Below are 57,671 nucleotides of genomic sequence, written 5' to 3' on the forward strand. Positions count from 1 at the left end.
TTATGGATTTTACCGGTCAGTTTCAGGATACGTTCGGTAGTAGTGGTTTTGCCGGCATCAACGTGGGCGAAGATACCAATGTTTCTGTATAACGATAAATCTGCTGACATAGTCATCTCAATAAGCTAGGGTTTGAAAATAGGGCGATAATATACAGGATTTTATTTTGATTTGCCCGAAAAAAAAGCAGCGTCATAGTGAATTTCAACAGGCTGAGATGAATTTTTAATGACGACAGCACTTTAGCGGCGAAAAAAACGCCTGACTCCTGCATATTTGCTATTGAAGATCCGCTTTGATCAGCCGGATCTTCCCCTGCCAAAACCGCTTTTTCCGCTTTGTGTTTGCTGTTATTTTGTTTTCACTGCCGTTAACTCCAGCCAGATATCATCCAGCACTTTTGGTGCATTAGATGGCGCGCCGGAAAAATTCCAGGGTGAAGGTTCGGGTGCTATGGATCGCAACAACCCTTCACCGGTTTTATCCCAGGTAGAAATGTAAATACCGGCTCCGGCCCAGTTGCTGACGCCAAGCGCCTGCCCCTGATATCGCACTATGATGACTCCGGCTTTAGCATCCACCTCAAGTTGTGGTGCTGCACCAAGTTTGTCCCCTGTGTTTAAGGCTGTGGCATTTTTGGCGTTAAACACTGAATTACCCCAGCCAAACATAAAATGGCCAAGTTGCCAGTTTTTGCCTTGTGGCATTTGACTGTTCAGGCCTGGCAAAGCCTGAGCTGATGGCAAATTGTCAGCCTTGGGCAGATGGAAAAAAATAGCAAAATGCACGTTGTCAAAACCATTGGCCGGCGCCCAGAACTGGCTGATTTGTGCCATCTGGATTTTCAGCTCCAGATTGGCGCCAGCGGCTTTGGCCTCCACAGCCCTGATATCCAGTTGTTGTTGTGAATGTTGCTGCTGTGGCTGTTGGTAGCTGCCGCTTGGGCCATGATCGTCGTTGGCCGCATCCTGCGTTGTGGTGTGCCACCTTGCTTCGGTGATCCGGCTTTGATAATGCAGGCTGTCGCTCACCTGCTGTAAATCCGCAGCATAAACCGCCAGCTGGTTTTGTTGTTCACCTAAATCCTGCACGTTTACCTGAAAAGTGAAGTTGCCTTGTTGATCACTGCGCTGCACCTGGGGCAAAACTTCACCGTTTTTGACCAACTGTAAAGCCAGATCTGGCTTATTCACCCGGCCTTGCAGCTGAAAATCCTTGGTACAACCCGCTGAACAAAACGGCCTTTGCAGCTGAAATAGCAGTGGTGTTGTTAAAGCTGAGCTGGCTTTTTGTGTTAGCTGTTGCTCAGCTTCAGGCGCCAATACTAACACTGCGCGGGCTGGTAATAATAAAGTTAAGCGGCCAGCAGCGTCAGGGTTGATACTGCTGATATCAGTCTGGTGTTGCCATAAAACTTGCCAGCGGTTTTGCTGTTTTGGCACTGCGCGCTTAGCAGATAACTGGGCAGGCAACTGCAAATTGGCCAATAACACCGGCCTGTCGGCGGTATTGATCAGCACCACTATTTGTTCTGTTGGTGCTTTTGTACTTTTGGGCAATAACAACTTTTCTTTTGGCGTTAATGCCATCTGATAAGCCAGTACGCCTGGCGCTGTGTTATCGGCTTGCAATAACGACCAGTCGCCACGGCTTAAAACCTTATGTTCACGCCTGAGCTTTGCCAGACTCTGGATTTTTTGGTACATCAGGCTATTTTGCTGAAACTGGTCTTTTGTTGTGCCAAAACCACCGGCAAACATCGCCTGACGGCTCTGTTCTAATAACTGCTCATCCCCCTGATAAATTACCGGAATACCGGGAATGCTAAACAGCAGCGCATAAGCCTGAATAAAAGCATCCACACTACCGGCCGCTAAAAACCTTTTGGTGTCGTGGTTATTTAAAAAAGTGGGCGTCAGATGTGGTTTTGGAAACTTGGTATGTTCTGCCAGCCGGTAGCCTAACTGCGCCGGTGGCCGGCCTTCGGCCAGTACAGCGTTAATCTCAAAATACAGCGGAAAGGCAATCACCGCATCCAGCTCAGGTTTATTGTTGCTGCCTAAAAAGGCTTTTAGTTTTTGCTCACCGTCATTGTCAAAAGCTTTGGACGCATCAAACACTTCACCAAAAGTGAAAAAATGCTGTTTACCTAACTCCTGCGCTTTGGCTTTGATGCCGTCAGCTGCATGCAAAAAATCAAACCAGAAGTCGTGTTCTACATATTTGGCCGTGTCGATGCGAAACGCATCCACCCCCACCTGCTCCAGCCAAAAACGGTAACTTTGTTTCAGCGCTGTGCGCACCTGAGGGTTGCTGGTATTTAAATCGGCCAGATTGGCCAATTGATAGCTAAATTCCTGGCCGGGCACAGTAGGGTCCTGAATAGGCGGAGTCCAATGGTAGATATTGGCTTTGGCAGCTTCCGGGTCCAGCCTGTTGATTAAATGAAATGGCGGCTGGCTGGGGGCGGCTTGATGGCCTTTTTCATACAACTCAAAGTTTTTAGCTGTGTCTTTGGCATCATAAGGGCCGCTATAACCAAAAAAGTTGCCGGTATGGTTCAGCACAATATCCTGAATAAGGTACATATTGCGCTGGTGCAATGCGGCAGATAACTGCTGGTAATCCTTTAAGGTGCCAAGGTGGGCATCCACCGCCATAAAGTCGGTGGCCCAATAACCATGATAACCGCCATATTGTACTTTTTGGCTCCACCATTGATTGGCAACTGGCGGCGTTAACCAAAGAGCTGTAGCACCAAGATTTTGAATATAATCCAGTTTACTTTTGATACCAGCTAAATCGCCGCCGCTGTAATGGGCCGAGCTTGCCGGATTAAATTCGCCCGCGCCCTGGTCATTATTGGCCGGATTACCATCGGCAAACCGGTCGGTTAACACAAAATAAATTACCTGGTCGCGCCAGTCGGGTGACGGGCGCTGTAAATAAGACTCCGCCAACAAGGGCGCTGCAACCATCATTGTCAGCAGGCTTAGCGCAGGAAAAATTTTGTGCATGCCAAGGCTCCGGCTAGGGGGTCAGACAAAAACTGAGAAAGTCCTGATGCGGCGGCATCCGGCTGGCCGTGACCTGCATAATGGCTTTTAAGTTGCCCAAGAGTTCCTGCAACTGCTCTTTACTCAGCGCATCCACCATCGGATGGTAATCCTGCGGCAACAACCCTTGCCCCATCATCACCTGCTGCCAGGCAATTTCCGCAAACAGTTCGTCCTGCTCCCGGAATACCCGGCCTGAATGACGGAATACTTCAATTTTACGCGCCAGAGAATCCGGAATGTCCATGCGGGCACAGTCCTGCCAATATTTGCTGTCGCTGCGTTCATTGAGTTTGTAATGCAAAATAATAAAGTCGCGGATTTGTTCAAACTCAACTTTAGACTGACGGTTATATTCATCCCGCTCCGCATCACTGATGCCATGGTTTGGGAAAAACTTAATCAACCGCAACACACCGGATTGGATCAGATGAATACTGGTGGACTCCAGCGGCTCAAGAAAACCACTGGATAAGCCGATGCTAACCACATTGCGGTGCCATTGTTTTAAACGCCGTCCTGTGCGGAAGGAGATTTTTCTGGGTTCTGCCAAAGGTGCTCCGTCCAGATTGGCCAACAATGTTGCTTTGGCTTCTTCATCTGAACAATATTTACTGGAATACACAAAACCATTGCCAATACGATGTTGTAGCGGAATACGCCACTGCCAGCCTTTGGCATGGGCGATAGAGCGGGTATATGGGGTGATAGGATCCACTGAAGCACAAGGCACAGCCAATGCAGTGTCGGCCGGTAGCCAATGCGACCAGTCTTCAAAACCGGTATTTAAGGTTTTATCTATCAGCAAACTATGTAAACCGCTGCAATCGATAAATAAATCGCCACTGATTTGTTGCCCCGACGCCAGGATCAGCGTTTTAACATCACCACTGAGCTCATCCAGTACCACGTCGGCAACTTTGCCTTCAATACGCTGCACCCCCAGACTTTCGCTGAATTTACGCAAAAAAGCGGCGTATAAACCCGCATCAAAATGATAGGCGTAAGACAAACCCGGCAGATTGACCCCTTCAATCCGGTCCAGATGCGCAAATGTATGTTGTTTTGCTGCCTGATAACCTAATGAAAAGTCCCAAAAATCATAACCCATGTTCAGTTGCTGGCTGCGTAACCAAAAATGATGAAAATTACAGGACGGAAATTCTTTGCCTATGCTGCCAAAAGCATGCATGTAGCTGTCGCCAGTTTTGCGCCAGTTTTCAAACTGAATACCAAGCTTGATGGTGGCTTTGGTTTCGCGGACAAAAGTTTTTTCATCTATGCCCAAAGCGGCATTAAAAGTCAGGATGGGTGGAATTGTGGCTTCGCCAACCCCAACAATACCAATATCATCAGACTCCACCAGCTGGATCCGGATGGACTTGCCTAACAATTTCACCAGTAACGAAGCGGTGATCCAGCCTGCAGTACCGCCGCCCAGAATGACCACATCTTTAAACGTTTTATGTTGCAGCATCATCACTCCTGAACCGGTTTATCCGGTGTTGTGCTGGCCGGGTATAAATAAAGACAAAAGCAAAAAAGTGAAAGCTATTGATAAAAAAAGCCCCAGCGAACCGGGGCTTTTATCAACAACTACTATTACAGCTTATAGCTGAAACCAAGCAGATAAGTACTGCCGTAGTCCTGATAGTCACGCACTTTCAGCGCATCACCCTGAGTAGACACAAAAGGCTCTTCTGTCAGGTTCTGACCTTGCAGGAAAATAGACAAACCTTCCAGGTTTTTATAACCCGCTTCACCAAAGTCAAAGCCAATTTGCGCATCAACAATGGTTTCACCCTGGATGTCCACTTGCTGGGTATCAAAGCCGATACCATAAACGTCGCCTTTAAAATCACCACGTTTACGCGCACTGACGCGGGCCTGGAAGCCGTTACGTTCAAAAAACGCTGTAGCAGAGATGATTTCTTTTGACAGACCTGGCAGCTCATAAGGGTTGCCATTTGGATCTTTAATATCCTGATCAACGATGGTGTAGCTGGTGATCACACCAAAACCTTCCAGCACATCACTAAAAGTGTTCAGCGGTAAGGTCACGGCAAATTCAGTACCCTGTAAGGTACCACCACCACCGTTTACTTTACCCGAACCTGTTGCAGTTGAAGTTGGTGGTACTTCACCTGTGCTTGGGTTGGCTACACCCACTAAATCAACTTCATATTTACCGTCGAAGATCCACTCATTCAGATCTTTCCAGAAATAAGCGATAGAAAAATAACCATCTTCGCTGAAGTAGTTTTCATAAGATAAATCCAGACCCAAAGCTTCTTTTGGCTCCAGCAGTGGGTTACCACCGTTGACACTCCAGAAGTTACCATTGTTGTCCGGCTGCTGGCTGTAGCTGGCACCAACAGAAGCATTCATCTCATCCAGACGTGGACGTGACAATGTTTTTGCTGCACCAAAACGTACTGACTGATCTTCAGCAACATCAAAAATCAGGTTCAGGCTTGGTAACAGGTGGTTGTAGCTGTGCTCAACATTAGTTGGTGACGACACAATCAAACCATTCACAGAACCAAAAGCTGTGCCCTGAGAACTTTGTTCGGTTTTGATATAACGCAGGCCAACACTACCTGTCACCGGAATATCGCCCAGCTCAGCTTCCAGATCAGCCTGAGTATATAAAGCTGTTACATCTTCGCTGACGGTCCAGGTTTTAAATGAATGGCTTTGGTTGGTCAGGCTTTCCGCCAACAAGTCATAATAACCGTCAGCCAGCATAGCACCTGAGTTGTAGGCGATCATATTGCCCATACCGATAAAGTCCAGATTCACTGTACCCATACGATATTGTTCCGGCACCACAACAGTGGCTGGGAACTGTTTCAGCGTCATGAAATAACCTTCAGACTTTTTGTCTTTTTCACGGCTCTTATAAGAAGCGCCATAATGCATTTTGGTCAGAATGCCGGCATCTTCCAGCACCTGAGTTGCTGCCAGTTTAAAGGCGTTCAGCTCGTCATCTACTGTAGGCGCATTGATAAAACCGTCTTGCGCAGTGTTTTCGTACAGTTCATTGCCAATCACACCGTATTTCTGGTTCAACGCTGTACTCCAGCCCCAGCTACGTGGGCCACCCAGTTGAATCAGGTTGTAATCAGCGTAGTTCAGGCTTGGTGTAAAAATGGCGCCAGAGTTGCCAGACTTAAATTCATAAGTCAGATCATCACCCACACCCAGTTTGTCACCACGGCCGGTACCGGCATAACTTTCAAAAGACCAGATTTCCCGTTCAACTGAAGAGTGGCTGGCGTCAAAATTTAAGGTCCAGTCATCGTTCAGGTTGTAATCAAGATTAAAACCAAACGCATTTAACTTGGCGTCGCGGTTTTCCAGGTCATTACGCACCACCAGGTATTCATCAGACACCTGAGCTTTAGTGATAAAACCGGTGGCCGGATCTACAGCCAGCGCAGTGCTGCCGCGGTTATAACCCCAGGCAAATGGAATTTCGATACCACGCAGAATTTTTTCATCGGTAAAATCAACGTACAAGGCATCAAAGGTCATTTTCAGTTTGTCGTTTGGTGCCGCTTCCACCACCAGCATGGCTGAGTCGCGATCCAAAGTAGAAGAACGCACAAACGGCTTGGCGCCACCTAACACTGAGTAGTTTTTACCATCTACGCTGAAATCAGGATAACCCCAGGCATTCCAACGTTTTTCCTGGTTTGGCGAGCTCATTTTGGAATAAGCAAAAGCAACGCCAATGGTGTCGTTGGCAAACTTATCGATATAAGAAAAAGTACCACGGCCACCGGCATCGTTACCGTCCGGGTTCAGCTTATCAAAACTGGTCATTTCGTATTGGCCGTTAAATTGGATAGTGCGCTCACGGCTTAATGGCTTCACCGTTTGCATGTCGATCACACCGGCAATACCTTCAGCTTCCAGCGTCGCGTTTGGTGTTTTATAAACGGTCACGCCGCTCATAATTTCTGAAGGGTACAGGTCAAATTCCACACCACGGTTATCACCGATAGAGACCTGCTCACGGCCGTTAAAAGTAGTGGCACTTTCGTTTTCACCAAAACCGCGGATACTGACGCGGCTGGCACGACCGTCCAGACGTTGTGACGTCAGACCCGGCAGGCGTGAAATAGATTCGGCGATACTGGAATCCGGCAGTTTACCAATGTCTTCAGCAGAAATAGATTCAACCACGTTGGTTGAAAAACGTTTGGTGTTGATTGATTCAACAACAGAACGACGGAAACCTTTAATTTCGATAACTTCAACAGCAGCATCAGCTTTGGCTTTTTCACGTGCTTCTGTTGGTGATAATTTTTTGCTGGCGTCAGTGGTCTCTTGTGCTGCGTGTGCAGTACCAAAAGCGGTCGCCAGAGCGAGCGTCAGTAAACTTAATTTATAGTGTTTCATGCCCTTCATCCCCGGTGTGGTGTTTCTGATTTTTAGGTTGTTCGCTCCACACCAACCGGTATGAAGTATGACAACCTTGCTATTTCTATGTGGATTACCTGAACTACACAACATGAATACGTATTCATACCAAAGCAAACGCACGACTTTAGTGCGCCTGGTCAGGCCTTTGCCCAAACCGGGTGCAAGCTAGTTGCCACATCTGCTTGTTCAGCATAGCTTTAGTTCAGAAAAATGCCGTTGCATCAACGAAAAACCAATGTTGATTCAGACAAAAACCACCAACTGTAGCTACAAGTCTGCAACATCAATAAAAGGCATGGGCTGAGCGTCGGAAAAAAAGCACTAACTTGGTGCGTCGACAGCAGCAGTTGTCTGTCGCTTGTTGTGGCATAAAATAACGCAGGAAGATGAATATCGGCCAGGCAGAATTGCATACGTATGCAGTTTTGCCAGTTTTTGCGTTCACAACATCTGCACTGACCGACACTACAACAGATCGCCACTTTGACGGCTGATTGCCGGATTTATTCAAACCAGCGGCTGGTGCAGCAGCGAAGCTGACCTGGGTTATTTACCCTTCTGATAGCTTTTTGTGTACCAAGCTTAGCTGCCGGATAAATAAAAAAGGGCCACCACAGTGACCCTTGATAACATCAACCAGACTTCAGAATAACCTTTGCCATTGCAGGAAAAGTTCGGTCTGCCAGTCACTGCTGTTGCTGGCTTTATAAGTGGTGCGGCTAAATTCCAACCCCCACTTCAGTTGATCAGAATCTTCACGCCACTGCTGCTCGGTTCGCCATAACAACACATTGCGTGCCGGTAACTGGGTTTGGGTCCATTGGGATGGCAAATCAACCCGACCACCGTCAATGTTTAGCTGCAAAGCGGCAATTTTGTTATGCCAATGCGTGTTAATGTCCAGTTGCGTCAAAATACCTAAGTTAAAAGCGCGGCTGTCGTTGTCGTAAGGCGAGCCAAAGTTACGGCCATAACGACGATAACCGTCATGATGCACACTATGTTCATACATGCAGTTCCAGTCGCGGTCATCACTACAATCTATAGTGGTATCGACAAACTCAGCATAAATGCGGCTGTCGATGGACGACAAAAACACATCGGCGCCCAGTTGATACACCACTTTATATAACGCTAGTTTTTTGCTGTTAAAATCTTCTGCAGTAGCGCTGAAATAAAAACCAACAGGTCTTTCCAATACGTTTGTTGACCAGCGTGCATCATAACCGGCCAGCATATTTTCGGTGCCTTCCAGCGACCCGCCATCAAAAAGTGCGTTAAACCAGTCGTTTAAGCCATTGCCATAACCATCACCGCCATATTGCATCACCCAGCTAAAACCTACATCCAGCGACGGTAAAGGTTTAGTGCCTAATCTGGCTTGCCATAATTTTGCTGAAGACACTTCAGCTCGCTCGCTGAGCTGACCAAAGCTGGTGGTAAAAGTCCAGGCTGGTAACCAGTCATCTGCTGCGGCTGCGCTGGAATGACGGCTGAAGCTAATACCGGCAACAGGCCGGGCATTAGTGCTGACAATAGTGCTGGCGTCCCAGCTTGGGCCCCAGTATTTTTCCAAAGCGCCAACAGTCACTACCCAGTTCCACGCTTTGACCGCTGCATAACTGCCATCCAGCCGGGTGCGTTGCCCGTCGATGGGCGCATGCACTTTGCTGACTTGCAGCCGGCCACTGAGATTTTCGTTGTGGTAACTGTATTGCAGCCCAAGCTGGGCTTCGTCACGCAAGGTATCACCAAAACGCACAAACTGCGGTTGTTCGGTTTCGCCAGAGAGGCTGATACGAGCCTGACTTGGCCTTTTATCACGCATATAAGCGGCCACTACCCGGCGCACTACTTCCGCCATCTGTGGGCTCAGTGTTTGTTGATCGGCGGCCTGCACGTCCTGTATCACCGCCTGCCACATTAACGGGAAAGTGGTGACAGGTTGCTGAATAATGCCGACATCAGCCAGCAGCTGAATATCTGAGCGTAAAGCCAAATCATCCGCTTCAATCCACCAGCCTGCAACAGCCTGACCATGAAGGCCTAAGGCCGATAAACATAGTGCCGCGGTCAGCGAAAGCTTCAAAGTTTTCAACCTTAAATCCTTGTAAAAAATGCCGAAGATGGTGGCGATTATACGGCCTTGCCGCCACAGCGCCAACCTTTGTCAGCCGCCATTACTGAGGCAGTGACAAAGCACTGGACCTGGCGGTTACATGAGTGAAATCCAATCAAAGCAAAAGCCATTTCAGCGAAAACAAAACGGAGCCAACAGGCTCCGTTTTATACCGGATACAGTTCCGGGTTCAGTTACCAGATTTTCACTCTTTGATCGTCAGGTCTGTACATGCCATCACCGGGTTTTACGTCATAAGCCTGATAAAATTCCGGCATATTCGACAGCACACCTAACACCCGGTACATGCCAGGTGAATGTGGGCCTGTGATCACTTGCTGACGTAAAGCTTCGTCACGGAACTTGGTGCGCCACACCTGGGCCCAACCGATGAAAAAGCGTTTTTCACCGGTAAAACCATCAATCACCGGGGCAGTTTTGCCATTCAGTGAGTTCTGGTAGGCGCGGTAAGCCACTGTTAAACCACCTAAATCGGCAATGTTTTCACCTAAACCTAAAGCCCCCTGCAGTTTTAAATCATCAATAGGGTTAAAGGCACTGTATTGCTCCACCATCAGCTGAGTACGCTGACGGAATTGTTCAGCGTCGGCCGGGCTCCACCAGTCACGCAGATTACCGTCACCGTCAGAGCGACTGCCCTGGTCGTCAAAACCATGGGTAATTTCATGACCAATCACCCCACCAATAGCGCCGTAGTTCACAGCATCATCTGCTTCCACATTAAAAAACGGTGGTTGCAAAATAGCGGCAGGGAACACAATTTCGTTCATGGTTGAGCTGTAATACGCATTCACAGTTTGTGGTGTCATACCCCATTCAGTGCGATCCACTGGTTTACCCAGTTTGCCAATCATGCGTTGATATTCACATTGACTGCTGCGCTGCATATTGCCAATTAAATCATCAGCGCTGATGCTCAGGCAGTTATAGTCACGCCACACGTCAGGGTAACCAATTTTAGTATTAAACTTTTTCAGTTTTTCCTGGGCTGCCAGTTTGGTTTCGGCGCTCATCCATTCCAGTTCGTTGATGGACTGTTCAAAAGCCACCCGCAGGTTTTTGATCAGCTGATCCATGCGTTCTTTGGCTTCTGGCTTAAAGTATTTTTCCACATACATTTTGCCAACCATAAAACCAAGTGCATTGTTAATGGCTTCTACTGCACGTTCTTCCCGCGGTTTTTGCTCTTGTAAACCACTTAAAACCCGGCCGTAAAAATCAAAACTGGTCTGATCAAAAGCGGCGCTCAGCATAGATGCATTACTTCGGATCAAATGAAACTTCAGATAAGTTTTCCATTCATCCAGCGTCACTTCCTGCTGCAATTTGGCAAAAGTGGTGAAATAAGTAGGTTGACGCACCACCAGTGCATCTTCGCTATTGAGCTGTGCCGCTTTGATAAAAGCTGCCCAGTCAAAACCAGGTGCTAAAGTGCTGAGTTCAGCAGGTGTCATTTTGTTATAAGTGGCGTTGCGGTCGCGGTTTTGCACCCGGCTCCACTGCGCTTCGGCCAGTTTGCTTTCTAGTGCAAAAATTTGCTCTGCCGCTTTGCCACCCTCAGCCCAGCCGGCGAGCTCCCAGAATTTGGCAATCATCCACTGGTATTGCTTTTTGATTTGTTCAGACTTTTCATCGGTTTTCAGGTAATAGTCGCGATCCGGTAAACCCAGGCCCGACTGGCTGGCACTAACAATATATGTTGTGGAGTCTTTTTGATCCTGACCGACATAAAGCGCCACTGGCGAACCATATCTTTCTTGTTGCAACTGGCCTAAAAACGCTGCCAGCTCAGCTGGTTGCGTGAGCTTATCAATAGCAGCCAATTCGTCTTGAAGCGGGGTTAAGCCCAGGCTTTCAATTTTGGCGGTATCCAGATAAGCACGGTACAAATCACCAATTTTTTGCTGATCTGTGCCTGCATCTGCCGGTTTGGCAGCCGCAGCTTTAATCAGCGTTAATACATGTTCATCTGCACCTTTACGCAATTCATGAAAACTGCCCCACACCGATTTATCAGCCGGAATTTCGGTTTTGGCCAACCAGTTGCCGTTTACATAACGGAAAAAGTCTTGTTGTGGTTTGGTTTGGGTATCCAGATTGGTCAGTTCAATACCACTTTTTAAACTGGCAACAGCAGCGACTGTAGCTGGGGTTGGTTCCGGGGTTTTGCTGGCTTGTTCACAACCGGCCAGACCAAAAGCCAATGCAATGCTAAAAGCTAATAAAGATTTTTGTTTCATCGGGTGTTCCTGCATAACGGCATAATGCTAATTAACGCCCGAGTGTAGTGAATCGGATCTGAATGTCCAGCCAGCGCAGATGCAAGGGGCAACAGCTGCGATAAAAGGCTGAATTTATGAGTTTATTGCGACAGATTCACCAGCAAAAGACGCTGCATTTTAGCTTTTTTTGCCAAAACGCAGCGCTGTGATTACACCTGATAAGCGGCTGCCTGCAGCCGCAATTTGGCCGCCAGCTCGGCCAGTGCCGTACTGGCTTCGGCACTGTGACGGGCGCTGTGGCTGACTTCACTGATACTGCCGCTAAATTCAGTGATGTTTTTATTAATATCTTCCGCCACTACTGTTTGTTGTTCAGTAGCTGCCGAAATTTGCACATTCATATCCACAATAGTGCCGACCGAACTACGGATTTCCTCAAGCACATCACCGGCTTGTTGGGCATTTTGCACACTGTCACCGGCATATTGCTGCGACTGGGTCATGGCATTTACCGCTTCACGGGCTGCCCCTTGCAGTTTATCAATCATGCTGCGAATAGACTCTGTTGCCTGTTGTGTATTGGTGGCCAGGGTCCGGACTTCATCAGCCACTACCGCAAAACCCCGGCCAGCTTCACCTGCTCTGGCGGCTTCAATGGCCGCATTGAGCGCCAGCAAATTGGTCTGGGCGGCAATATTCTGGATCACCAAAAGCACCTGACTAATTTTATCGGTTTCGTTATTCAGCCCGTTAATCACATTGCTGGCACTGCCAATAGCATCCGACAACTGGCGGATGGAACTGACATTTTGCGACACTTTGGCATAACCCTGCTGCGTTTTAGTATCTGCATCGCCTGCCTGCACCGAGGTGGCCTGAGCACTGGACGCCACTTCCTGAATAGCAGCCGACATCTGGTTAATGGCGGTGGCAATCAGGTTGGCTTGTTGTTCTTGCGCAAAGGCAGTGTCACTGACCTGAGCGCTGATACTGCTCATTTCTTCCGAAGCTGACGCCAGCATATTCACCGCATTACCCAGTTCAGTAAAAAAGGCCTGCACTCTGGTAATGGTCTGATTAAACGACTCGGCGGCTTCAGCAATTTCATCATTACCGGTAATTTTTACCCGCAGCCGTAAATCTGAATGTTGGCCCACATCGTTGATCACTTGCCGTAAATCCCGCAGCGGTCGCTGAATAGAACGATAAATCAACACAGCAAGCACTGTTAAACCCACAATCATCAGCACCATCAGCACAGAAAACAATTGCATGGTGCTGCTGTACCTTTGATCTGCTTCATTGGTAAATGCCAACGACTCGTCCAGCTGCAGCTGGATCAGCGCTGCCAGCGCACTACTGAGTGGGTCTGCCACCCCATACATTTGTTGCTGAAACTCGGCATTGGGCACCGCCAGCACAGAACCATCGGCTATGGCCAACAAATAACCCTGCAACTGTTGTTGCCACTTCGCAATCCAGGGATCTGCGGCCTGCACCAGGCTCAGTTCTTTGTCGGTCATTTTGGTTTGATGATAGGCTTGCCATTCGGTCTGGGCTGTTTCTGCCGCCAAACGGATCTGACTGCTGGCCTCTGTGATATCGAGCAAACCAGCTCTGTGTTTATGCATGGTATCAACAATGGTCACTGCATAAGCATCAGACACCACTTTGATTTGCTGCAAAGGTTTTATTCTGTCCTGATACAGACTCTCGACCCCAGTGGCCAAAATACGCATGTTATAGACAGAAATCAGGCTGACGATTATCAGCAGTAATAACGGAATTGCCGACAACCCGATCAAGCGGGTGCGGACTTTGATTTGATTTAACATAAACTCACCTCAATCAGGTTATCACCGAATCAATATCCGTGAGTCCGTTCATCAGATTGAGCCTAGTACAGACTGAGCTGATTTTCCGTACTTTAGCAAAAGCTAAGCAATATCAGCTGTAATTGCCTTTTGTAGTTAAATTCTGGATGATAGCGCCAGACCCACCCGTTTAATCAAAGGAAGATCTGATGTCTGATACGCTGCTCGCTTCAATTGCCGGTTTGCCTGAGTTTTTAAGTTTCTTTTTCCTCGCTATTTTGCTGCTTGGTTTATTTGCCCGAATTTACAGCTGGCTGACGCCCCATGATGAAGTGGCTTTGATTAAATCAAATAACACTGCAGCAGCCATTGCTTTTGGTGGTGCTTTGTTGGGTTTTGCCTTGCCTTTGGCCAGCGCTATTACCCACTCTATTTCGTTGGCAGACTGCGCCATTTGGGGTGCTATTGCACTGGTAGTGCAAAGTCTGACTTTTGTGGTGGTACGTCTAACCATTCGTCAGTTGCCACAACGTATTACCAATGGTGAAGTTGCTGCCGGTGTGTTTTCCGCTTGCTGTTCTATTGCTGTTGGTTTGATTAACTCTGCCAGCATGACGTTTTAAGGAGCATTTTTTTATGTCCAGATCATTTAAACGCAGTAAAAAAGCAGCGTTGATTTTAATGGTGCCTACCGCCACTTTATTAATGGCCGGTTGCAGCAGCGAAGAGCCGGTAGAAACCGCTGTGTACCAAAATGCGGACGAATGTGCTGCTTATTACAACCCTCCTGCTGAATGTCAGGCTGAATTTGCCAAAGCGCAGCAGCTGCATAGTCAGGTTGCACCTAAATATCAAAGTCAGGCTGAATGTGAAGCCGACTTTGGTACTGGTCAATGTGAAGCGCCTGTGGCCACTCTGGCACAAAACAACAGCACAGCAACGGACCCTGCTGCACCGGCCCAGCAACAACAAGCCAGCTCTGGCTTTTTTATGCCGATGATGATGGGTTTTTTAGCAGGCCAGATGTTAAACCGCGGTGGACAGAGCATGTCAAAACAGCCGGTGCCAACTCAGCCTTTGTATAAATCCCGTGATGACATGAGCACTTACCGCACCGCCAGCAATCAGCCTGTGGCACGTCAGTCTGGCCCTGTTTCGGTATTGCCATCCAAAATGCAGCCAAAAGCCGGCACTATGGTACGTCGTGGTGGTTTTGGTGCTCAGGCACAACAACGTCAGTCGTCAATGAGCAGTGGTGGTTAAGCACTGATGAAAAAAGTTGCGATTAACGAAAGACCAGGCTGGCGCCAATATGCCGAAAGTGTCGGTTTTGATTTTCACACTTTTGACGGTGAAGCTTATTGGGACGAAAGCGCTTATTACCAGTTCAGCCTGGAGCAGATTGAACAGGATATTGAAGCGCCGACCGAAGAGTTGCACCAGATGGCCTTGTCGCTGCTGCCGGATATTCTGGCTGACGAACAAAAATTACGGCTATTGGAAGTACCTGAACAATATTGGGACTGGCTGGCACAGTCCTGGCGTACAGCGCAGCCGCATTTATATGGCCGCTTAGATTTAGCCTACCACGGCAAAGGCCCGGCTAAATTGCTGGAGCTGAATTACGACACGCCAACTTCGTTATTTGAAACCGGCTTTTTTCAGTGGGTGTGGCTGGAAGATCAAATGACCCGCGGCCAGCTGCCACAAGGCGCCGACCAGTTTAATTCGTTGCAGGACAAGCTGGAGCAGGCTTTTGCCACAATGCCGCTGCGCCAACCCTGTTATTTCAGCTGTGTTGGCGACAATATTGAAGACAAAGGCACAGTCAATTATCTGCTGGATATTGCCACTCAGGCAGGCATCGACGGGCGTTTTTTAGCGCTGGAACAGCTGGGTGAAATCAACGGCCAACTGGTGGATAACGATGATTTTCCGGTGCAGGCTATGTTTAAGCTGTACCCATGGGAATTTATGCTGCGTGAAGAATTTGGCCAGCATTTATTAACTTCAGACACCCAGTGGCTGGAACCTGCCTGGAAAATGTTGTTGTCCAACAAAGGCATATTGCCGCTGTTATGGCAAAAATTCCCGAATCACCCGAACCTGCTGCCAAGCTTTTTTGAAAGCCCGGGTGAAGCGTCGTTACGTTCTGGTTGGGTGCGTAAACCTTTGTATTCGCGTGAAGGCGCCAATATTGAGCTGATAGACCCACAAGGCAACAAACTGGTGGTGGACGGCCCTTATACCGACGCTGGTTTTATCCGGCAGGAGTTTTATGCTTTGCCTAAATTTGACCAGAGTTACACTTTAATTGGCTCCTGGCTGGTGGGAGACAATGCGGCAGGCATTGGTATTCGTGAAGATAACTCTTTGATCACCAAAGACAGCTCACGCTTTTTACCCCACATTATTCTCGATTAAAGCCGGAGTTTGTATTTACCAGGGCCCAGCAACAATAAAACTGCACCATGCTGCCTTATTGTTGCTGGTTTTATGGTCTAAAGAGTCATCAGCACCTGACTGACACAGACACTTTAACTGTTGTTTGTCATTTTACTTTTGCAGTTCAAACTAACAACCTGAGCTCCTGAAAAACGACGAGCAACGACCGATCAGACATAGGCCTATTCTCAACTTTTACGGCCGGCAACCAACAATAAACCGCCAACCAGCATGGCTGCGACACCAGCCCACATCGGCACATTCACTCTTTTGGTTTCTTCAACAGACACTTCAATACTGCCAAGCTGCAAGGCTGTGCTGTCTTTGGTGTAACTAAAACCGCCATAAGCCAGCGCCAGCGCGCCGCCAACCAATAACAGTATTGCAATTAATTTTTTTGCATCCATAACTTCCCCCTGCTGCAGCTTAGCGCGCAATCCCACCGTCGATAACGGCACAAGGCGCTTCGCTTATTCTAAAACTCAGTGGAACACAGTCTTGGTGCACTAGCACACATAAAACATCATTTATGCTGAAATAAACGCCAGCAGCACAACCGGACGCAGCATATTCATGCAACAAAACCGGATAGATCAACACAAACAATAGATCACAAAAGCAGTGAAAGAACCTCAGCGGTTATGATGAAAGGCAGCAGATTCAGCCTGCATTTTTCACTAAATTTCTGTTGGATATTTATCCACTTTTACTTTAAAGTACGCGCCATTCGCCCATCCCGCAGCGGGTTCCGTATTCTGACCATTCCGTCAGCGCTGTTGCGGTGATTTTTCCACTACACTCAGTTCATTCTGCTGTCATACAAATGCCGTATGACTTGAACAAATTTTGAAGAAGGAACCAAACAGAGCGTGCGTACCACTGAAATTGTTGATGGATTTCGCCAGTCGGCCCCATATGTCAATGCACACCGTGGCAAAACCTTTGTGGTGATGCTCGGTGGCGAAGCCATGAGTCAACCTGGTTTTCGTAGCATTATCAATGATATTGCTTTGCTGAATAGCCTTGGCATTAAGATAGTGCTGGTGTATGGCGCCAGACCACAAATTAACCAGGCGCTGGAGCAACACGGTTTACTGGCGCAGTACCACAACAGAATTCGGGTCACAGACGACGACTCTTTTAAGCTGATCAAACAAGTGGCCGGCGCTTTACAGCTGGATATCACCGCCCGTTTGTCGATGAGTTTGTCCAACACCCCTATGCATAACGCCCAGATCAACGTGGTGAGCGGCAACTTTGTGATAGCCCAGCCTTTGGGTGTGGACGAAGGTATTGATTACCATCATAGCGGCCGGGTGCGCCGTATTGATGTGGCCGGTATCCGTCGCCAGCTGGATCAAAACTGTATTGTGCTGATGGGGCCGGTGGCGGCTTCAGTCACAGGCGAAAGTTTTAACCTGACCGCCGAAGAAATTGCCACCCAGGTGGCCATTAAACTGCGTGCCGACAAAATGATTGGTTTTACCGACATTGGCGGTATTGTGGATAGCGAAGGCGAAATTATTGCCGAGCTGATGCCTAATGACGCTGAAGTCATTATGCAGCAGATGGAACAACAACCCGGCGCCTGCACTGCCACACTAGCCTTTTTACATGCTGCCATTAGCGCCAGCCGCTCCGGTATTCCACGTTGCCATCTGGTCAGTAACAGCATGAACGGCGCTTTGTTGCAGGAACTGTTTTCGCGTGATGGTATTGGTACCCAGATTGTTACCGAAGCTGCTGAACGGCTGCGTGGCGCCACTATCAACGACATAGGCGGTATTCTGGATTTGATCCGGCCGCTGGAACAACAAGGTTTGCTGGTGCGCCGTTCCCGTGAACAACTGGAAATGGAAATTGACCAGTTTGTGCTGATAGAACGCGACGGTTTAGTGATTGGTTGTGCGGCGCTTTATCCGTTTCCGGAAGAAAACGTCGGTGAATTTGCCTGCTTAGCAGTACATCCAAATTACCGGGACGCCGACCGCGGCACTTTGCTGCTGAAAAACATTATTCAGCTGGCACGTCAGCGCAAATATAAAACCTTGTTTGCACTGACTACCCGCAGTATTCACTGGTTTTTAGAACACGGTTTTGAACTAAAAGACGTAGAAGATTTACCGGCAAAAAAACAGCAGCTGTATAACTACCAGCGCCGTTCGAAAATTCTGGCGTTAGATTTAACTTAACCAAGCATCAGGGCAGCCAACAGGCTGCCCTGATGCTTGTTGCCGCCCAACAACACAACACTTAAGAGCTTTGTACATCCGGCTGCTTTTGTTGCAAAGTTTCGCCAAGCTGTGCCAGCGCCAGCTCCACTCTTTTTAGCTCCCGCATTGTGGAAACCCGGTTCATCTCCAGCCAAATCCAGATTTTGGTGCCCACCTGCGCCTGAAACGCCAGCACTAAACAAATACCCCAAAACTGTTGTTGTGCCTGTGCCACAGTGAAAAACTGATAAGCACAATAAACAATGGCAACCGTTAACAGCAACGCCAGCACATAAGCCAGAATCATCAGGGGTTTTAAACCACCACCAAAGCCAGACCTGATCAGTGGCCATAATCCTTGTTCTTCCCGCATCAGTTTATCCAGCTGATAAGCCTGAGCCGCCAGTTCGGCCGCCATTTGTTGTTCATTTTTCATCTGTCTCTCCGTCAAGCTGTTGTTTAATTTGTTGCCGGGCCCGATACAACCGCGATTTTACCGTGCCTAAGGGTAGGTTCAGGATCAACGCCACTTCGGTCAGTTCACACTGATGAAAATAATGCAGCAACACCACCTGCTGTTCGGCAGACGCCAGAGTACCAATTGCCTGATAAAGCTCATCTTCACCCTGTGGTGGGGTATAAAACAACATGGATGCCGTGTTGTCATCCAGCGCTACATCATGGCGCTGACTGGCGCTTTTTTGCCAATCCAGCACTTGCCAGCGCACTGCTTTGTATAACCAGCTGCCAAATACTCTGGGATCGTCCAGCCGCTGTATCCGCTGGCTGAGTTTTAACCAGACGTTTTGCACCAGATCTTCAGCCACTGCCGGATTTCCCAGCAAATAGCCGGCAAAAAGCTTTAGTTTTGGCTGATAAAACTGATACAACAAAACAAAAGCTTCAGAACGACCGTCCTGCCAGGCCAGCACCAATAAATCCAGTTGTGCTTTGGTCATACTGTCCTTGTGTTGTGCAAATGATATGAACCTGTAGTCAAGACGAGGCAAGCTGGCTTAAGGTTCTGGCCAGACAAAAAATATTGTCTGGCCGGCCAGTTCAGTCTTTCAGGGGGGTTAATAAGGCTGTACATTTTTGCCGGACAAGGCAACCTGCAACACCACCTGTTTGGCCAAAGCTCTGGCCGTTGTCCATTTACCGCCTGTGACTGTTAATAACTGCTGCTGCCAATTCATGCTGTATTCGCGGCTGGCGCTGCTGGCGTTACTGCTGCCACCAAGCAAAGGCCGCACCCCGGCAAATTCACGCTGAATATCGGCAGCGTTTTTGGGCGTGACAAAATAGTGGTTATATAAATCAAGCAGATAACTACGTTCTTCATGGCTACAGGCAATAGGCTCTGCCAAACTTTGCCGCACTTCTGTGGTACCAAGTAAAGTCTGCCCCTGATATGGCAACACAAACACAATACGGGTTTCCCCCGGCACTTCCAGCATATGGCCATATTTGCTTACCGGCGGCAGCAACAAATGGCTCCCCCGCACTAAATCCAGTTGTTGGGTCACTTCGATGCCCGATTGTTCCAGCAGCTGATTACTCCAGGGACCTGCTACATTGACCACCCGGTCAAACTGCAACCAGTTGTTTTGGCCTTTGAGCTGAATACTGGCATTTGCGGTAACAGCCTGTACCGGGCAATGCTGATGAATTTTTACTCCTTGTTTTTCCGCCTGACTGGCCACCCAAAGCCCCAGTTGTTGATCCTGCATCTGGCCGTCAAAAAACAAAAATCCGCCAAGCAAGCCATCGGGGTTTAAATCAGGACTACAACGCAGCAGTTGCTCCGGATTTAGCCAACGGTGTCTGCCTATACCTTTGCGGCCAGACAGCGTATCGTACAACCACAAACCAATTTTAAGCTGCCAGCGCGGCCGGCGGCCATCCTGATATATCGGATATAAAATAGGCAAACGCCGGGTCAGTCTGGGCGCTTTTTTAATCCACCAACGCCTTTCCAGCAAAGACTCACGCACCAGCCGTAAATGACCTTGTTCCAGATAACGCAAACCCCCATGCAATAGTTTGCTGGAAGCTGCACTGGTGGCCTGCATCAGCGCATCCCGCTCAAATAATTCCACCTGATGGCCAGCCAGCGCCAGCTGCCATGCACTGGCCAGACCGTTAATACCACCGCCTATCACTGCTATGCGCATCTTTACCTCTGTGTTGCTAACTCCTTGTTACAGCAAAGCAACTTTTACAGATTTTGTCGAATTCACTACTGTGCAGCGGCCTGATTGCGGTATATTTTGTTTTTGCGTAATACTGGCGTCAAACAGAAACAAGACTAGAGTTAGTGAACTCTGTGGCACTGGTCCACAGCAGTCACAAAGCATGGACTTTGTTGTAGGCTTTGAGTGCAAGGACCCCGGTGGATGAATCAATCTCAGTTTGGCAATACGGCCTCTACCAAAAATATCAAAGATCTGCTGAGCAAAATTTATGATGTGACTGCTCGCAGAGACTCAGTTTATGAACAGGCTGCCCAATATTTTTCCTCACCTGAAGTGCAGGAAATTGCCCAACTGGAGCTGCGTGAACAGGAACTGCTGCAAAAGCAGGAAGCCTCCGGCAAAAGCAGCGGCAAGGCAGCCCAACTGCTGAGTGAAACCCGGTTGCAACTGAAAGAAAAACGCCGCCAGCAACAAGATTACCGGCTGGATCGCATCCGCAATTTAAAACAAATCGCCCGTCAGCTGCTGCATTTGCTGGAAGGCGACAGCGTTGCGGAAATCCGGCTGCAGGCAGCCCGCGCCCTTGGCACCATTCAGTTGGTTTCCCCAACCAAAGGCCGGCAAGTTCCGCTGATTAATCAACGCCATAAGCATGCTTACAAAGCCATATTGGCAGTGTTGTTACTTGACCAGCTGCTGGTTGATCAACAAATAAAAAACCGTTACGTGCTGAATAAAGTACTGGAAACTGAACAACAAAAAGCCGCCCAAACCGACTTGCTTTATTCACCTTTTCTGGAAGAAATTCAGTTACCGCTGGTAATGGCGGTGTTATTACAGGACATTGGCCTGCAACATCCGGATGCACAAAAAATTCTGCTTGGTGAAAACGCCGATCTGGATGAATTCCGCACCTTGCTGCCGGCAGAACGGCAGGAATTATTGCGGATCAGCTACGAACAAAGTCAGGAATATCTGAAAAATGGACTGGGGCTGGATACCTATATTGGCAATTCCAAAACAGAACGGGATAAATTTAACCTGACTGAACAGGACAAACAGCTGTTTATCAGTCATTTGCTCAAAGAAGCAATTCAACCTGAAGATGGTATAGGCAATCTGCTGAAAATACCGCAAGTTTATGTATCAGTGGTGCTGCCAAGTAAACAAAACTACCGTTATGATCAGCTACCTAAAGTCAGTGCTGTACTCAGGGCTGGTGTGACAAAAGGTTGGTATCCGGCCGCTATAGTCGACAGCCTGCTGCAGATCACCGGCGATTTCCCGCAGGGTTATGGCATCACTTATATTCCAAAAGATTCAGATCAAAAAGATTTGGACAGATACGAATACGCCATAGTCAACGCTTTGTACCCAACCGAAACTGACCAGCCGGTATGCCGGGTGGTGACCCGAAATCTGAATTACACCCATGCCGGCAGCAACCTGGTGGTCAAGCGGGACAACAATTTATATTTCCCGCAGGCGCAAAAAAAACTGGAACGGATGAGTGAAGAAAGGCTCAAAGAAATTCTGAGTAAACTGGTGTCCAATTTTGAAGAACGCAGCAAGATGGATCTGATCCCAAAATGTTGGGGACCGGATGAATTTTTTACCATATTAAAAAACCAGAATTTATGGAACCGCAGCTAACACCGTTCATGCCGGCCAATTTTAATTAACAATAATTTCATTATTTCATTGCACCTGCTTGCCAGCTCAGCTTGAATAAAGTTGTTACAGCAACACTGCAGGTTTGTTTATGTCCTTTTATCCGCCACTATTTGTGTTAAAAACCGTTGCTGACAACATTTGGTTAGCTGATGGCCCGGCGATTTCCTTTTATGGTTTACCTTTTCCAACCAGAATGACGATCATCCGGCTGGACAATGGCGGCCTCTGGTTACATTCACCTATCGCCTTCCGGCCACAATTACTGGCGCAAATTCAGCAGCTGGGGCCGGTGCAACATCTGGTCGCACCCAACTGGCTGCATTACGCTTATCTGCAGGAATGGCAACAAGCCTGCCCCACCGCATTGGTGTGGTTATCGCCCGGCGTACAACAACGCGCGTTGTCGCGGCACCTGCAGCTGCATGGTGACTTTGAACTGGGTTTTTCGCCAGACAGTGTTGCCGCAACCCAATGGCCGCAGGACCTTTACACTTTATTGGTCGGCGGCAGCAAAGTGCATCAGGAAGTAGTATTTTTCCATCCCGCCAGCAAAACGCTGATCCTGACCGATTTAATTGAAAACTTTGAACTGGAAAAATGCCCGCTGTGGAGCAGACCTTTGTTTTGGCTGGCCGGAAATTATGATCCGGACGGCAAAGCGCCGCTGGATATGCGCTGGTCGTTCCGAAAAGGCAAAGTAGCTTTGCGGCTTGCAGTACAACAAATGTTGGCATGGCAACCAAAACGGTTAATCCTGGCACATGGCCGCTGGTATCCGGATAACGCCGTGGCAGAGCTGTTAAGAGCATTTCGCTGGGTGTAACAGGCCACTAGCCAGTGTAGTGGCCGGCAAATAATGTTAGTCAGCGCCGGTCGCCAGCGGCAGTTTGTGATGCTGATGCTGTTGCAGATATTGCGCCAGCGTCAACTGCGTTTGGCCAAAGGCCCTTTGCCATAACCAGCTCAGACTCTGCCGGTTGGCCGCCGGCATTTCCAGCTGCTTTGCCACGCCCACTTCACCCGCACTGTTTTGTGGTAACACAAAACGAAAACTGTAGCCCGGCTCCAATCCCATCCTTAAGTCAGTGAGCAACAATTGGCCTTGTTGTTGTTCCAGCTGAAAAAAACCATGACTGAACCAGGCCAGCCGTGCCACTGCAGGCTGCTGTTGCCACTTGTTGATCAACACATTATCCCTTGGATAATGTTGCCAGCTGATATTTTGCCCGCTATCGAGCAATGAAAAATAAGCTTCGCTGTATTGATGGGGTTCCAGCCATACCAGCCGCCACAACAGCGTATTAAAAGGAGTCGCACTCACCAGCAATTTGCCCTGCTGTTTTGTGGTGGCTAACTGCTGCACCTGATGTGTCACATATTGTTGTGCCAGTAAACCAAACAACAAATAAACACTACTCAGCACCAACCCCAGCTTATTCCAGTACAGCTGCTGACTGCGTAACGAAAACACCACACCAGCAAGCAATGGCAAAGTGTATAAAGGGTCAATGACAAATACCGAACCCACACCAAAAGGATAATTGGTAAAAGGCAACAACAGCTGAGTGCCATAAATGGTCAGCATATCCAATAGCGGATGGGTGATCAGCACCAGCCAGACCGCCAGCAAAGCGCGGCGCCAGCTGCTGTTGCTACTGCTGATTTTTAACCAGAGCCAGGCCAACAGCGGCGAGAACAAAGTCAGGTAAAACAAAGCGTGGCTTTCGGTGCGATGTAAAGTCATATCACTGATGGGATCACCATGCTGGATCAACACATCCAGATCGGGCAAAGTGCCCATTACAGCCCCAAGAGCCGCCGACTGCCACAAAGGCTGTTTACCGCGAAAAACCGCCATACTGACGGCTGCCCCCAAGGCAATTTGTGACACGGAATCCATAAAAACTGTTACTCCAGATAAAAATGACGACCGCAATAAACCAGCACAGCTCTGGCAACAGACCTCAGTTATAAACAGCGGGGGGATTGCAACACAGCAAAAAGGCGCCGGTAAACCACAGAAAATATCGTCAGCCCCACAGTGACCGGCCTGCTTTATGGCAAAGGGGGCAAGTCTGAACCCTGCTTAATCGTTCTGGAAGGGATATACATTCGGCAGGTACAGTTCACCTTTTTCCTTAAATTTTTGCTCAGCAAAATCAAAGAAATTACGCACACTAACCCCATAAACTTTTTGCACATTAAACTTGGTTAACAGCTGATCGACAAAGTCTTCGGCAATATTGTGGGCACAGCGGATCAGCTGTAAATCAGCTTCATCACCATGCTCAAAATACATCTGAATAAAAGTATGTAACTGCGCAATACGAAACACCACTTTCATCGAACCCGGGTGCCAGAATTTAAACTCCATCTGCGGATGATTAACTAAATCTGTATGCAGTTCATGTTCACCTTTCCAGGCCACACAATGCACTTCAAAACCGTTTTTGGTAAAAACTTTATAAATCGACATCCGTGGTTTGTGTTCACAAACAATGTCGCCGAGTTTGTCTTCCATACCGCCCAATAGCTTGATATTCCAGTTCTTTTTATCGGTCAGCACATCAAGGGAATTTTCAAAACCATATTTCAGCATACCTTCGGCCATGCCAAGCGAGGTAGACACCGAATGATAAAAAGCCGGAATATTGCCAAAGGTAATTTTGCGTTTGAGCCGGTTAATTTCCCTTAAACTGTTTTCAACCTGCTGAATATGTTCTGTCATAACATGGGTCAGTCCGTAACAATCTGTATAACTTACTATATCTAAGCAAATGCAGCTGCGAAAGCTCCGCCTGCCAGTCGTTATCTGCGGACAAGTTGCAGCCACCAGCGGCACAGGGTAAAAAACCTGAACACAGATTCATGTTTACCGCAGCAACAACAGCGGTTTGAGTGGATTTTACCGCTCTCAGGTCGCAGCTGCCGGTGTGCCGGATATAAAAAACGCTCCTGATCCCGGAGCGTTTTTTTAAGAAGATCGGCAAACACTCGCCGTGTAATATTATGATTTGCAAGTTCTTTTTGCCATGCGACTACCTGTTCTGTGTTCGGCATGGCATGTTTTAGTGGTCTGAGCTTCTTGTTTTTCTACCTGGACAGACTGCGGTTGGTTGGTCGCAGCATCAGCAGCATTTTTTTCTGCAGTAGCACCACAACCGGCCAGGGTGAATAACGAAAAACCTAAGATCATCATTGCTTGTTTCATGGAGGCATCCTTGTTATGACTTTTTGTGCAGCCGTCTAAACTACAGAAAGATACATAAACAAACAATTCTATTTTCAATAAAGTAACCAAATGCCCCAAAACAGGGCATTGCTACCAGCCTGCTGGCCATGTTCCGCTATTTTGTTGCACCTATGGCCGCGGCTCAGTTGGCAAACCAACACTGAATATGTAAATCTGCAGCTATCTGCCTGAAAACACAGCAACAACTAGAATGGTTGGCGCAGCCCAAAAGGACGTTAAAAACAATGAGCATTAATTTTCGCAGCAAAATTTTGCCGGTGCGCCCCAAACAAAGTCAAAGTAAGACCCAGTGGCAACAGCAGGACTATCAGTTGGCGCATCTGCAAATGCAGCTGGAAAGTGACAGAGGCCGCATTATCAACTCGGCGGTGGTACGGCGTTTACAACAAAAAACCCAGGTATTTCCGCTGGAACGTAATGCCGCAGTGCGCAGCCGGCTGACTCATTCGCTGGAAGTGCAACAAGTAGGCCGTTTTATTGTGCAAACTATTTTCCGCCAGCTTAGCGAAACACAACAACAACAATATCAACTGACCGGTCTGGAGCGCGCCTGCGAAACGCTGGTAGAGATGGCCTGCCTGATGCACGACATCGGCAATCCACCTTTTGGTCATAGTGGTGAAAGTGCCATTAACCGCTGGTTTAGCCAACACCTGCCGCTGTTAAATCCGCTTGATGTCAGCAAAAGCACCGGGTTACAACAGCAGTGGCAACAATATCGGCAGGAATTATGTAATTTTGAAGGCAATGCCCAGGGGCTGCGGCTGGTAGTGACGCTGCAACAAATGAATCTCACCTACAGTCAGTCGGCTTGTATTCTGAAGTACACCAGGCCGGCCCAACTGGCAAAAGAACAGGTACCAGCTGATTTTAGTTATCTGATGAAAAAACCCGGTTTTTACCTCAGTGAAGCGCGTTTTGTGGCTGAACAAAATCAGCTGCTTGGCATCAAGCCACATTGCCGCCACCCGCTCACTTATATTATGGAAGCCGCCGACGATATTTCGTATTGCCTGGCCGACATTGAAGACGCGGTGGAAAAAGGCATTTTATCGCTGGAAAAACTGGCTTGTTTATTAAAAACCGAATTTGCCAGACACCCGGCTGCAGCAAAACCTATTAAAGGTTTAAAAAGTTCGGCCAACTTTGACCAATTGATAGATACCGCACTGCAGCAGGCGCAACAAGACAGATTAAACCCGACTTATGAGTTTTTTATCAGGCTGCGGGTCAGCATGATCCACCCTTTGGTAAATCATGCGGCTGAGCAGTTTATTCAGCATATCGACGCTTTGTATCAGGGCAACTTTAACCGTGCTTTGCTGGAAGATAACAGTCAATATCATGCCATCACCCAAAGTTTTAAAAAGGTGGCGCAACAACATGTGTTTAATGACCGCGAAGTAGAAATGCTTGAAATTCAGGGCTTTAAGATTATTTCTGGCTTATTGGATGCCATGTTGCCTTTGTTACAGCTTAATGCAACACAATTTACTGCAGTGATAAGCCCGGAAGGTGCCAGGGCCTTGCCACTGGAAAGCCGGTTGGCGCGCAAACTGCCAAACAAACATCTGGTCAGTTACCAGCAGGCGCTGGCACAACTGGATGAGCAAGACAGTCGTTATACACTGGATGAATTTTATTACCGCTGTCGTTTGTTGCAAGACTGGATCAGCGGCATGACCGACCATTTTGCTTTTGATGAATACCGCGCTTTGGTGCTCTGTCAATAAAAGAGAGATTGATAAAAGAGGGGCCAATCACACAGTTTGTTGTTTTAACAGCCTTTAACAACCAGTTGCAGCGGCAAGATTGCAACTGGTTCAACCGAACAACAGGCGCTTTAACGCGCCAGTTTTTTGCGGTAATACACCACTTCTACATCACCCAAAGGGTCTTTATGCAGCCCTTGTTTCACATAACTCAGGCCAAGTTTTTCCATAACTTTGATGGACGCTTTGTTGTCTGGCATGGCAATAGCAGACCAATACAAAATCGCCGGATTAGCAGCTGTGACCGCGTCAGCAACTGCCTGCGCTGCTTCAGTGGCAAAACCATAACCCCAGCTGGATTGCCGAAACCGCCAGCCAAGTTCCACGTCATCGGTTTTAGGGGTGCCAACAAAAAAATCCATTGGCCTGATGACCACCCAACCTAAATAACAATCCGGCATAACAGCATAATCGGCACGGGTGCTGACCTGCCAGATGCCAAAGCCAGTGGCCGGGTCGCGGTAGCTGTTCATTCTTGGCAACATGCGCTGAAGAATATCCTGCATGCTGTTGCGTATGCCGCCATTGATATAACGCATCACGGCTTCATCCTGATCCAGTTCAAACAGCAGTTGTGCGTCTGAATTGTCCATTAAACGGTAACAAAGCCTGGCCGACGGCGGCACTGTCACCGCGGCTTCCGGCTGCTGTGTTGTCAAACTTCCTTTGTCAGCGCTCATGCTTTTCATCCTCTTCCTTTTGGCTTTGCTGCTGCCTTAATTGTTTTTTCAGTTTGGCGATTTGATAAATCACCAATGCATAACTGAGTAAAAACAACAGGTAATACACCGGCATCATGTCAGCTTGCAGCACCTGGCCTTGTTGCCACAAAAAATACAACTTCACCTGCGGCAATAAAATGCTGGCAAAAATAACCGCCAACACCGAACCACTTTGCACAAAACGCACAAAATACCAAAGGCCCAGACTGAGTAACACCAGCTGCAGATGCAGCTCACCGGGATACCACAAACCAAGGGCAAACCACTGATACCCAACTGCGACTAAATAACTGAGCAGAAACAACACACTAAAAATACCAATGGCCTTTTGCATCCGGCACCTCAACAATTCACGCAGGAAAAGCGGCAGTATGCCTGAAGCCAGCTGCGGCGCCAACGCCAGCCGGTTTTATCCATTGCAGCTAAAGGCCTGCTTTGATTGACAATAAAGCGCCAGCCGATACAAGATTGGCCACAAAGAATAAAAAAACAACACAGCAGCTGCGCCATCAGGGCACAGTCGCCATCAGCAAGGGTGAACAGGGAGTTTTTATGCAGCAGCGAATTAGCCATATCGTCATTTGGCTGTTTATTTCTATTTTGGGCGCGTCCGCTGTCGGTGGTATAGCACTGCACCGTGGTGAATCTATTAATGCCATCTGGTTTATCGTGGCGGCAGTTTGTGTGTACGCCATTGGTTATCGTTTTTACAGCGCCTGGGTGGCCGCCCGTATTTTAATGCTGGACCACACCCGCGCCACGCCGGCTGAGCGGCTGAATGACGGCCGTGATTATATGCCAACCAACCGCTGGGTGGTGTTTGGTCACCATTTTGCCGCTATTGCAGGCCCTGGCCCGCTGATTGGCCCAACGCTTGCTGCACAGTTTGGTTATTTACCAGGTACCTTATGGATTTTGGCCGGCAGTGTACTGGCCGGTTGTGTGCAGGATATGTGTGTGTTGTTTTTTTCCACCCGCCGTAATGGCCGAAGCCTGGGTCAAATGGCGCGGGATGAGCTGGGGCCAATAGGCGGCGCCGCTGCACTTTTTGCAACCTTGCTGATCATGATTATTCTGATTGCCGTGCTTGGTTTAGTGGTAGTGAATGCAATGAAACATTCGCCATGGGCCACTTCCACTGTCATTGCCACTATCCCTATTGCCATTATTGTTGGCATTTATATGCGCTATTTACGCCCTGGCCGGGTGCTGGAAGGTTCTTTACTCGGCGTGGTGTTATTGCTGCTTTCGGTCGGTGGTGGTGGTTGGGTTGACCAACAACCCGTGCTGCGTGAACTTTTTAACCACCCAGGTTTGCCTTTGGCTTTTGGGGTTATTGGTTATGGTTTTTTAGCCGCAGTATTGCCGGTGTGGTTGTTATTAGCACCCCGCGATTACCTGTCTACTTTTATGAAACTGGGCACTGTGCTGCTACTCGCCGCCGCCATTATTGTGTTGCAGCCCGAAATTAAAATGCCGGCGCTGACCCAGTTTGTTGACGGCACTGGCCCTATTTTTGCCGGTTCGTTATTTCCTTTTGTTTTTATTACCATTGCCTGTGGTGCTATTTCCGGTTTCCACGCGCTGATAGCGTCCGGCACCACGCCAAAACTGCTGAGTAATGAACGGGATATCCCGATGATTGGTTATGGTGGTATGGCGCTGGAGTCTTTTGTCGCCATCATGGCGTTAATCGCTGCCACTGTGCTGGAGCCAGGTATTTATTTTGCCATTAATAGCCCGGCCGGTATTGTTGGTGCTTTGCCAAGCGAAGCTGTTGCCACTATCAGCAGCTGGGGTTTCCCTGTGACGGTCGAACAAATGGACGCTTTGGCCAAAGCTATGGGTGAAGCCACTTTATTTGCCCGCACCGGCGGTGCACCTTCGTTGGCAGTGGGCATGGCCAGCATTTTTGGTTCGGCTTTTGGTGATCATTTATTAGCCATCTGGTATCACTTTGCCATTATGTTTGAAGCTGTGTTTATCCTCACCACGCTGGACGCCGGCACCAGAGTCGGCCGTTTTATGTTGCAGGATATGCTCGGCAATATCTGGCCAAAACTTGGCCGCACCAGCTGGTATCCATCGGTGATTTTCAGCAGCGCTTTAGTGGTATCGGGCTGGGGTTATTTTTTATATATAGGCGTCATCGACCCCAATGGTGGTGTGAATATTCTGTGGCCACTGTTTGGTATTGCCAACCAGATGCTGGCCGCCATTGCACTTTGTGTCTGCACCGGCATTATTATTAAATCCGGCAAATTAAAATATGTCTGGGTGACAGCCCTGCCGCTATTGTGGTTAACCATCCTCACCAGCACAGCAGTGTATGAAAAAGTCAGCAGCGACAACCCAAGGCTTGGTTTTTTTGCCGCGGCGGATGACCTCAGTCAAAAACTGGCCAGCGGAGTGTTGCCACCGGAAAAAGCCGCTGTGGCACCTCAGCTTATTTTTAACCAGCAGCTGGATGCCTGGCTGGCGCTGCTGTTTGCAGCCCTGCTGTGGATCATTATTCTGGATATGCTGAGAATGGCCAGCCGCCATCTGCGGGGTTTGCCGGTGCCGGCTTCCAATGAAACGCCTTATCAGCGCACGCAACTGGAAAATAACCAAGCTGAAGATAACAAACCGGAAAATCACGGACTGGGAGCAACAAGCTGATGCCAAACAAGGTTTTTGTCAGGCGCAGCAAGTTGTTGTTTCAGTTGTTACTCAGCAAACTACAACAAGGCTGGAACTTACTGCGTGAACTTAGTGGTGACGACGCTTATGAGCGTTATTTACAACATCAGGCGCTGGCCCACCCCGATGAAAAACCTTTATGCCGCCATGCTTTTTTTAAACAGGCGCAACAGCAAAAATGGCAAGGGGTAAAACGTTGTTGTTAATTAGATATGTTGCTCAGCTGGTGCAAAAAAGCTGAGCAAAACAGCACTCAAACAAACAGAGCGGTTTTGATGAAAGAACTTTTACAAGATGCGGTAGCCGCCATTTTTATGTTGTTGTTTATGCTGCTGGGTTTAGCGCTGGCGCTGAGCCCCAGCATTATTTTATGGTTAAGCATGCATAAAATGTTGCCGGCTTATTGCCCCTGGCATTGGGCCAAACCCACAGCTTTATGCCTGATATTGTCGTTGTTGGTGATTTTTACACTGAATATAGAGTTAGAGTCCGGTGTGTTGTCGATGTTTAGCCAGTTGTTTTTGTTGTCCTTTGGCTGGTCTTTATTGTTAATGCCGGTAGCTTTAATCAGCCAGTGGTGGCGTCAAAGGTAAATTTAGCGCGGCCTGACGCAAGGCCATGGCAGTGTGTTGATAGCGCAGTTATCATCTGGCAGCCAATTCCCCGCACAGCCCCTCAGCTTTGGAGTGCCAATGAAAACCCTACAAATAGACCTGGTTTCTGATATTGCCTGCCCCTGGTGTGCTATAGGTTTTGCCCGTTTACAGCAAGCATTGCAGAGCCTGCCAGATCTGAAAGTCACGCTGCACTGGCGTGCTTTTGAGCTCAACCCGGACCCAAATTTAATACCAGAACCTATATTACCGGCGCTGAGTAAAAAATATGGCCAGAGTGAAGAAGCGATGCGCCAGTCGCAAAATAACTTAATGGCCATAGCTGATGGGCTTGGGCTGAATTTTCAGAAGATGCAACAACGCTACACCAGCAATACCTTTGACGCGCACCGGCTAATGTATTGGGCGGCGCAATTTCACCGTCAAAACGAGCTGGCTTTGGCCTTGTTTACGGCTTATTTTGGCGAAGCTGAAAATATGGCAGCACACCAGGTGTTACAACATTGTGCTGAACAAGCCGGGCTTGATGCCGAAGCTGCGGCTGCGCTTTTGGCTTCAACACAATATGCCGCTGAAGTCACAGCCGAACTGCAACAAGCCAGGCAAAATGGCATCAATTCGGTGCCGGCTTTTATTGTGAATCAACGTTATTTAATTTCCGGTGCCCAGGAAAGTGCAGTACTGGCGCAGGCATTACAACAAATTGCCGCTGAACAAGCTTAAAAACTCAAGTGCCATAAGTTTGTCGCCAATCAACACAAACTTATTGCCACTCTTTACAGACTTAGCAGAAGGTTTTATGACAACAGAACAGCCACTTTATGCCATAGGCACGCCGGGCCAAGCCTGGGGCGAAGCGGAAAAAGCTTTATGGTTAAGCCAACAACAAATCAAACGCAGTTATCAGCAGGATGTGCTAACGCCTTTACAGCAGCTGTTCGCTGCCAACAGCAAAGTAACTGATGTGGCTGAGCTGCTGCAATATGGCACGCTGGATTATCAGACTTTAGGCCTTGGTGTTTATCCACTTTATGCGGTTGCCAGCAACAATTGGCAGGCTGATAAACCCACTGCACTGATCACAGGCGGGGTACATGGTTATGAAACCAGTGGGGTACATGGTGCTTTAGATTTTATCCGCGAAAAGTTTGCCGCTTATCAGCAACATTTTAACCTGCTGGTTTTGCCTTGTATCAGCCCATGGGCTTACGAAACCATTAACCGCTGGAACCCGCTGGCTGTTGACCCTAACCGCTCTTTTATTGCCAATAGCCCGTCGCAGGAAGCTGCTGCCGCTATGGCCCTGGTTGCCGCTAAAGCACCCCAAGTACTGCTGCATGTGGATTTACACGAAACCACAGACTCAGATAACAGCGAGTTCCGCCCGGCCAAAGCAGCGCGTGATGGTGTGGTGAATACCAACTGGAATATTCCGGATGGTTTTTATCTGGTCGGCGACACCGACAATCCACAACCTGAATTTCAGCACGCCATTATTCAGGCGGTTGCCAAAGTGACTCATATTGCCGAAGCGGACGAAAATGGCTGCCTGATTGGCGAAAAGTTGCAGCAGTTTGGTGTGGTGAATTATCCGAAAAAAGCGCTTGGGCTTTGTGGTGGTATGAGCAATGCGCTTTATGTCACCACCACTGAAGTGTACCCCGACAGCCCTAAAGCCAGCGCAGCTCAGTGTAATCTGGCGCAGCTGACGACTGTATGTGCCGCTTTGGATTTTGCTTTAGCCCAGTGATAACACCCGCTTGACCCGGCCCCCGGCAGCCCGGCGATTCAGCACCGCCACGACCCGGCAGAGCGCGGTTTAACAACAGCCGCACTCTGCCGCTTTATGCTTGCCACATAAAGCGCCGCCCCCTGCAGCCATTCCAATGACAAAGCCGGCATTTCACGGAACTATTTACTATTTTTTGTTTTCTACCAGACAGATAACAGCAGTCAGGGTTTACTTAAAGCAAAGCAGGTCCACCTCTCAACTGGCTGCAGCCCGAGCTTTTCATCTGGAGGAAACAATGAAAATTTTAAAATGGTTCTTACTGTCACTGCTGGCATTCACGCTGCTGCTCGGCCTGTATTTAACTTTCTGGTTTGATTTAAATGACGTGAAAAATAACCTTATCAACAAGGTCGCGGCAGAAACAGGCAGAACTCTTGAAATCAAGCAGGAGATTGGCTGGAGTCTGTATCCTGATTTGGCCTTAACCTTGGCCGAAGTCAGTTTGTCACAACCTCAGGGCTTGCCAGGCCCGGCCATGCTGCAAGTGACAAAAGCCGAAGCAGCAGTTGCACTCTGGCCTTTGTTGCAACAACAAATTCAGCTGAAAAAATTACGGCTTGATGGTGTGGAAATTTTTATCACTGAACAAGGCAAACTAAATAGTTTGAGTGGCCTCACTCACAATACAACAAGCGATAAAACAGAAAGCAGTAAATCCGGTACAGCTGCCAGCAACAATCCCTATTTAAACCAACTGCAACTGGATGAGCTTGAGCTTAGCAACGTGCTGCTAAGCCAACAAAAAGCCGGCAAAACCAACCAAATCAACTTACAACACTTCAGCTTACAGCAGTTCCAGCCGGGCAAAGCAGCGCCCGTCAGTTTTCATTTTAATATGCCGGATCTGCTTGATATCAAAGGCGAAGCCCTGTTGTTGTGGTTACAAAATCAGCAACAACTTCAGCTGCAGCAACTGCAACTGACAGCTGAGTTGCCAGGACAAAACATCCAGCTACAAAGTGCGTTACAACTGGATATGGCGCAGCAACAACTGCAATGGCAAATTGAAGAACTTCAGCTGAAAAACAACGATGGCAACTCTGGCAACAGCAAAGGCAGCGGCACAGTGGCGCTAAATTACAGCGGCAAAAAACCTGCCGCCACAGTGCAACTCACACTGGACCAATGGCAGCTGCAAACAGCAGAGAACAACAGCAGCGAACACAACAACAACCCCAAAACGACACAACCGGATCTGAGTTTTTTGCAACAACTGGATCTGCAGCTCAATCTGCAGATCCAAAATTTGCAGCTTAATAAGTTGCAGTTAAACAACAACCGGTTGCAACTGCAGAATCAGGGCGGCTTGGTACAGCTGACAAAGGCCAGCGCTGAGTTATATCAGGGCAACATCACAGCACAAGGCTCATTAGATGCCCGCAAAACCATGACCAGTTATCAGCTGAGTTCAGCCGCCAGCGGCCTTGATATATTGCAGCTACTAAAAGCTGCTGCCGATATGAACTTACTGAGCGGCACGGCAGAGCTTAACTTCAACGCCAAAGGTCAGGGATTATTGCCGGACGATCTGAAAACGGCTTTAGTTGCACAAGGCCAGTTTAAAGTGACTGACGGTGCTATCAACGGCATTAATATTCCGGCACAAATTCGTAGCGCCCGCGCCGCGTTAAAAAATGAAACCGCGCCTGATACAGCGGAAGCGAAAAAAACCGACTTTTCCAGCCTGACCGGCAGTTTTGTGTTGGCCAATGCCGTGCTGGAAAATCACGATTTACAACTGGCGGCGCCCTTGTTGCGTTTATCCGGCAGCGGCAACGCCAATCTCCAGACCGAACAGCTGGACTATCAGCTGAAAACCGCTTTGGTAAATAGCCTGAAGGGTCAGGGTGGCAAAGAAAAAGACGAATTGGCCAATATTGAAATTCCGCTGAAAATAAGCGGCACTTTTGCCAAACCTAAATATCAGCTCGACACTAAAGCGTTGTTTAACCAACATTTAAAACACAAAGTGGATGAACAAAAAGACAAACTAAAAAACAAACTGCTGGAAAAACTGGGTGGCGGTTAACAGCAAAAAGCGGTTTGATCTCAGACCTTTATTAACCACAGCAGCACAGCGGCAGCAAAAACCGCTGTGCTGTGTGCTAAGCCTGAGCCTGAGCCTGAGCCTGAGTATTAATCGTCGCGGGTTAACACTTCCAGCAGTTCAATTTCAAAAATCAGGTTGGAATTTGGCGGGATCATAGTGCCAATCTGCCTTTCACCATAAGCCAGATGCGCAGGTACCCACAGCCGGCGTTTGCCACCCACTTTCATGCCCGCTAAACCCAATAACCACCCCTGGATCACCCGGCCATTACTTAATACACACTGAAAAGCTTCACCACGGCGGTAAGAAGAATCAAACTCGCTGCCATCTTCTAAAAAACCACGGTATTGGCTGGTGATCAAAGCGCCTCTGACAGCCGCTTTACCATCACCCACTAACAAATCTTCAATTTTTAATTCATCCATCATTGCGCTCTTTGCATCTGCCGGTCAAAAAACCGATTATAACCTGCAGCCCTTGCCTGCTGACCAGTGCCAACAGCAAGCTTCTGCTACTGGTTAGCACAACTGGCACTGCAAGCAAAAAACGCTGGTGGTGTTTTGTTGTGTCCGGCTATTGCCACACAGCTGCTGCCGTTGCTGTTTTAGAAAAAAGTCGCTACTTTTTTTGGGCACTGTCAGCGGATTTTCAGTGCAACAGCCAAATGGACTATTGATGGAGGCGGTTATGAACAAAGTTGCTTTGTTAGCCATTCACGGCATGGGCTCAACCCAAAGGGGATTCAGCAACGAGCTGGTGCAGGATTTAACACGGAAGATGAACAACAACTTCGATGAACTGGTGGTGTTTAAAGAAGTGTATTACCAACATATTTTGCAGGACAACGAAAGAGAGGTATGGCACAAACTGGCCGGCAAACTACGTTGGGACGCCCTGCGGCAGTTTTTACTTTTTGGTTTTGCCGATGCTGCCGGGCTGGAGCATCGCAAAGAGCTGCAAGGCAGTGCTTATGAGCAGGCGCAGCTGGAAATAGCCCGGGCTTTGTATCTGGTTAGCCAGCAACTGGGTCATAACGACAAAGTTGTGGTACTGGCGCATTCGTTAGGTTGTCAGGTGATGTCCTGTTATCTGTGGGATGCGCTGGCGGCCGCAACACCACCAGCTGGGGCTCAACCCAAAAAAATGGCCGGCATCTGGCAGGATATTCAGCAACACGCTATGGACATTGCCGGTAAAGCAACACTCAGCCATGACGAAATCCTTTTTTTGCAAGGACAAAGCCTGGCCTTGCTGGTCACCACAGGCTGCAATATTCCCATTTTTGTTGCAGCCCATAAACAAAAAGACATCCTGCCTTTTGCCAAACCCAATACTGAGTTTGTCTGGCATAACTATTACGACAAAGACGATGTTTTGGGCTGGCCGCTGGCAGAGTTGTCGCCTGCTTATGGCCAGTTGGTGACTGATATCCGTATCAATGCCGGCGGTGGGGTCTTAGGTTGGATCAGCAAAAGCTGGAACCCTATGGCCCATGGTGAATATTGGGAAGACACCGAACTGTTAAAACCCCTAGCCAGACAATTGGAAATGCTGGCTTTGACCGGCCGGCTTTAAAATTCAGCCACACAGCGGTCTGTTGCAGGCCGCTGTTGATATGATATAACTTCGAAGACAACTATTTGGTTTTTCAAGATTTTTAAAAGGACTTATGCATGGACAACAACAGGGCGGATCCACCAGCACAGCTGCCCACTACAGGGGCCGAACCAGACATAATCACCACGGCGGCCGATACTGAGTTTGCAACACAAACTGACGCTCAACCAGCTGTGCAGTCAGAGAGCTCTGCAAATACACAACAGCCTGAACTGCAGCAAGATGACAACAGCTTGCCGTCAGTCACAGATACCGGCACTGGCAGTAAAAAAGGCCAGCTGGCCAGCCGCAGCCATCGTCTGATAGCCTCATTAATTGACAGCTTTATTCAATTATTGGTGTTTATTCCGCTGATTTGGTACGTCGGACTGGAAACCTTTAAAAGTCCAACACCTTTGCAAACCTTGTTAATTGCCCTTTATGGCATGACAACTTATGTTTTGCTGCATGGTTATCTGCTGTATCACTATGGCCAAACCATAGGTAAATCTGAATTTGGTATGCGTATTGAATTATTAAACGGCGACAAAGCCAGCCTGCAACATGTGATGTTATGGCGTTATTTACCCATCATGCTGCTGAACTTCGTGCCCGTTATAGGTCAGTTTTTATCCGGCATCTTTAATGTGTTGTTTATTTTTGGCAAAGAACGCCGTTGTTTACACGATTATATTGCCGGCACCAGAGTGCGTTATTTTTACGACGAACCCGACCACAACCCACAAAACAGCCCAAGCTAAATAAGCTGCAGCAATAGCGGTCTGAGATTTTTCCCGGCCGCTTAAAAAATCCGGCAACAGCCTTTTTTATCTAACCACTTTGCAGCGACATCTTTTTGGCACCATTTCTGGCACAGCAATTGCTAACAAAAAATTCACTTTATGGCGCATCAAAAGATGGATACAAAGTGATGAAAACCAGCCCCAGTTTGTTTGATACCCTGCAACAACTGCGCAGCCAGCAGCAAAACCGCCAACTGAGCTTAATGGCGCAATATCAGCAAAAAACCAAAACCGGCAACAACCCCACTGACACCACTCCGGTTAAAAACCAGCCCGGCACTGGCGATAACGGCAAAACGCCCACTCAGGTCGATTTCAGCCAGATGAGTGCTAAACAGCTGCATACCTGGCTACAACAAGGCCTTAGCAGCGGCAAAATTCCGCCGGAACAAGAAAGTGCTTTTAAAACGCTGATATTCTCCGCCAGCTCAGGCGACAGTAAAAATGAACATAGGCTGGTGAACTTCAGCGAAAAAGCGCAAGAAGGTCTGCAAGGTGCGCTGCGGCGCAAAGACAGCAGTTCGATGTTGTTTTGGGCTAACGCAGTGCAGACCATGAAAAAATTTCAGGGTGAAAAACTGCCGGCCCTTTAGTTCAACAGCTCAAAAAACAGCGACAACCGAACAATTGTTGCAATAAACACACTTAAAGAATGATTTTGGTTAATTTTTCTTTATATCAAGCTGCACATTAAGCAAAATGGCCGGGTTTATTTGACATCAGATGCTCAAACCGCCGGTATAACAGCCCCGGATTTAAACCATCATTCAAACAACAAAGCACCAACACTCAATAACCCGCTTTTGTTTATGCCGGATGCTTGCCGGTTGATTAAGAAAAAAGGATTTCTCTTTATGTTTAAACCATTGTTATTCAGCCTATTGTTGTTATCTCAGCCAGCCATTGCCGCAACATTTATTCAGTTGGACAGCGAGCCAGGTGAGCATATAGGTCAAGGTCGGCAAGAAATGCTCACTGAACCGCTGCGCTTAAACGCCGGAGAATTGGCTTTGTCGATTTCACAGGAGCAGGGTTATTCATTTGTATTTACCGCTGGGCAAAAAATAAAAAAGTTACAGCCTGGTGTTTATAAAAATGTGCAGGGGTTGGGCATGGAAGCCGGTACCAGACCGACCATGCAAATTTTAAATAACAATCGCAGCTGTACCTACCCAATGGGCGAATTTATTATTTATGAATATGATTTAACATCCAGCCCTAAAAAAGTAGCTTTAGATTTTATTCACACTTGTAATTCATTTCCGGCAAAGCTGCGTGGTTATATCCGGATGAATTCTGATGTGCCACACCCAACTTCTCAGCCTATTGCCATTATTCAGGGCGACAGTCTTACCACCGAAGAAAAAACCATCAGCTTAACTGGCGCTGAGTCCTGGACTGCAGAAGGTAAAATGGAAAGTTACCACTGGACCCAAAGCAGTGGCAAAGCAGCAGTACTGCAAAACGCTGACAGTGCCGAAGTGAAGATCCAATTACCCAAAGGAATAACCCTGGGCGGTGAAAAAGCCAGTTTTAAACTGACAGTCACTAATAGCGCAGGCATGCAGGATAGTGAAGAATTTAGTTTACATATTGCCAGCAAAAGCGACCCGCAAAGTTACGTACTGCTGGAAAGTGACACAAACAATATTTTGACCCAGGGCCGTCCCCGCGTTTTTAACCTGAATAACAGTAGATTTACCACAGAGCGCCAACACGTAGATTTTCAGTATCAGAAGACAAAAAGTGTCTCTGTCGACATCTGGAATGACGAATATTGGTTTTTCAGGATTGAAGCTCCGGGCTACACCAGCCTGGACAAGGGCCTGTACCCTTATGCCGAAACTATGGCTTCAACGTCCAATACCGGCGCTGCCGGTCTTCATATCTATACCAGCGGCAGAAGCTGCAACAACAGTGTTGGCAGTTTTAACATCACTCAGTTCTTGATGAAAAACGAAAAGCTGGAAGGTTTTAAAGCCAATTTTGAACATCGTTGCGAAAATATGGCGGGTCCTTTATTAAAAGGGGTTGTTGCCATCAATGCCTTTGATGACAGCGTGCCGGAAGCCAACGCCGGTAAAGATTTTGAAGACTTTGAAAACAACCGCATCACCCTTGATGCCTCGGGCTCTATCGACACTTTAGGTTCAATCTCTGAATTCCACTGGGAACTGAATAACAAAAACATCAAACTGGAACATGCCGATCAAGCCAAAGCTTATTTTGTCGCTCCGGCACTTGCAGACCGCCAACCCCAGACAGAGTATCTGGCGACTTTAAAGGTGGTTGATAACGAAGGTTTTCAGGCATCTGACACTGTGAAAATTACCGTAAAACAAAATAACAAAGCACCTGTCGCCAACGATGACAGTGCAGAACTGGCTATTGGCGGAAAAATCACACTACAGGTACTGGCCAATGACACCGATCTTGATGGCCGCATGCTGCCAGACAGTATTCGCATCATGTCATACTCAGGTGTTGGTGGGGTTTATCCTCAGGAAAACGGCACTATAGAATATATTCACACCGGCACTGAAGCTGCGGATCTGTTTATTAAATACAGTGTTGAAGATAACGATGGTGCGTTTTCAAATACCGCTACAGTCCGGCTTAAAGTTAAAAAGCCAGGTGAAGGCGGCTCCGGTGGTTCAGTGCACTGGCCGTTATTCACCTTGCTGTTTTTAATGTTGACGATTCGCCGGTCAAAACGGCATTTTTTACAATAATGCTCAACAAAGTCAGAATGTTAGCCAACAAAAAATCAAACTGAACAATATCAGGGTCAGCTGCAATAGCTCGTTTGACCCTGTTGTTTCACTTCATCCGGTGTGGCAGCACACAACAAAAATTTTTGTTTATTCCATCTGTAACTGCAATTTGCCCTGTTTTGCCGCCCTTGGTTTTAAGCCACAACACCAACTAAGCAGCGGCACAACGCGGATCAAGGCATAACCAACAGCGCAACCGGCCAGCGTCAATAACAGCAACAACCATACTTCCAAACCAGCCGGAATAGCCAAAGGTTTTAACCAGCTGGCAAACACAATAATCAAACTTTGATGCAGCAGATACCAGGGCAAAATGGCCGGGCTGGCGTAACGGTAAATAGCACCTTTTGGATCTATTGCATTGACCGGCCGGTTTAAATAACAACCGGCATAACCCAATACCGCCAGCAGCCAAAGCCAATGATTCAGCGACAACACCAGGCCATAACAAAGCCGCACCCATAACAGCTCATCAAACATCGAAGCATAAGGCTCAAACACATGGTGCCTGTCCAGCAATAACAAGCCATAACAGCAGAGCGCACCCAGCAAAAACAGCCTTCTATGCTTCACTACCGCCGCCCACCACAGCTGTTGTTGCGCCAGTAAATAACCCGCCACAAAAACGCCAAAATATTTGGCATGCCCATACCAGTCGTCTATCAGACCATGGGTCGTTGGGAACAGTGGACGCAAAAAATACCAGCTCACCCCCAGCAATAACAGCACCAGCAGCAATGCATAACGGGCGGGCAGTTGTTGCACCAAACGGCTTTGGGCAAAAAGGTTCAGCGGCAACCGACCTAACAACAGCAACATGCTGTAACACCAGACATAAGGTAAAAACCACAGATGATTCCAGGTTAATAAACCAATAGGGCTGTGATGTTCAGGCAATAACGCTGTTTGTGGGTTGATATATTGCCACCAGAATTGCAGATAACCGGGTTCAATCAGCTGCTGGCTTAAAGCTTCAAAATACACCTGAGGCGCCACCACCACAAACATGCCAAACAACAACGGCAATAACAAACGCTGGCTGCGCAACCACAACATTTTGCCCGTGCCGATGCGCTGTTGCGCCAGACTCAGCGCCATGGCACTGAGTAAAAACAACAAACTCATGCGCCATGGGTTGGTTAATGTCATCAAATCCTGCAACCAGTTATAGGTCTGCACGCTTTTAATATGCCACTCCCACTCAGCCACGTAATACATGCCAATGTGGTACAAAATAAGTACCCCAAGCGCCAGAATACGTAACCAGTCCAAATCATGACGCCTTGCTGCGGCGCTGCTGTTTAATGAAAATTGTGTTTCTGCCATCTGAAAACTCCGGTTAAAGTAACAACCGCAGTCTGCACAACAAGGCTGCCAGACCCAAGCCGACAATGGTGCAGAGGTGGTATTCAGGGATAACAGGTGGAATGCTGTGACCAAATTAAAACAACACAACTATCTGGAAATGTTTGAACAACGTCCGTTGTTATATTCTTATCTGCTGATAGCCATTTACCTGCTGATCAATAACAGTATTAATGCCACTTCGGTCTGGATGGAGCACAGCAGAGACCCTTTGAATACAACACAGCTGTGGGAACCTTTTTTATGGGAATACAGCAGCGCTTTCAGCACTTTATTGTTGTGTCCGTTTTTAGGCTGGATGTTTAGCCGTTACCCCATGCGGCTCAGCAACTTTAAAGCCTTGCTGCTAACCCATTTATTGGGTTCTTTGCTTTTTAGCATGGCCCATGTGTTTTTCATGGTGGCCTTTCGCGCCGGGGTTTATACATGGCTGCAACAAGGTTACGACTTTGGCCCAGTGCTTCGGGAGTTTTTGTACGAATACCGCAAAGATGCCTGGGGTTATTTGTTTTTTTTCAGCCTTTATCAGCTGCTGCAATTTGTCTATCGTCGCTTAAAAGGTGAAGCCAGCCTTATTCAGACCGGTGATGATGAGCCCATGCCAGCTCAATCAGTGGAACAACTGCAGCACAACCCTCTGGCAGGCAATAACCCGGCCGCAGCCGTTATACAAAGCCACTTTCTGGTAAAAAAGCTGGATAAAGAATTTTTAATTGCGATACCAGATATTGAATGGCTGGAAGCTTGTGGTAACTACGTGAATTTACACAGCAAAGGCCGGATTTACCCGCTACGCGCCACTTTAAGCAAAACCATGGAGCAACTGGCGCCACAAGGATTTAGCCGTATTCACCGCAGCTTTGCTGTGAATCATCATGCCATTGAAAGTATTAGTTATCAGCCAAGTGGTGATGGCGACATTCTGCTCAAAACCGGCCAGCAACTGGCTCTGTCACGGCGTTTTAAAGACGAACTGCGCGCGAGTTTCCGCGCCAGCTGAACAAAGTGTTGTGGCAGCGCCGCCTTTACATGCTGGTTCTTTTTTTCCGGCTGGACGGGCAGTCATCCTGTATGCGAAAATGCGACAAATTTACTTTTTAAAAACATAAAACACAAAGAAGTGTTTTATTTTAACTTTTATCTAAAGGACTACATTTATGTTTAAGTCTCTGCTGTTCAGTAGTTTGTTATTTTCCCCGCTCGCCCTCGCCGACACTTTTATTCAGCTCAATAGTGACCAGGGTGACTGGATTGGTCAGGGACAGGTGACACGTTTAGACAATAACCTGCCTTTTAGTGCCAGCGACTCTTCACTGTGGATTTCACATGAAAGTGGTTTTAGCTTTACTTTTCAGCCTGCCAACGGGCAAAAATTGCAAACTGGTGTTTTTAGCGGCGCGATGCGGGCACCATTCCGTTCCGGCACTGCGCCTGGGCTGGAAGTTTCAGGCCCGGGCCGTGGCTGTAACCAGATCAGTGGCGAGTTTGTTATTTATGAATACGATCTGAGCGCCAACCCACATAAAATTGCGCTGGATTTTGTGCAGTATTGCGACAGTACCAGCAAAAAACTAACAGGTAGTATCAGGTTAAACTCTGCTTTGCCTGATCCTTACCCTTTCCCTGTTGCTGTGATCAAAACCAGCCAGGTCAAAGTGAAAGAAGGTTCAACTGTGCAGATCCAGGGCCAGTCGTCTTTTTCTAAACCTGGCCGCATTACCAATTACAGCTGGTCGCAGATTGAAGGTAAACAAGTCACTCTGGAAGATACCACAACAGCTGAGCTGAAGCTGACAACACCAACTGATGTGGCGCTTGGTGGTGAAAAAACCAAATTAAGACTGACGGTGACCGACAATCTGGGTCAGCAGGACACTGAAGATTTTGTGTTAACCACCAGCAGCAAAAGTGACCCACAAAGTTATTACCGCTTTGAAAGTGCCGCCGGTGATTTTATTGGTGGTGGCCGCACCGAATCTTTTGACGACAACAATGCCATTTTTAACCTGAACTCAAATTACGACAAAGGGGTGTCTGTTTCTGTCACCACCAGGTCGTACTGGAATCTGGATTTTGCCGCACCAAATAATGAAGCACTCAGTGTTGGTGAATATCATTATGCCGAACGTTTCCCATTCCAGTCTGCCGGTGTGGCCGGTTTAAGCATCACAGGTGAACACCGCGGCTGTAACCGTAGCTTTGGCAACTTTAAAGTGCATCAATTGCAGATGGACAACAACAACAAAAGTTTTAAAGCCAGCTTTGAACAACGTTGTGAAAGTACCAGTGCTCCTTTACTCAAAGGTGAAATTGCGGTGAATGCAGTGCACGAAAGTGTGCCAAAAGCCAGTGCCGGCGCCGATATTGAAGTGTCGGAAAATGCCTTGGTGAACCTCAATGGTTCAGACTCGGTCGACCTGTTGGGCTCTCTGGTTATTTACCAATGGAGCATCGACGATGCCACAGTGCAGTTGGAAGGCGCCGATAAATCACGGGCCAACTTTAAAGCACCTGCATTGCCGGATCGCGTCTTTAGCAAAACTTATCAGGCTAAATTAGTGGTCGTCGATAACGAAGGTTATAAAGCACAAGACAACGTCAAAATTACCGTGCTGGCCAATAACAAAGCGCCAGTGGCGGCAGATGATAGTTTTGAGCTGGAAATTGGCAAAAGTCTGAGCCTGAATCTGCAAAAGAATGACAGCGACAGCGATGGCCGCCTGGCCAGCGACAGTATTGAGCTGGTGAAACAACCACAAAGTGGCACGGTAAAAATTAACACTGACGGCACTGTACTTTACAGCCATACCGGCACTGCGGCAGGCTCCGACAACTTCAGTTACCGCATTAAAGACAACGACGGCGTCTGGTCGAATGAAGCTGCTGTCAGCCTGAGTATTAAAGAAAAAGTGACACCGCCGGTACCGGTCGAAAAACCGGCCGAAAACAAAGGTAGTTCCGGCGGCAGCTGGTCATTTACCGGCTTTTTTGCACTGGCGCTGACCTTGTGGACACGCAACCGTTCTCAACGTCGCTCAACGGGCAGATAAGTTCAGACTGCAACAGCAGAAATCACTACGGCCGGCGTTTTCTCCGGCCGTTTTTTTGACCTGAAACAAAGCAGGACTCAATGAGGTTTGCAATTCACAACGAACTGGATTTTACTGCAAAGACCCACTGCAATTTTGTTGTTGCCGTCAGACTTACTGATTTATAGGGAGATGATGATGCGTACTTTTACCTTCACCTTGTTCGCTGCACTGCTGAGTCTGCCATTGGCAGCACAGGCCCAAACCACTTTATCCAGCCACCCTTACGACAAAGTGCAGCAAATATCCCCCGAAGTGCAGGTAGAACAGCTGGCGCCGGGTTTGTGGTTGCACCGCACCGAACAAAAACTCAGTAACGGCATGCTGTTTACCGCCAATGGCCTGTTATTGGAAACGCCACAAGGCATCTGGATGCTGGACACGGCCTGGGGTTATTACCCCACAGTGGATTTATTGCATTGGATAGACACAGTGCTGCAAAAGCCGGTGGTAAAAGCCATTGCCACCCATGGCCATGACGACAGAGTTGGCGGCGCAGCTGCACTGGCTGAACGTAATATTCCATTGCAGGTGACAGCCCAAACCGCAGCTATAGTGCAGCAGCACGCCAAAACAGCTGATCTGTTGTTGCCGGTTCAGTCGGCAGTGGCGTTAAAACAAGGTGAAAAATACCAGGATGGCCCGGTGGAGTGGTTTTATCCGGGCGCCGGCCACACCAGCGACAATATTGTGTTGTGGTTGCCGCAGTACAAGCTATTGGTCGGCGGCTGCGCCGTGAAAGCACCGCGTTATCCGGGTCTTGGTAATATTGCCGACGCCGATGTAGCAGAGTGGCCACACAGTCTAAAACGGATACAACAGGCTTATCCGGACATCAAAATTCTGGTGCCCGGCCATGGGGATGTGGCTGATGCTGCTTTATTGGATTACAGCCTGGGTTTAATGCAGGGCGCAATATCACAACCTTAACATGCCGGAATAAATGCAGAAGCCCCGACCTTTAAAGTGGTTCTCTGCATAAAAAAACAGCAGCACCAGAGGTGCTGCTGTTGTTTCAGAGGCTGTGATTATTCGAACCTGTCCAGCTCCATCACTTTTTGCCAGGCTTTGGCAAAATCGCGGGCAAAACGTTCTTTACCATCTGCCGCAGCGTACACTTCTGCCACAGCTCTGAGTTCAGCATGGGAGCCAAACATCAGATCTACCGGCGTTGCTGTCCATTTGATTTGATTGGTTTTGCGATCCAACCCTTCGTACAAACCGGCGTTAGCGGCCGACTTTTGCCATTTGGTGGACATATCCAGCAAATTCACAAAAAAGTCGTTGCTTAAGGTGCCGGCTTTATTGGTGAGTACGCCATGGCGCACACCACCACTATTGGCATTCAGCACCCTTAAACCACCCACTAAAGCGGTCATTTCCGGCACCGATAAATTCAACATGGCGGCTTTATCTACCAGCGCTTCGGCCGGCGACAACATGCTGTTGCTGCTGAAATAATTTCTAAAACCATCGGCCATCGGCTCTAACACCGCAAAAGAAGTTACATCGGTTTGGGCAGCTGTTGCATCTGTTCTGCCCGGTGTAAACGGCACTTCAAGGCTGAAACCTGCGTCTTTGGCGGCTTGTTCCACTGCTGCCGAACCTGCCAGCACTATCACATCGGCCAAAGACACTTTTTTGCCGCCGCTTAGAGTTTTATTAAAGTCCTGCTGCACTTTTTGTAATACCGGCAGCACTTTGGCAAGTTCCTGCGGGTCGTTGGCGGCCCAGTCTTTTTGTGGTGCCAGCGCTAAACGGGCGCCATTGGCACCACCACGCATATCGGTACCACGGAAACTGGCCGCTGAGGCCCAGGCGGTTTTTACCAGCTGCGGCACTGTTAAACCGCTGGCCAGTAATTTGGCTTTTAAGTTCTGGATGTCAGTGGCGTCGATCAGCGGGTGATCCACAGCTGGCACCGGGTCTTGCCATAACAACATTTCACTCGGCACTTCTTTACCCAGATACCGCACTTTTGGTCCCATATCGCGGTGCGTTAACTTAAACCAGGCTTTGGCAAAGGCCAGCTCAAAAGCTTTAGGGTCATTTTTAAAGCGCAGAGAAATTTCGCGGTAAGCCGGGTCTTCTTTTAGCGCTAAGTCGGTGGTGAACATAATAGGGGCATGGCGTTTAGTTTTGTCATGAGCGTCAGGCACCAGATTGGCCGCCTGATTATTGGCCGGGATCCACTGGGTAGCGCCAGCCGGGCTCTTGGTTTTTACCCAGTCAAAACCAAACAGGTTATCCAGATATTGTGTGGTCCAGGCTGTTGGATTGACCGACCAGGCGCCCTCCAGACCACTGGTGACAGTGTCTTCCGAATGGCCTTTGCCACATTTGTTTTTCCAACCAAAACCCTGGGCTTCAGTGGCTTCGGCAGCCGGCTCTTTGCCGACACATTCTTCCGGTTTATGGGCGCCGTGGGCTTTACCAAAAGTATGGCCACCGGCAATCAGCGCCACTGTTTCTTCGTCATTCATTGCCATACGGCCAAAAGTATCGCGGATATCTTTGGCGGCTAGTAGTGGGTCCGGTACACCATTTGGCCCTTCCGGATTGACATAAATTAAGCCCATCTGCACTGCCGCCAGCGGTTTGGCGAGTTTACGTTCTTTGCTGTTTTTGTCGTAGCGCTGCTCGTCCAGCCATTTTTTCTCGCTGCCCCAGTTCACCTTTTCCGCTTGCCAGTCATCCAGCCTGCCACCGGCAAAACCAAAGGTTTTAAAACCCATCGACTCCAGCGCCACATTACCGGCCAGCACCATTAAATCGGCCCAGGAAATTTTACTGCCATATTTTTGTTTGACCGGCCAGAGTAAACGCCGCGCTTTATCCAGGTTGACGTTGTCAGGCCAGCTATTGAGGGGTTCAAATCTTTGTTGACCGCCACCGGCGCCGCCGCGACCATCAAAAATGCGGTACACCCCGGCTGAGTGCCAGGCCATGCGGATCATAAAAGGCCCATAATGGCCATAATCCGGCGGCCACCAGTCCTGCGGTGTGGTTAAAATGGTTTTGATATCGGCTTTGACGGCCGCCAAATCTAAACTGTTAAATTCTTTTGCATAATCAAAGTCTTGACCATAAGGATTTGATTCAGCGCTGTGCTGACGCAGCGGCGATAAATCCAGCTGTTCTGGCCACCAGAAACTGTTGTTGGTCATCTCTTTGGCCAGCACCGACTGGCCACTTAATAACATCGCCAGCGTCAGGGCTGACAATACCGGAAATTTATTTTTCATTTGTGTTACCTGTCCTGTAACGGCTGCACTGCTCTGGTTCAGCCTGAGTTTTGGTTTGACTGCTCAGTGCTCCCCTGTGTGTCTGACAGCAACGGCCTTTAAAGCTACTGATTGTCAGAACCCACACGCAGCTGTGGCTACATCCGGGGTGCGCCCATAAATTAAAGCGCACCATAAAATGTTTGCAGTGATTAAAATCGATTGTTTTAATCGGTAATTCAGATAACCATTTTACTTAGACCCAGCAATGCCACTTGCTGCAGCACCAGCAACAACGGCAATAAGCGGTGAAATATGGCAATTTTTCCGCCTTACCTTGTGACTGCGAACAAGCAGAACCAGCATGAACCACAGCTGCCGCAAGTCACCCCAATAAATAGCCAGACAGACGGCTTGATGCTCAGATAGTTGATGCCGAAAACAACAACTGACAGTACAATGACCAGACAAATTTCACTCAGACCATAGCATCAGCAGGGCAACAGGCCTTGCCGACTGGTCTTTGTTTCAGCCGGCCACCCCGGCAAACTTATCAGCAGCAGGAAGAAAAAATGGCAGCATTTGGTAGTGTATTTATGCCTGAAATGGCAATGGCTCAGTTTGATGGTAACGGCTGGGACAAAAGCGCAATAGTCAGCGCCAACAGCATCAGTCTGCATCCGGGCGCCCATGTGCTGCATTATGCCAGCACCTGTTTTGAAGGTTTAAAAGCCTTTCGCCATGAAGATGGTTCAGTGGCCATTTTCCGCATGGATAAAAACATTGCCCGTATGCTGCAAAGCACAGAGTTGTTGTCTTTACCTAAATTTGACCCGGCGCTGCTGAGCCAGATGATTGTGGACATAGTGCGTCATTACGCCGCTGATGTGCCAACACCGCCGGGTTCTATGTATATCCGCCCAACCCATATCGGCACTGAACCTGCCATTGGTAAAGCCGCCACCCCAACCTTAACGTCAATGTTGTATGTATTACTGTCGCCTGTTGGTGATTATTTTGCCGGTGGTAGCCGCGCTTTGCGTTTGTTAATGGAAGACAACGCCCGTTGTGCGCCGCATATGGGCATGATTAAAAGTGGCGGCAACTACGCCAGCGCTTTGCAACCAACCATGCAGGCCAAGGCCAAATATCAGGCCGACCAGGTGTTGTTCTGCCCGAATGGCGATGTACAGGAAACAGGCGCAGCCAACTTCCTGCTGATTGACGGTAATGAAATTATTACCAAAGCGCTGGACGCTTCTTTCCTGCACGGTGTCACCCGAGACAGCATCCTCACTTTAGCCCGCGACTTAGGTATGACAGTGTCTGAGCGCGAACTGACAGTGGCAGAACTGCTGGAACGCGCCGCCAAACCAGGCACAGAAGCAGCCCTTTCCGGCACTGCTGCTGTATTGGCACCAGTTGGCACCTTAATTTACCAGGGCAAAGAAATTAAAGTGGGTTCAGGCGAACCAGGCCCAACCACCAGCAAACTGCGCCAGGCACTGAATGATATTCAGTGGGGCAAAGCCGAAGATAAACATGGCTGGTTAACCAAAATCTAATACGGCTAACAGAATTAAAAAACAGGCAATCCTTTGGTTTGCCTGTTTTTTTCAAGCATCAGTGGCCCTCTTCTCTGCTTTTTTCCGAAATAAACCCCCTGCGTTTTTTACCATCCGGGACCAGACAATATTTATCCGGGGTGATTGCAAAATAAGCCGTCAAACCGCAGCATCATTCTTTTGATGCCGCAGCGAATCACACTAAAAATGCCAATCAAATTCACAAACTTTACTGCTAAAAACCAGCTTATGGTTGTGCTAGCCGCTATTTTATTCTGGTTGTTACCATTCACCAGCCTGGCAGTAGCCGACAACACCAGACGCTTGCCAGACAACGATACCCGGCCACTGTTAAAAAGTGGTGAATACCAACGCCTTGTCGCCAATCAGCGTAAATACCTGCTTTATGTGCCAAAGTCGTTATCTGCCAACCAGAGCGCAGCTTTAGTGTTGTTTTTTCATGGTGGTGGCGGCCATATGGAACAAGCGGCCAAAGCTTATGGCTGGCGCGAAACTGCTGAGCGCGAGGCTTTTGTGGTGGCCTTTCCTAATGGCTATAGCAGTTTTCCCGCTGGTCGTTTTGCCAGCTGGAACGCCGGTGCCTGTTGTGCTGATGCACGCGATAAACAAATCAACGACGTGGCTTTTGTCAAAGATGTGCTGGCCGACATTCAGCAGCAGCTGCCAATAGATCCACTACGTGTTTTTGCCACAGGCATGTCGAACGGTGGCATGTTCGCGCACCGGTTGGCTTGTGATATGGCCGGCACTTTTCGGGCTATTGCCGCAGTAGCAGGCACAGACAATACCCTGTCCTGCCAGCCAGCAAGACCTATCTCAGTGCTGCATATTCACGCGCTGGATGACGACCATGTGTTATTTGAAGGCGGTGCCGGCAAAAAAGCTTTTCGCAACCACAACAAAATAACCCACTTTACCTCGGTACCCGACACCATGCGGCGCTGGCAACAAAGACTGCAACTTGATGGTGCCGCCAACAGAGTGCTGAATGTACCAGGCGCTTATGCGGACAACTGGCAAAGCAAAGACGGCCGTATTCAACTGCAACTGGTGGTAACCACGACCGGTGGGCATTCCTGGCCGGGCGGCCAGACAGTGCGGGGTAAAACACCTTCCAGGCTTGTGGACGCCAACAAGCTGATCTGGCAGTTTTTTCAGGCGCAACAACGCTGATTTTTGAGAAAAACACCCTCAGGGACACAAAGTAGGCACCGGTTGCAGCCTGATGTAGTTTTTAACCAGAACATCCTTTTCTTTCAAAAAGTTACAACTCAAACTTTTGCAGCTAAATGACAATTTATCATTCAGTTTGGTCATATTTTTGTATAACATAGCTAAACAAGGATGATATTTCGCCAGATACAGCGCAACAAAGCCTGTTCATTCCTGTCGCAAAAGCACTCCAACTCAATTGAATAAAAAAGGACTTTTATGTACCCACGACCACATGCAGCAAGCTATTTTATGCTTGCTGTATCTTTGCTGCTCAGCGCCTGTGGTTCAGGCGATTCCGATAGCTCCGCACCTGTACTCACTGTGCCTGCTGCTGTCAGTGTTAAAGAAAAAACCCAAAACATCATCACTGCCAATGGCGCCAGTGGCAACTTCAGCTGGACACAGATTTCCGGCCCTCAGTTGCAACTCAACAATGCTCAGTCCGCTACACTCAGCTTCACTACGCCTGCCGTAGATGCCGACAGCCAGGCTGTATTACAGGTAAGCCTGACCACTGCCGACAACAAGTCGAGCAGCCAGCAAGTATCAATACAGATTAAAAACAACCAGTTACCTGTACTGACTGCACATTTTAATACGGTTGACGAGAAAAAAGATGCCGAGCTGAGCGTTCAGGCCAGCGACCCTGACGGCAGCATTAGCCAGATTCTGTGGGAACAAGTCAGTGGCCCTGCGGTGCAAATCAGTGGCAACAACAGCAACAAAATCCGTTTTATTGCGCCGGCAGTAAACAGCAACAGCGAACTTGGTTTTCGTATTACCCTGACCGACAACGACAATGAAAAAGAGGTGTACCACAGAGTTGTCACTATCCGCCAACTGCTGGCCAAGGTGCAGGTGTGGGGCAAGGTAACAGCGCCGGAACCGGCCATTGCAGACGTAACGATTTTTTTTGCCGGCGGGCAGTTTGCTGCCACCCCCGACAACAAGGGTGAGTTTGACCTGACGCTGGAACATGATGATGACGAAAGCAACTTTGTGGCGCTGTTTAAAGTAAATCCGCTCAACGAATTACATCTGAGTTATTACGCTTTAGTGCCGGACTTGCAGACATTAACAGCACAACCAGTGCAAATAAATGCCTGGAGTACCGCCTGGTATGCCACCCTGGTAGCAGCAAACCTGCAAAAAGAACCCAAAGACCTTGCCAGTATAGTGGCCGCCGAACGCAAAGCTTTAGTTGCAACAATACCTGACTCGGCCGCTTTGGCTACTTTATTGTTCAGCGGCAAAGTCGCCTTGCCTTTTAGCAGCAACAACCTGTTGCATTTGCTAAGCAATAAAACCCAACTGGATGAATTAAAAAACAAAATAAACACTGAACAACCTGCTTTATTGGCAAATACCCAACAGCAACTGTTAAGCGACCATAGCCTGCTGCCACAAACTGCTTATCACCCTGTTTTGTCTGAAATTGCCGCCAGTATGCCGGGGTATACCACCGCAGTACCGGTTTCTTATGCTTTTTCCCGTGAGGGCTATGGCGATACTATCAGCACAGCGTCACTGCAAACCTTTACCTGGCAACAACAACAAAACCAATTACAGCTGAGCTGGCAGGACTACAGCACCACGGTGTCGGAACCTGTGGTTGCCGGCTTAATGGGCATCACCGAACAACAGGCACAACAGGTGCGCACTTATATGCAAAACCTGCAACTGGAAAGAAACTACCAACACACAGAATTAATGCCGTTGGTGCAAGGTGTTAAACGCCACCTTTATGCCGTGACCGACACTTACCAGCAAAAAATGCAGCAGTTGGTGTTACCCGGTTTAACTTTGCCGGCACAGCAGCAACAGGTGAGTAAAACCCGGTACACCTTAATGGTCGTACCCGACGCTGAACCTGAGACATTTAGCAAAGAAGAGCTGACCGGAGAATGGGCTTTTTATCGTTACCTGAAACAGGCTTTTAATCCGGTCGACAATTATTATCTGGACCCATTAACCTTTCACCCCAATGGAACCGGCCAAAGTAGCAATACCAAACAGCCATTTCAGTGGATTCTGGCACCAAATGGCTCTCTGATGATCCTATTTGATAATGGCCATAAGATGGAAATACAAAAATTTGAAAAGCTTGGCGACTTTTATCAGGTGTACATCAGGTATTATGAAAATAATGCGCCAGTGGCAGCTGCGATGAGTCTGGCGCTGCCGGTTTCTGCCACTGACGCACAACAAACCAGCATCAGCAACAGTACAAATGCTTATTGGCAGACCATGTCAGGCCTCTCGTCACCAACACGCTGGAACGGCCTGAAGCTGCCGGTGACCGCTGGCGACAATAGCAACAATGTACGCGGCCTGCAGTTCAGACCAGACAACAGCGGCGATAGTGTGAGCTCCACCAAATTCACCTTTAGCCCGCAACTCAGCACCCGTTTTAGCTGGACCCTGACACAAGACCACAATAACAAACAGATTATCCGCGGCGAAGGCAACTGGAGCTGTCCCAGCGGCCAGGTTTGTTTCAGGCGGGACTGGCGTATTTTAAAAGTAGTGCCAGGCCTTATCGGCAAACGAATTTATCTGGAAGAAAATGTCTGGTTACGCTTTGATAACAAAAGCAATTTTGAACATCTGACTGGTCCGGCATTAACCTTTGTTGAAGAAGTTCCTTATAGCTATTTCCAGCAGACGCCTTAATGAAGGCTGGTTGTATTTAACAGCAGCACCATAAAAAACGCCCATCGCTAAATAAGTGATGGGCGTTTTTATTGAAGCCAACAAAACTACGACGCCAACCACAATCTGCGTACCTTACGCAAAAGAGACGGTGTTACCTTTAGCCATACGCTGGACAACACCAACCGCCTTACCAGCACCACAGTGCCGTCTGAAAGCAGTATTGTGTTTGACTATGACAGCCTGGGGCGGCAGAAGTCGGTGACTCGTGGCACCCAACTGGTAACCAGCAGCTATGACACCTTAGGCCGGCTGCAAAGCACCAGCACCAATGGCAAAACCCTCAGCTACGGCTACGACAGCGCCGGCAGGCGCAATAGCCTTACCTACCCCGACGGTTTTGTTGTGCATTACCAGTATGAGTCCGACAACAGCCTGCGCAGCATTCTGGAAAACAATAATGCGGTGCCGTTGGTGGAATACAGCTACAACCAACAAAGCCGTTTAAATGGCATTTTCCGGCGCAATAATATTACGTCGGTGCTGGAATATACGCCGCTGCACCAGCTGCAAAACTTCGACCACGCTACGGTTAATAAAGCGAGTTTTCAGTACAATCCGGCCGGCCAGCTAATTAGCCGGATAACCTCGCATGCCGACTACCAGATAAAAATTCCGCAGCCCGGCCGGCAAGACTATTTGCCCAATAACCTGAACCAATACAGCACTGTCGGCGGTCAAAGCCTGAGTTACGACTTAAACGGTAACCTAAAAAGTTTTGACGGCTGGCTTTACAGTTACAACGCCCATAACCGCTTAACCAGCGCCAATAAAGGCGACACCAGCCTGAGCCTGGAATACGACGCTACCGGCCGCCTCAACAGCAGCACCGTTTATGGCACTAAAACCACCTTTTTATACGACGGCAATGAGTTAATAGCGGAATATAACGCCGCCGGCACTTTGCTAAAACGTTATGTGCACGGTGTGGGCAGTGATGACCCGCTGGTTAGTTTTGATGGCAGCGGCACCAGCAGCCCCACTTATCTTTTGGCCGACGAGCGCGGCAGTATTGTGGCAGAAACCAATAGCACCGGTACTGTCACCACCAAACACCAATACGGACCTTATGGTGAACCTATAAACTTCAGCACTTCACGTTTTAGATACACCGGCCAGATTTTATTGCCCGGCACTGAGCTTTATCACTATAAAGCGCGGGTGTATCATCCTAAGCTTGGGCGGTTTTTACAAACTGACCCGATTGGATATAAAGATGGCATGAACTGGTATGCTTATGTTGGCAATGATCCGATGAATGCGGTGGATCCGGAGGGGGAGCTAGCATGGATTATACCTGTAATCAACTTTGCAATCGGTGCTACGACCGCATATCAAGCTGCAGATAAAATCGAGGGCGCAACAAAAATGGATAAAGTAATGGCCGGTCTCGCAGGTGGTATGCTCGGATTAGTTCCTGGAAAAGTAGGAAACTTGATTGTGAATTCGATAAAGGCTGAAACTACTGTGGCAGCGGCTACAGTGGGTGCTGCGACCGTTACAGGAGGGATTACGGGGGCGGCCACACAAGCCTCTGCAGAAGTTTTAACAACAGGCAGTGTAGATAGTCAAGCTGTACTAGACAAAGGCATTCAAGGAGCTGAAGCCGGCCTTGCTGGATCTTTACTGCCTGCTGCGACATTAGGTACTGTAGCAAAAGCGGTTCAGGCGGTTGCTGAAGTCGGAGGAATTGGTGTATCCGAAGCTGTATCTAGCATGGATATTGATTCGTCGGAGAAGAAGAAAAAATGATTGTATCTGACCGAGCATTAACAATAGAGCGATATTTAAAAAATATTCGAAATATAGCGCATATCGTTGCACCTTGCGTTTTTATTATTATTTCACTGGTCATACTTTTGGGGGCGGGAAGGTTGCATGTTTCCATTCCAGATGTTGGCGCTTTGCAAAATGGTGAAGGGAATATAATTTGGGCCGATTATGATAAGAATGCTGTAATGTTCAAAGTTGCCAAAGGTGAGTGCGCGTATTTGATTGATTCAACAGTAGCTAGGATTGATGTAGTTGGCCAAAAAATTATTGATGCGATTGGTAACAAAGCTATATTTCGATACTCAAAGAGTAAAAATGCCTCAACAAAACATATAAATGATTTTAAGTGCTTTTATCGTGTATATGAAATAAGTAGTGCTAACGTAAACTTGCTAAGACTTCAAGATGCTCAAACTCATCAGGGATTAATTGATTCTTACTATGACTACTTTGGCTGGGCTTTTCTGGTCATTGGGATAGTTCTGATGTTGCGAGTTAAGAGCAAAATTAAACAAACCAAGTGACATAATATGCGTAAAACCACGTGACACCCACCCAGCACCAATGGTGGCAACTCGTAGGACATCCAACGCAATTAATTTTAACAAATGAAAATACGAAAACTGTTAAAAGCCCATCAGATCTGGTGGGCTTTGTCTTTTAATTAAGTTGAAGTTTCGAAAGAACTCGTAGGACATCCAACGCAATTAATTCGACTTATCTTTTGGCCGGCGAGCGCGGCAGTATTGCATCAATGGGGTCAGGTCCTGAGGTATCCCCACGAAATATCTATTGAAAACAAAAAGATGAGCTAAGAAGGAACATTCATGGTGCTTGGTGATCTGATTCATCGCCAAACAAATAAGAGAACCAAAACACCATGAATGTTAGCCGCATCTTAGCCAGTTTTATCCACAACGTCACGCCCATTTCTCACAAAATCCGCAGAGAAAAATCAATGGGGTCAGGTCTTGCCTTTTGCTTGATGCTGATGAATAACCAAAGGGGTCAGGTCTAATGTGATGACTCGCCTCCCATCCTGATTTAGGATGAGGTGACCAAACCGAAAGAGGCGAATCATCATGCTTATCAAAACATTAGAATCAATGGGGTCAGGTCTTGCCTTTTGCTTGATGCTGATGAGTTTACTTATACGGTCTAGTAGGCTGACGTTTTGCTTCGAAATCAATGGGGTCAGGTCTTGCCTTTTGCTTGATGCTGATGAGTTTACTTATACGGTCTGGTAGGCTGACGTTTTGCTTCTGAGTCAAATTGGGATAGGCAAAACGCAAGACCTGACCCTATCACTGTTTTCTGCAAACCGACCCCATCGGCTACAAAGACGGCATGAATTGGTATGCTTATGTCGGCAATGATCCGATGAATGGGGTTGATCCGGATGGGATGGAACAGAAGAAAGCGGGTATTGGAACCAGAATTCCTGGAAGAACTTCAGTTAATAGCTCTGAATATGGTGCTAAATCAAATGTTAACATTGGAGAGCGTCAAGAATGGAGAGTTACCGGGGCACCAAAGCTTGTAGAGGTTGGGACCGTCGGCGAATCACGAGATGATATAAATGTCACATTGGATTTAGCAACTGCTGGGGCAGGGAAAATTTTAAAAGAAGTAAATTCGTGGGGATCCCTCAGGGTCAGGTCTTGTCTTTTGCTTGATCGTGATGAGTTTACTTTTACTGTCTGGTACGCTGACGTTTTACCTCTGAGCCTAATTGGGTTAGGCAAAACGCAAGACCTGACCCTGAAGGATCCCCATTTGCCCAATAACCTGAACCAATACCCCACCAGAGTTGGCCAAACCTTAGGTTGTGGCACTGCCGCCAAGCCTATACAATCCAGAAATTATTTTGCAGCAAACAGAGGGAAGCGATGCAAACCGATATTCGCTGGCAACAAAGATTTGCCAATTTTCAGCAAGCTTTAACCGAACTGACGGAAGCTGTGCTATTGGCAAAACAAAGACCACTCAGCAAACTTGAGCAACAGGGTCTGATTCAAGCATTTGAATACAATTACGAACTGGCATGGAATTGCATCAAAGATTTTTATCAATTTCAGGGCGAAACCGATATCCAGGGTTCACGTGATGCAATCCGGCTTGCTTTTAAACGTGGTTTAATCCAACAAGGCGACTTGTGGATGAATATGATTAAAAGCCGTGCTTTAACTTCTCACACCTACAATCAAGACACAGCTAATGCCGTGGCTGAACAAATTTTGCAAAGTTATTACCCGGCCTTTGTGCAACTCAGGCAAGACCTTGGCAAACATCAAAATGCCAACTGATTCAACACAGAGCGCAGCTTTGCCTGTAAGCACGCAACAACAAATACTGCAGGTTCTGGCAAATTTTACCGATATTGAACAAGTTATTTTGTATGGTTCCCGTGCTATGGGACGTGAAAAACCGGGCTCCGATATTGATTTGGTGATTGTGGG

General features: G+C 48.1%; 47 protein-coding genes and 2 pseudogenes (1 of these 49 running past the window's edge). 29 read left to right on the forward strand and 20 right to left on the reverse strand.

What is annotated here, in order from left to right; translation table 11 throughout:
• From RCH83_RS08365 to RCH83_RS08395, 7 genes are all read right to left on the reverse strand, one after another.
• Positions 1-110: GTP-binding protein (locus RCH83_RS08365; protein ID WP_306521012.1), on the reverse strand; the 110-nt coding region annotated here is incomplete at its 3' end.
• A gap of 240 nt (positions 111-350) precedes the next feature.
• A complete protein-coding gene (locus RCH83_RS08370; protein ID WP_306520912.1) occupies positions 351-3,017 on the reverse strand; it encodes an alpha-amylase family glycosyl hydrolase in 2,667 nt (888 codons plus the stop codon).
• Positions 3,018-3,030: 13 nt separating this feature from the next.
• Positions 3,031-4,533, reverse strand: coding sequence for a tryptophan halogenase family protein (locus tag RCH83_RS08375; RefSeq protein WP_306520914.1), 1,503 nt, complete (start codon positions 4,531-4,533; stop codon positions 3,031-3,033).
• 125 nt (positions 4,534-4,658) lie between these two features.
• The gene (locus RCH83_RS08380) at positions 4,659-7,463 is read right to left on the reverse strand and encodes a TonB-dependent receptor (RefSeq protein WP_306520916.1); all 2,805 of its coding nucleotides are present in this window, start codon (positions 7,461-7,463) and stop codon (positions 4,659-4,661) included.
• A gap of 667 nt (positions 7,464-8,130) precedes the next feature.
• Positions 8,131-9,585 (reverse strand): capsule assembly Wzi family protein, encoded by a 1,455-nt coding sequence (locus tag RCH83_RS08385; RefSeq protein ID WP_306520918.1) that lies wholly within the window; start codon positions 9,583-9,585, stop codon positions 8,131-8,133.
• 215 nt (positions 9,586-9,800) lie between these two features.
• The gene (locus RCH83_RS08390; protein WP_306520920.1) at positions 9,801-11,867 is read right to left on the reverse strand and encodes a M13 family metallopeptidase; all 2,067 of its coding nucleotides are present in this window, start codon (positions 11,865-11,867) and stop codon (positions 9,801-9,803) included.
• A 191-nt stretch (positions 11,868-12,058) separates the two neighbouring features.
• A complete protein-coding gene (locus RCH83_RS08395; protein WP_306520922.1) occupies positions 12,059-13,684 on the reverse strand; it encodes a methyl-accepting chemotaxis protein in 1,626 nt (541 codons plus the stop codon).
• 188 nt (positions 13,685-13,872) lie between these two features.
• Here RCH83_RS08395 and RCH83_RS08400 point away from each other — a divergent pair, with 188 nt between their 5' ends.
• Genes RCH83_RS08400 through RCH83_RS08410 form a run of 3 tightly spaced genes read left to right on the forward strand, consistent with a single transcriptional unit; the run spans position 13,873 to position 16,087 of the window.
• Complete coding sequence (locus RCH83_RS08400) at positions 13,873-14,286, forward strand: DUF350 domain-containing protein (RefSeq protein ID WP_306520924.1); 414 nt, start codon at positions 13,873-13,875, stop codon at positions 14,284-14,286.
• A gap of 13 nt (positions 14,287-14,299) precedes the next feature.
• Positions 14,300-14,926 (forward strand): DUF1190 domain-containing protein, encoded by a 627-nt coding sequence (locus RCH83_RS08405; RefSeq protein WP_306520926.1) that lies wholly within the window; start codon positions 14,300-14,302, stop codon positions 14,924-14,926.
• A gap of 6 nt (positions 14,927-14,932) precedes the next feature.
• Positions 14,933-16,087: a glutathionylspermidine synthase family protein gene (locus tag RCH83_RS08410; protein WP_306520928.1), complete on the forward strand. Its 1,155-nt coding sequence runs from the start codon at positions 14,933-14,935 to the stop codon at positions 16,085-16,087.
• A 209-nt stretch (positions 16,088-16,296) separates the two neighbouring features.
• Here RCH83_RS08410 and RCH83_RS08415 read toward each other — a convergent pair whose 3' ends face one another.
• Positions 16,297-16,515 (reverse strand): hypothetical protein, encoded by a 219-nt coding sequence (locus RCH83_RS08415; protein WP_306520930.1) that lies wholly within the window; start codon positions 16,513-16,515, stop codon positions 16,297-16,299.
• Between the two features lie 462 nt (positions 16,516-16,977).
• Here RCH83_RS08415 and argA point away from each other — a divergent pair, with 462 nt between their 5' ends.
• Positions 16,978-18,300: an amino-acid N-acetyltransferase gene (gene argA, locus RCH83_RS08420; RefSeq protein ID WP_306520933.1), complete on the forward strand. Its 1,323-nt coding sequence runs from the start codon at positions 16,978-16,980 to the stop codon at positions 18,298-18,300.
• A gap of 61 nt (positions 18,301-18,361) precedes the next feature.
• On the opposite strand, the gene RCH83_RS08425 is transcribed toward argA, so the two are convergent.
• The 3 genes from RCH83_RS08425 to RCH83_RS08435 form a co-directional block, all read right to left on the reverse strand.
• Positions 18,362-18,757, reverse strand: coding sequence for a DUF6768 family protein (locus RCH83_RS08425; protein WP_306520935.1), 396 nt, complete (start codon positions 18,755-18,757; stop codon positions 18,362-18,364).
• Positions 18,747-19,280: an RNA polymerase sigma factor gene (locus tag RCH83_RS08430; RefSeq protein ID WP_306520937.1), complete on the reverse strand. Its 534-nt coding sequence runs from the start codon at positions 19,278-19,280 to the stop codon at positions 18,747-18,749. Before RCH83_RS08430 ends, RCH83_RS08425 begins: the two co-directional genes overlap by 11 nt.
• A gap of 117 nt (positions 19,281-19,397) precedes the next feature.
• A complete protein-coding gene (locus RCH83_RS08435; RefSeq protein WP_306520939.1) occupies positions 19,398-20,495 on the reverse strand; it encodes a glycerol-3-phosphate dehydrogenase/oxidase in 1,098 nt (365 codons plus the stop codon).
• 222 nt (positions 20,496-20,717) lie between these two features.
• Here RCH83_RS08435 and RCH83_RS08440 point away from each other — a divergent pair, with 222 nt between their 5' ends.
• Positions 20,718-22,169 carry a hypothetical protein gene (locus RCH83_RS08440; RefSeq protein ID WP_306520941.1) on the forward strand — a complete coding sequence of 484 codons (1,452 nt, stop codon included), beginning with the start codon at positions 20,718-20,720 and terminating at the stop codon, positions 22,167-22,169.
• A gap of 109 nt (positions 22,170-22,278) precedes the next feature.
• Entirely contained in the window at positions 22,279-23,013 is a 735-nt protein-coding gene (locus tag RCH83_RS08445; RefSeq protein WP_306520943.1) for a DUF4336 domain-containing protein, read from the forward strand.
• A gap of 36 nt (positions 23,014-23,049) precedes the next feature.
• Here the strand turns inward: RCH83_RS08445 and RCH83_RS08450 are convergent, their stop codons facing one another.
• The 3 genes from RCH83_RS08450 to RCH83_RS08460 all read right to left on the reverse strand — a co-directional run bounded on the left by RCH83_RS08450 (position 23,050) and on the right by RCH83_RS08460 (position 25,401).
• On the reverse strand, positions 23,050-24,090 hold the full coding sequence (locus tag RCH83_RS08450) for a metal-dependent hydrolase (RefSeq protein WP_306520945.1): 1,041 nt from the start codon (positions 24,088-24,090) through the stop codon (positions 23,050-23,052).
• A 186-nt stretch (positions 24,091-24,276) separates the two neighbouring features.
• On the reverse strand, positions 24,277-24,918 hold the full coding sequence (locus tag RCH83_RS08455; protein WP_306520947.1) for a hypothetical protein: 642 nt from the start codon (positions 24,916-24,918) through the stop codon (positions 24,277-24,279).
• A gap of 279 nt (positions 24,919-25,197) precedes the next feature.
• Positions 25,198-25,401 (reverse strand): hypothetical protein, encoded by a 204-nt coding sequence (locus RCH83_RS08460; RefSeq protein WP_306520949.1) that lies wholly within the window; start codon positions 25,399-25,401, stop codon positions 25,198-25,200.
• Positions 25,402-25,667: 266 nt separating this feature from the next.
• On the opposite strand from RCH83_RS08460, the gene dgt reads away from it, so the two are divergent.
• The gene (dgt, locus tag RCH83_RS08465; protein WP_306520951.1) at positions 25,668-27,176 is read left to right on the forward strand and encodes a dGTPase; all 1,509 of its coding nucleotides are present in this window, start codon (positions 25,668-25,670) and stop codon (positions 27,174-27,176) included.
• A gap of 110 nt (positions 27,177-27,286) precedes the next feature.
• Here the strand turns inward: dgt and RCH83_RS08470 are convergent, their stop codons facing one another.
• Both RCH83_RS08470 and RCH83_RS08475 read right to left on the reverse strand, forming a co-directional pair.
• The gene (locus RCH83_RS08470) at positions 27,287-27,895 is read right to left on the reverse strand and encodes a GNAT family N-acetyltransferase (RefSeq protein ID WP_306520954.1); all 609 of its coding nucleotides are present in this window, start codon (positions 27,893-27,895) and stop codon (positions 27,287-27,289) included.
• Positions 27,885-28,271 (reverse strand): hypothetical protein, encoded by a 387-nt coding sequence (locus RCH83_RS08475; protein ID WP_306520956.1) that lies wholly within the window; start codon positions 28,269-28,271, stop codon positions 27,885-27,887. Before RCH83_RS08475 ends, RCH83_RS08470 begins: the two co-directional genes overlap by 11 nt.
• A 218-nt stretch (positions 28,272-28,489) precedes the next feature.
• Between RCH83_RS08475 and RCH83_RS08480 the strand changes: the two genes are divergently transcribed.
• The 6 genes from RCH83_RS08480 (at position 28,490) to RCH83_RS08505 (ending at position 35,054) form a co-directional block, all read left to right on the forward strand.
• Positions 28,490-30,598, forward strand: coding sequence for a carbon starvation CstA family protein (locus RCH83_RS08480; RefSeq protein ID WP_306520958.1), 2,109 nt, complete (start codon positions 28,490-28,492; stop codon positions 30,596-30,598).
• Complete coding sequence (locus RCH83_RS08485; RefSeq protein ID WP_306520960.1) at positions 30,598-30,825, forward strand: YbdD/YjiX family protein; 228 nt, start codon at positions 30,598-30,600, stop codon at positions 30,823-30,825. The genes RCH83_RS08480 and RCH83_RS08485 overlap by 1 nt, the downstream gene beginning before the upstream one ends.
• Positions 30,826-30,894: 69 nt before the next feature.
• The gene (locus RCH83_RS08490) at positions 30,895-31,212 is read left to right on the forward strand and encodes a hypothetical protein (protein WP_306520963.1); all 318 of its coding nucleotides are present in this window, start codon (positions 30,895-30,897) and stop codon (positions 31,210-31,212) included.
• A 99-nt stretch (positions 31,213-31,311) separates the two neighbouring features.
• Entirely contained in the window at positions 31,312-31,956 is a 645-nt protein-coding gene (locus tag RCH83_RS08495; protein ID WP_306520965.1) for a DsbA family oxidoreductase, read from the forward strand.
• Positions 31,957-32,032: 76 nt separating this feature from the next.
• Positions 32,033-32,983: a M14 family metallocarboxypeptidase gene (locus tag RCH83_RS08500; protein ID WP_306520967.1), complete on the forward strand. Its 951-nt coding sequence runs from the start codon at positions 32,033-32,035 to the stop codon at positions 32,981-32,983.
• Positions 32,984-33,260: 277 nt separating this feature from the next.
• Positions 33,261-35,054: an AsmA family protein gene (locus tag RCH83_RS08505; RefSeq protein WP_306520971.1), complete on the forward strand. Its 1,794-nt coding sequence runs from the start codon at positions 33,261-33,263 to the stop codon at positions 35,052-35,054.
• Between the two features lie 107 nt (positions 35,055-35,161).
• Here RCH83_RS08505 and RCH83_RS08510 read toward each other — a convergent pair whose 3' ends face one another.
• Entirely contained in the window at positions 35,162-35,503 is a 342-nt protein-coding gene (locus RCH83_RS08510) for an FKBP-type peptidyl-prolyl cis-trans isomerase (RefSeq protein WP_306520973.1), read from the reverse strand.
• A 259-nt stretch (positions 35,504-35,762) separates the two neighbouring features.
• Here RCH83_RS08510 and RCH83_RS08515 point away from each other — a divergent pair, with 259 nt between their 5' ends.
• The 4 genes from RCH83_RS08515 (at position 35,763) to RCH83_RS08530 (ending at position 40,206) form a co-directional block, all read left to right on the forward strand.
• Positions 35,763-36,650, forward strand: a complete 888-nt coding sequence (locus RCH83_RS08515; protein ID WP_306520975.1) for a hypothetical protein — start codon at positions 35,763-35,765, stop codon at positions 36,648-36,650.
• A 98-nt stretch (positions 36,651-36,748) separates the two neighbouring features.
• A complete protein-coding gene (locus RCH83_RS08520) occupies positions 36,749-37,432 on the forward strand; it encodes an RDD family protein (protein ID WP_306520977.1) in 684 nt (227 codons plus the stop codon).
• Positions 37,433-37,602: 170 nt separating this feature from the next.
• The gene (locus RCH83_RS08525; RefSeq protein ID WP_306520979.1) at positions 37,603-38,067 is read left to right on the forward strand and encodes a hypothetical protein; all 465 of its coding nucleotides are present in this window, start codon (positions 37,603-37,605) and stop codon (positions 38,065-38,067) included.
• A gap of 261 nt (positions 38,068-38,328) precedes the next feature.
• On the forward strand, positions 38,329-40,206 hold the full coding sequence (locus tag RCH83_RS08530) for an Ig-like domain-containing protein (protein WP_306520982.1): 1,878 nt from the start codon (positions 38,329-38,331) through the stop codon (positions 40,204-40,206).
• 129 nt (positions 40,207-40,335) lie between these two features.
• Here RCH83_RS08530 and RCH83_RS08535 read toward each other — a convergent pair whose 3' ends face one another.
• Positions 40,336-41,574 (reverse strand): acyltransferase family protein, encoded by a 1,239-nt coding sequence (locus RCH83_RS08535; RefSeq protein WP_306520984.1) that lies wholly within the window; start codon positions 41,572-41,574, stop codon positions 40,336-40,338.
• Between the two features lie 106 nt (positions 41,575-41,680).
• On the opposite strand from RCH83_RS08535, the gene RCH83_RS08540 reads away from it, so the two are divergent.
• Both RCH83_RS08540 and RCH83_RS08545 read left to right on the forward strand, forming a co-directional pair.
• Positions 41,681-42,613, forward strand: a complete 933-nt coding sequence (locus RCH83_RS08540) for a LytTR family DNA-binding domain-containing protein (protein WP_306520986.1) — start codon at positions 41,681-41,683, stop codon at positions 42,611-42,613.
• Positions 42,614-42,770: 157 nt separating this feature from the next.
• Complete coding sequence (locus RCH83_RS08545; protein ID WP_306520988.1) at positions 42,771-44,663, forward strand: Ig-like domain-containing protein; 1,893 nt, start codon at positions 42,771-42,773, stop codon at positions 44,661-44,663.
• Between the two features lie 193 nt (positions 44,664-44,856).
• On the opposite strand, the pseudogene RCH83_RS17630 reads toward RCH83_RS08545, so the two are convergent.
• Positions 44,857-44,958 (reverse strand): annotated as a pseudogene (locus RCH83_RS17630) (hypothetical protein); the annotation flags it as partial.
• Here RCH83_RS17630 and bla point away from each other — a divergent pair.
• Positions 44,958-45,632 (forward strand): subclass B1 metallo-beta-lactamase, encoded by a 675-nt coding sequence (gene bla, locus RCH83_RS08550; RefSeq protein WP_373689761.1) that lies wholly within the window; start codon positions 44,958-44,960, stop codon positions 45,630-45,632. The pseudogene RCH83_RS17630 and the gene bla overlap by 1 nt on opposite strands.
• A gap of 98 nt (positions 45,633-45,730) precedes the next feature.
• Here bla and katG read toward each other — a convergent pair whose 3' ends face one another.
• Entirely contained in the window at positions 45,731-47,905 is a 2,175-nt protein-coding gene (katG, locus tag RCH83_RS08555) for a catalase/peroxidase HPI (protein ID WP_306521014.1), read from the reverse strand.
• A gap of 530 nt (positions 47,906-48,435) precedes the next feature.
• On the opposite strand from katG, the gene RCH83_RS08560 reads away from it, so the two are divergent.
• From RCH83_RS08560 to RCH83_RS08595, 9 genes and pseudogenes are all read left to right on the forward strand, one after another.
• Positions 48,436-49,491 carry a branched-chain amino acid aminotransferase gene (locus RCH83_RS08560; RefSeq protein WP_306520992.1) on the forward strand — a complete coding sequence of 352 codons (1,056 nt, stop codon included), beginning with the start codon at positions 48,436-48,438 and terminating at the stop codon, positions 49,489-49,491.
• Positions 49,492-49,740: 249 nt separating this feature from the next.
• A complete protein-coding gene (locus RCH83_RS08565) occupies positions 49,741-50,685 on the forward strand; it encodes a PHB depolymerase family esterase (RefSeq protein ID WP_306520994.1) in 945 nt (314 codons plus the stop codon).
• 291 nt (positions 50,686-50,976) lie between these two features.
• Positions 50,977-53,400: a hypothetical protein gene (locus RCH83_RS08570; protein WP_306520996.1), complete on the forward strand. Its 2,424-nt coding sequence runs from the start codon at positions 50,977-50,979 to the stop codon at positions 53,398-53,400.
• A 240-nt stretch (positions 53,401-53,640) separates the two neighbouring features.
• A pseudogene (locus RCH83_RS17635) lies at positions 53,641-53,781 on the forward strand (RHS repeat domain-containing protein); the annotation flags it as partial.
• Positions 53,782-53,853: 72 nt separating this feature from the next.
• On the forward strand, positions 53,854-55,191 hold the full coding sequence (locus RCH83_RS08575) for an RHS repeat domain-containing protein (protein WP_306520998.1): 1,338 nt from the start codon (positions 53,854-53,856) through the stop codon (positions 55,189-55,191).
• Complete coding sequence (locus RCH83_RS08580; RefSeq protein ID WP_306521000.1) at positions 55,188-55,736, forward strand: hypothetical protein; 549 nt, start codon at positions 55,188-55,190, stop codon at positions 55,734-55,736. The genes RCH83_RS08575 and RCH83_RS08580 overlap by 4 nt, the downstream gene beginning before the upstream one ends.
• A gap of 790 nt (positions 55,737-56,526) precedes the next feature.
• Positions 56,527-57,156, forward strand: coding sequence for a hypothetical protein (locus RCH83_RS08585; protein ID WP_306521016.1), 630 nt, complete (start codon positions 56,527-56,529; stop codon positions 57,154-57,156).
• The gene (locus RCH83_RS08590) at positions 57,102-57,518 is read left to right on the forward strand and encodes a nucleotidyltransferase substrate binding protein (protein ID WP_306521002.1); all 417 of its coding nucleotides are present in this window, start codon (positions 57,102-57,104) and stop codon (positions 57,516-57,518) included. The genes RCH83_RS08585 and RCH83_RS08590 overlap by 55 nt, the downstream gene beginning before the upstream one ends.
• 19 nt (positions 57,519-57,537) lie before the next feature.
• Positions 57,538-57,671: the 5' end (the start) of a nucleotidyltransferase domain-containing protein gene (locus tag RCH83_RS08595; RefSeq protein ID WP_306521004.1), read on the forward strand. The gene runs 157 nt beyond the window's last position; only the first 134 of its 291 coding nucleotides appear in the window; it begins with the start codon at positions 57,538-57,540; its stop codon lies off the right edge, out of view.

The sequence above is a fragment of the Rheinheimera sp. genome (assembly GCF_030824435.1).
Classification (GTDB): Bacteria; Pseudomonadota; Gammaproteobacteria; order Enterobacterales; family Alteromonadaceae; genus Pararheinheimera.

Coding starts and splice junctions, on each gene's coding strand:
- RCH83_RS08565 (WP_306520994.1), top strand. CDS start 49,741: ATGGTTGTGCTAGCCGCTATTTTATTCTGGTTGTTACCATTCACCAGC.
- dgt (WP_306520951.1), top strand. CDS start 25,668: ATGAGCATTAATTTTCGCAGCAAAATTTTGCCGGTGCGCCCCAAACAA.
- RCH83_RS08415 (WP_306520930.1), bottom strand. CDS start 16,515: ATGGATGCAAAAAAATTAATTGCAATACTGTTATTGGTTGGCGGCGCG.
- RCH83_RS08460 (WP_306520949.1), bottom strand. CDS start 25,401: ATGAAACAAGCAATGATGATCTTAGGTTTTTCGTTATTCACCCTGGCC.
- RCH83_RS08440 (WP_306520941.1), top strand. CDS start 20,718: ATGAATCAATCTCAGTTTGGCAATACGGCCTCTACCAAAAATATCAAA.
- RCH83_RS08530 (WP_306520982.1), top strand. CDS start 38,329: ATGTTTAAACCATTGTTATTCAGCCTATTGTTGTTATCTCAGCCAGCC.
- RCH83_RS08525 (WP_306520979.1), top strand. CDS start 37,603: ATGAAAACCAGCCCCAGTTTGTTTGATACCCTGCAACAACTGCGCAGC.
- RCH83_RS08480 (WP_306520958.1), top strand. CDS start 28,490: ATGCAGCAGCGAATTAGCCATATCGTCATTTGGCTGTTTATTTCTATT.
- RCH83_RS08505 (WP_306520971.1), top strand. CDS start 33,261: ATGAAAATTTTAAAATGGTTCTTACTGTCACTGCTGGCATTCACGCTG.
- RCH83_RS08470 (WP_306520954.1), bottom strand. CDS start 27,895: ATGAGCGCTGACAAAGGAAGTTTGACAACACAGCAGCCGGAAGCCGCG.
- RCH83_RS08370 (WP_306520912.1), bottom strand. CDS start 3,017: ATGCACAAAATTTTTCCTGCGCTAAGCCTGCTGACAATGATGGTTGCA.
- RCH83_RS08515 (WP_306520975.1), top strand. CDS start 35,763: ATGAACAAAGTTGCTTTGTTAGCCATTCACGGCATGGGCTCAACCCAA.
- RCH83_RS08535 (WP_306520984.1), bottom strand. CDS start 41,574: ATGGCAGAAACACAATTTTCATTAAACAGCAGCGCCGCAGCAAGGCGT.
- RCH83_RS08410 (WP_306520928.1), top strand. CDS start 14,933: ATGAAAAAAGTTGCGATTAACGAAAGACCAGGCTGGCGCCAATATGCC.
- RCH83_RS08395 (WP_306520922.1), bottom strand. CDS start 13,684: ATGTTAAATCAAATCAAAGTCCGCACCCGCTTGATCGGGTTGTCGGCA.
- RCH83_RS08455 (WP_306520947.1), bottom strand. CDS start 24,918: ATGACAGAACATATTCAGCAGGTTGAAAACAGTTTAAGGGAAATTAAC.
- RCH83_RS08405 (WP_306520926.1), top strand. CDS start 14,300: ATGTCCAGATCATTTAAACGCAGTAAAAAAGCAGCGTTGATTTTAATG.
- RCH83_RS08445 (WP_306520943.1), top strand. CDS start 22,279: ATGTCCTTTTATCCGCCACTATTTGTGTTAAAAACCGTTGCTGACAAC.
- RCH83_RS08545 (WP_306520988.1), top strand. CDS start 42,771: ATGTTTAAGTCTCTGCTGTTCAGTAGTTTGTTATTTTCCCCGCTCGCC.
- RCH83_RS08380 (WP_306520916.1), bottom strand. CDS start 7,463: ATGAAACACTATAAATTAAGTTTACTGACGCTCGCTCTGGCGACCGCT.
- RCH83_RS08490 (WP_306520963.1), top strand. CDS start 30,895: ATGAAAGAACTTTTACAAGATGCGGTAGCCGCCATTTTTATGTTGTTG.
- RCH83_RS08425 (WP_306520935.1), bottom strand. CDS start 18,757: ATGAAAAATGAACAACAAATGGCGGCCGAACTGGCGGCTCAGGCTTAT.
- RCH83_RS08520 (WP_306520977.1), top strand. CDS start 36,749: ATGGACAACAACAGGGCGGATCCACCAGCACAGCTGCCCACTACAGGG.
- RCH83_RS08430 (WP_306520937.1), bottom strand. CDS start 19,280: ATGACCAAAGCACAACTGGATTTATTGGTGCTGGCCTGGCAGGACGGT.
- RCH83_RS08590 (WP_306521002.1), top strand. CDS start 57,102: ATGCAAACCGATATTCGCTGGCAACAAAGATTTGCCAATTTTCAGCAA.
- katG (WP_306521014.1), bottom strand. CDS start 47,905: ATGTTATTAAGTGGCCAGTCGGTGCTGGCCAAAGAGATGACCAACAAC.
- RCH83_RS08510 (WP_306520973.1), bottom strand. CDS start 35,503: ATGATGGATGAATTAAAAATTGAAGATTTGTTAGTGGGTGATGGTAAA.
- RCH83_RS08375 (WP_306520914.1), bottom strand. CDS start 4,533: ATGCTGCAACATAAAACGTTTAAAGATGTGGTCATTCTGGGCGGCGGT.
- RCH83_RS08495 (WP_306520965.1), top strand. CDS start 31,312: ATGAAAACCCTACAAATAGACCTGGTTTCTGATATTGCCTGCCCCTGG.
- RCH83_RS08450 (WP_306520945.1), bottom strand. CDS start 24,090: ATGGATTCCGTGTCACAAATTGCCTTGGGGGCAGCCGTCAGTATGGCG.
- RCH83_RS08500 (WP_306520967.1), top strand. CDS start 32,033: ATGACAACAGAACAGCCACTTTATGCCATAGGCACGCCGGGCCAAGCC.
- RCH83_RS08400 (WP_306520924.1), top strand. CDS start 13,873: ATGTCTGATACGCTGCTCGCTTCAATTGCCGGTTTGCCTGAGTTTTTA.
- RCH83_RS08475 (WP_306520956.1), bottom strand. CDS start 28,271: ATGCAAAAGGCCATTGGTATTTTTAGTGTGTTGTTTCTGCTCAGTTAT.
- RCH83_RS08435 (WP_306520939.1), bottom strand. CDS start 20,495: ATGCGCATAGCAGTGATAGGCGGTGGTATTAACGGTCTGGCCAGTGCA.
- RCH83_RS08570 (WP_306520996.1), top strand. CDS start 50,977: ATGCTTGCTGTATCTTTGCTGCTCAGCGCCTGTGGTTCAGGCGATTCC.
- RCH83_RS08485 (WP_306520960.1), top strand. CDS start 30,598: ATGCCAAACAAGGTTTTTGTCAGGCGCAGCAAGTTGTTGTTTCAGTTG.
- RCH83_RS08580 (WP_306521000.1), top strand. CDS start 55,188: ATGATTGTATCTGACCGAGCATTAACAATAGAGCGATATTTAAAAAAT.
- RCH83_RS08390 (WP_306520920.1), bottom strand. CDS start 11,867: ATGAAACAAAAATCTTTATTAGCTTTTAGCATTGCATTGGCTTTTGGT.